Raw genomic sequence first — 46,286 nt, forward strand, 5'->3', positions numbered from 1 at the left:
TTGAAATATGGTAAGGTCAAAAATCCTAATGATTTTCCTACATTTCAAATTAATCAAAATAATAATACAATAATATTAAATAAAAACTCTACTTTTAAGTGTTCTTAACAAGGGGAAGATTACATCTCCATAATTTTCTAAAACATCATTTTAATCTTCAAAAGTAGAGAACAAAAAAAAGACTTTATCATTAATTATATAAAAAATGAAAAAGTCTATTCAGTAATTTTTTTGTAATCCATCCAACTAAAAGAAGTTTGCGAAGAATCTTTTTGCTCTTCTTTTAAGAAATCATATTGAATTTGAATAATTGTTTTGAAAGTAGGATTTGCTATTTCATAATAAAAAGTCCTTACATTTTTTTCTTCACCTTGTTCAATTCGTAAAAGAGAAAAATTATTTTTGATGCCCAAATCATTTAAATGATTTTCTACTTTGATAATTGCGAAGTCAATTTTTTCTTGTGTAATTTCCATAGTGATACAAAAATAAGAATTAATAGTTTTATAAGCCAAAATATGTCCGAAAAGATTATCTTTGCAGTACTTTTATTTTGTCTAAAACTACTTATTGATTATTTTGAATTATACAAAGTATTTTTTAATATATCAATACCTAAATCATTTTTTTTATTCAAAATTTGTTCACAATTTTGTAGAGAAGTGTTGATGAAAATTTAACATTGACTTTCAATATTTTACATTAAAACTTAAGCACTTTTGGACAATATTATGACGATAACTGCAAATTCTGTGTGGGAAAAATGCTTGTCTTTTATAAAAGATAACATTGCAGAAGATGCCTTCAATACTTGGTTTGTACCGATACGTCCGGGCAAACTAAATAATAATGTTTTAACAATACAAGTACCAAGTAAATTTTTTTACGAATGGTTAGAGGAACATTATATCAAAATTTTAAAAAGTGCCTTACAAAAAGAATTAGGTTCTGATGCAAAATTGGTATACAGTATTTTGATGGATCAAAAGTCGCAAGGACGTGAACCATTTACAGTACGTATTCCAAGTTCGAACAAAGAAAAACCTCGCCCACAAGAGGTAGAAGCGCCAATTAATTTGCAAGCTGGTAAAATGATGAATCCTTTCGTTATTCCAGGATTGCAAAAATTAAAAATTGATTCGCAATTAAATCATAATTATACATTCAATAATTTTATCGAAGGAGAATCAAACCGATTAGCACGTGCGGCTGGTCGTGCGATTGCCAAACGCCCAGGAGGAACTTCGTTCAATCCACTATTCATCTATGGTGGAGTAGGGTTAGGAAAAACTCATTTGGTGCATGCGATAGGTTTAGAAGTAAAAGATTTACACCCAGAGAAAACTGTTTTGTATGTTTCAACTGAGAAATTTACACAACAATTTATTGAAGCTGTAAAAAATAATAATCAAAATGATTTCATTCACTTTTATCAAATGATTGATGTTTTGATTATGGATGATATTCAGTTTTTATCTGGAAAAGCAAAAACGCAAGAAGTTTTTTTCCATATATTTAACCATTTACATCAAAGAGGAAATCAGATTATTTTGACTTCGGATAAATCTCCAGCAGATATCCAAGATATGGAAGATCGATTAATTTCTCGTTTCAAATGGGGATTATCAGCCGATTTGCAAAATCCTGATTATAATACACGTCTTTCTATTTTGAAACAAAAATTAGAAAACGATGGTATCGAATTTCCTGATGAAGTAATGGATTATATTGCACAAAATATTGATACAAATGTGCGTGAATTAGAAGGTTCATTAAACTCTATTATTGCGCAAGCAACATTAAATAAACGTGAAATTACGTTAGATTTAACTGCGCGTACGTTATCAAAATTAGTACAAACAGCTCGCAAAGAAATCTCGATTGATTACATTCAGAAAACAGTTTGTGAATACTTTAAAGTGAAGATTGAAGATATTCAGTCAAAAACACGTAAACGTGATGTCGTACAAGCGCGTCAATTAGCAATGTATTTTGCAAAACAATATACAAAAGCGTCTTTGGCAAGTATTGGAACACAAATCGGTAAACGTGATCACGCAACAGTTTTACACGCTTGTAAAACAGTGAAAAATTTACAAGAAACGGACAAGCAATTTCGTGGTTATATTGAAGATATTTCACGTAAAATTTCAGATTAATCTATAAATATTTTTTCAATGAAAATTTTGATGGTTTGTTTAGGTAATATTTGTCGTTCTCCGTTGGCAGAAGGAATTTTACAATCAAAGGTTGGCGACAATCATTTGGTAGATTCTGCTGGTACGGGTGATTGGCATGTTGGTGAACAACCAGATAGACGCTCGGTTGCGGTTGCTAAAAAATATGGTGTTGATATTTCTGATCAACGTGCAATGCATTTCAATCCAATTTTTTTCGATGAGTTTGATTTAATCTTTGCAATGGATAAACAAAATTTAATTAATTTGCAACAATTAGCTCGAAGCGAAGAGGAGCAAAGTAAAATCAAATTGATCTTGAAAGATGGAATAGGGCAAACGCAAAATGTTCCTGATCCTTACTACGATGGAGAAGATGCTTTCGAGCATGTTTATCAATTATTAGATGAAGCCACAGACGGAATCATCAAAAAATATAATCTTTAAAATTATACAATGAAAACGGCTAAAGTTTATTTGATTCCTTCACTTTTAGGTGAAAGCGAACACAGTAGAGTATTGCCTTTATACAATCTTGACATTATTCGAGCAATTGATACGTTTGTGGTAGAAAACGAAAAATCTGCACGTAAATTTATCAAACAAGTTTGCCCCGAAAAAGTTCAAGCCGATTTAGATATTTACATTCTAAACAAAGATACAGAGCCAGAAGAAATGTTAGATTTGATCAAATTATTGGATCAAAACAAAACGATCGGAATTATTTCCGAAGCTGGTTTACCTGCGGTTGCAGATCCAGGTGCACAGCTGGTAAAAGTTGCGCAACAGAAACGTATTCAGGTTGTGCCTTTGGTTGGTCCATCGTCTATTTTGTTGGCGTTAATGGCTTCTGGAATGAATGGTCAAAACTTTGCTTTTCACGGTTATTTACCAATCGATAAGACCGAACGTAAAAAGAAATTAGCACATTTAGAAGCTGAAAGTTCGAAGACTGGAATTGCTCAAATTTTTATGGAAACGCCTTATCGTAACAATCAAATGGTGGAAGATTTAACGAAGATTTTTCGTGCCGAAACTAAGATTTGTGTCGCGTGTCATATTACATTAGAGGACGAAGATATCCGAACATTATCTATTAAAGAATGGAAAAATGAAAAGTATGATTTTCATAAACGTCCTGCTATTTTTGTGATGCAAGCTTAATATAATTATAATTTAAAAAATAATAGATCAACACTTCGTGTTGCTTTTCACGAGTCGTTTATCCAAAGTAAATAAAATAGCCAACTTAAATTTAAGTTGGCTTTTTGGTATAATCAGTTTTTGTGGTGGAAATAGTTGAAGTGAGAAAATTAAAAAGTTTATTCTTTTATACGATTCTTCAAATCCATTTCCGCACCGAGAATTCTTGTTATTTCAATTTCATCTTTAGTTAGAATTCTATAAAAGATAATGTGTTGATTGGCTAAAAATCCGTAAAGTTCAGAATTAATCTCACTATAATTTCTTCCAATCATGGGGTTTTCGGCTAATAACTGACAAAAATTGATTAGTTCTTCATAATATTTATCCGCTTGATTCTGTGACCACAATTCAAACGTATATTCATATATTTTCGAAAGATCTTCAACAGCTTTATTTGTCAAGAAATACTTAGCCATTATTTTTTATTTTGGCTTTCAAAGTTTCGAGGTGTTTTTTTGCATCAAAATCCTCTGCAATTCCACTATCTATACCTTCTTGTATCGAATTTTTCAATAACTGAATTTTATCTTCTTCTTCTTCCAAAAGTCTCAAACCAGCTCTAATAACCTCACTTGCATTTTTGTATCTTCCTTGAGAGACTTTTGTATCAACAAATTCTTCAAAATAATTTCCCAAAGAAACAGATGTATTTCGTCCCATAACGTCTTATTTAGTTTAATAAAATAAAGTTACCAAATTTTGGTAACTATTGCTAATGTTTTAATATTGAATTTGTTTTATTTAGAAAATAGGTGGTATAGGATTCTCAATTTTATTTCTTTTTATATAATAAACTGTCATTAAAATGATACATAATGTAGCGATTGTAGTTATTCCGGTTAAAAAATAGTAGGTGGTTTTGTGTGTATTTTAACTTAATAAAATTTTATTTTCTTTCTCTATTTGAACTATATCCAAGTTATTTTTATTAGAGTTTGAAGGTGAAAAATATACTTTTACTTTGTCACCGTGGCTAATATTATTATCAAGCTCTGAATAATTTTTTAGTCATTTTGTATACTGCGAGATTTTGAGGATAATTAGAAAGTTCTAAAAAGAATATTTTAGAATTTTTGTTTGAATTTAAAATACCTTTATTTGTTATTATACCTTCAACTTGCGAATATTTAGATAAATCTTTAGAAGCTTGATTATAAAAAATATAAGTTAGTAGGGTAAAGAGTGTGATTCCAAATAGAATTGCAAATACATTTATAATTTTTGTAAACATTAATTGGATTTTGTAAGATATTTCAAGTTATATTCAAATTTACAATTATAATTTTGGTTTTAAAGTTTAATAATAAACCAAATTCAACCTATATTTAAGTTAAAATCATCCAATATGAGAAAAATAGAACAACTTTTTAGTGAATATGGAGAAAGTCATCAAAATGGAACAAACAAAACCATTCATTGGATATGTGTTCCATTAATCTTTTGGACGATTCTTGGGTTTATTTCCTACATTCCAACGCTGCATTTGTATGTTCAGAACTTTGGTTATATCAGTATAGCTTCAATCATTGCATTGGTTATTGTTTCAATATTTTATTTTAGATTATCGGTTGTCGTTGGTTTCATTATGATTTTTTTGATGTTGATTATGGAATATTTTATTTCGTTGTGCAATCTTCAATTCGGTACAAAATCTTGGATAGTTTATTTGGTGGTATTTATTATCACGTGGATTTTACAATTTGTCGGACACAAAATAGAAGGGAAGAAGCCAAGTTTTCTCAAAGATTTACAATTTTTGTTGGTCGGACCAATTTGGTTGTTGGGTTTTATTTTGAGAAAAGTTGGTATAAAGTATTAGTTATTATTCAAAGGAATTAATTTTTCGTCAGCTATTATACTCAATATTTTAACAAGGAAACCACCAATGCATATTGTATAATTTTCCATTTTTAATGAATATTTTGATATGTCCATCAGAAATGTTATGCTCATCTTCTCTTAATTGAATTACTTGTAACTTACCTTCATTATAAACGTCTATTGTCCCAATATCATTCATTGCATTTGGAAACAATTTTTTAAGTTCTGTAATAGTGGTTTGTGAGGATAATTTTTTTCCTTTGTATAAGATGTAATTATTCTTTGAAAATCTGAATTCATCAACTGCAAATTCATTTTTAGAATTTTCAAAACGAGAGCCATCTTTATAATAGTATTTATCATCCATGTTTTTGGTTCCATCTTTATTTTCGAAAATATAAGAACAAGGAGCTTCTTCTGACATCAACATTATACTATCAGCTTTACCAAAAACGTTTTCAAAATCTTTTTTGGTAAAAAATCGTTTAAGTTTTCCATTAAAAAGAATGTCATCTGTTTTCATGACTTCATTTTGATTATTATCATGTTTAGGATTTTCAGTATTTGTATTTTGAACAATATTAACTGAATTATTATTCATCTTTTTACATGAATAAAAAAATAGAATAAGGATGGTAATAATTAATCTCATAGGTTAGTTGTAATTGTTTAATAATTAGTGATTAAGTTAAGATTTTTATTGATTACATTTTAAAATTATTTTTTGAAAATAATCTATTTCTTACTCAAAATCTCATTTACTTTTTTCTCAATAGCTTCTGATAATCTGCTAAAACCTAAATCATTTGGATGAATTCCGTCTGTAGAACCTTCGTTATCCGAACCGATTAAATTATCACCTTTCAATAAATACAAATCTTTTACACCTTCTTTTATCAACGTATCGTATTGGGTTCGATAGGTTTGATTTTGTCTTGTCATATCTTCATGAGCGGTTAAATCAAATTTACTCATTGGTCGAATTAAGCTTTCTACCATCAAGATTGGTGTTTTTGGATGATATTTTCGGAGTAATTTGACGAACGGAATTGTTCTACTTTTGATCTCTTCGGGTGAACTATTTGGAACACAATCCAAGATAAACAAATCAACCCCTTGAATATCTTTGATCATTTCAGCCAATTCAATTTCAATTTTTGCACTTCCACTCAAATCAAGATTAATGAATTCATAGCCTGTTTTTCGCGTTAAAATTGATGGATAATTCATTCCAGGACGACTTGCTGACGCACCTTGTACAATGCTCGAACCATAAACCACGATTTTCTTTTTATATACAATCGGTTGATTGATAAAATTAGCAGATGCATCAATTCCTATTTTTAAGTCTGTAATTTCGTTCCAAAGTGGCAAATAAAGTATGAATTCCTTTTCTGTCTTTGATAAATTCTTGACGATATCAATTCACTTTTGATATTTTGCTGATTTGGTAAAGCCGCACCTGCAAAAATCCACTTTCCGTTTTCTTTGATATACAAATCCAACCCACGCGCCATAATTCCAGTTGTATTCGCGCCCAAATAAGTAGAACGAGTTGTCCAATCCAGTTTTATTTGTGAAGTATTCGATTTGAATGTAACATATAATCCAGCGGGAGCAGTAAATAAACCTTTTACTTTTTCAGGAAGATTTGCGTATTTGTTGGTATCGATTCTATGGTAAAAAGGTGTATTATCAAAGGCTTTTCCTTGTACAGTAAATTCTTTGTTCGTGATATATTTGATTTGTCCAACTACGTGAAAAGAACAAATAAGTGCAAAAAACAGAAAGAATTTTCTCATTGGTTATAATTGATTAAAGGTTAAAATTAAAAAAAGACTTCCAATTTGGAAGTCTTTTTTTTGTTTCTTGTGTTTGTCTTAAGCGTGTTTACACTTTAAGGTCTGTATGAGCGCCTAAAAGTGTTTTATTTTCTTCGATAATTGGATCAACCAAATCTTTTAAGAATTCTTCTGTTTGTTCAGAAGCAAATCCTGTAAAGTTTTTCGGATCTAATAATTCGACTAATTTCTCTTTGTCAATTTTTACATTTTCATCGGCAATGATACGTTCAATTAAATCGTTAGATTTTCCTTCCATTTTCACTTGTTTTGCAGCTTCCATAGAATGTGTACGGATAATTTCGTGTAATTCTTGACGATCTCCACCATTTTTAACACCTTCCATAATGATATATTCGGTTGCCATAAATGGTAATTCTTCCGCGATATGCTTCTCGATGATTTTAGGATAAACGACTAAACCATCTAAAATATTGTTCCAAATGATTAAAATTGCATCAATCGCTAAAAATGCTTGAGGTACTGCTAAGCGTTTGTTAGCCGAATCGTCCAACGTTCTTTCGAACCATTGAGTTGAAGCAACCATTGCAGGAGAAGTTGCTAAGGACATCACGTATTTCGCTAAAGAGGCGATACGCTCTGAACGCATAGGATTGCGTTTGTATGCCATTGCAGAAGATCCAATTTGATTTTTTTCGAAAGGTTCTTCAATCTCTTTTAAATTTTGTAATAAACGCAAGTCGTTTGTAAATTTATGTGCAGATTGTGCAATGTTTGATAATAATTCTAATGCTTGAGCATCAATTTTACGATCGTAAGTTTGTCCTGAAACTGCAAAAACATTTTTGAATCCGAAACGTTCAGATAATTTTTTGTCTAATGTTTTTACTTTTTGGTAATCTCCATCAAATAACTCTTTGAAAGAAGCCGCTGTTCCAGTTGTTCCTTTTACACCGCGAAAACGTAACGTATCTATTCTGAATTCTAATTCTTCTAAATCTAATAAAACAGATTGTAACCAAAGTGTTGCACGTTTTCCAACAGTTGTTAATTGTGCTGGTTGGAAATGCGTAAATCCTAAAGTTGGCAAATCTTTGTATTGACGCGCAAATTTCGCTAAACCATCAATCACATTGATTAATTGTCCTTTTACATGTTGAAATCCATCACGAATTTGAATTAAATCTGTGTTATCGCCAACAAAAGCCGAAGTAGCACCTAAATGAATAATTGCTTTTGCACTTGGTGCAACATCTCCGTACGTATGCACGTGAGCCATTACATCGTGACGAAATTTCTTTTCGTAAGCCGCAGCAACATCATAATCAATATTAGTTGCATTATCTTTTAATTCTTGAATTTGTTCGTCTGTAATATCTAATCCAAGTTCCTTTTCAATTTCTGCCAAAGCAATCCAAAGCTGTCTCCATGTTGTAAATTTTTTCTCAGGAGAAAAGATATATAGCATTTCGTCGCTACAATATCTCGATTCTAAAGGATTTTGATACTTGTTCATTGTATTTGTTTGTTTTGTTTTTTAAAATTTTTTCAAAATGGTTTGCACATCTTTCACATAATAACCTTCGAAAAGGTAAGCGTGTATCAGCAATGGAAATAATTGTGCAATCGGTAAACGCTCTTCGAAATTTGGTGCTAAAGGATTATTTTCGTGATAAGCATCAAAAAATACATCATCAAATCCTCCGAAAAGCTTTGCAATAGCCAAATCCATTTCGCGATGACCATAATAAATTGCAGGATCTATAACCGAGAATTCGCCTTTTTTATTGGCTAAAATATTTCCATTCCAAAAATCTCCGTGCAATAAAGCAGGTTTTTCTTCTGGAAATATCGAATTCAATTGTTTACATAAATTCTCTGCAGATTTTATTTGTTTTGAATTGATTAATTGTTTGTTTTGCAATAGTTTCATCATTGGCATGATGCGATTTTTTGCATAAAATTCGCTCCAAGAATCTGTTAAACTATTTGGTTGAACGACAATTGCAATGTAATTATCTTCTGACCAACCAAATTGTTTACTAGTATTTTGATGAAGTTTTGCTAAATTTTTTCCTAAGTTTTCCCAATTTACAACAGTTGGAGTAGAGGTTTCCATCCATTCTAATAATAAATATTGAAAATCTTTTCCAGCTTCGCCAACATTTACCACTTTCGGAACCGAAAATGTTTTGGTCTTTTTGATGGTTTCTAAAGCACGTGCTTCTTTCTTGAAAAGATGAGGAAAGTTGTTTGCGGAATTTACCTTTAAAAAATATTTTTTATCAAACGATTCTAATCGAAAAGCATCGTTAATATCACCACCTTTCATCGGGACGATAGAATCTATACCTAAATTCAATTGTTTTAATCGTTCTAAAATCTCGTTCATAAAAATATCTCATAAAGTTATAGCCCAACAAAAGTCAGGCTATACTATTTAATTTATTAAAATAAAGTTGTTCTAATAATGTTTTGAGAACGCTCTGGTCCAACCGAAACTAAATAGACTTCGATTCCTAAGTATTTCTCAATGTAGTGGATGTAGTCTTGCGCTGTTTGCGGTAACTCATCAAAAGATTTTACATTTGTAATATCTTCTTTCCATCCTGGTAATTCGTCGTATTGCGCTTCGTAATCAGCTAATTTTGTTGTAGAAGAAGTGAAATAATCAATGATTTTTCCGTCTTCTGTTTTGTAACCTGTACAAACTTTTACTGTATCAATATTCGACATTACATCTAATTTAGTAATTACTAAATGTGTAATTCCATTAATCATACAAGCGTGTTTCAATGCAACTAAATCTAACCAACCTGTGCGGCGTGGACGACCTGTTGACGCTCCGAATTCGTGACCAACTTGACGAATTTGTTCTCCTAATTCGTTGTCCAATTCTGTTGGGAAAGGACCGTTACCAACGCGTGTACAATATGCTTTCGAAACTCCGATCAAATTTTTCAATTTTGTAGGAGGAACTCCAGCACCAACACAAACTCCACCTGTTGTTGGAGAAGATGATGTAACGAATGGATATGTACCAAAATCGATGTCTAACATTAATGCTTGAGCACCTTCGAATAATACATTTTTACCTTCGTCAATTGCGTGGTTAATTTCTAACTCAGAATCTAAGATACGTTCTTTTAAACGCTCACCATAAGCTAAATATTTTTCGTAAATGTCTTCGAATTTTAATGGTTCTTTATTGAATAATTTTTCGAATAAAGCATTTTTAACCACTAAATTTTCTTTGATTTTTTCTGCTAAAACTTCAGGATTTAATAAATCAATTGCACGAATACCAACACGAGCTACTTTATCCTCATAACAAGGACCAATTCCGCGTTTTGTTGTACCAATTTGACTATCTTTTCCTGCAAATTCTTCACGATATTCGTCTAACAAAATGTGATAAGGCATGATGATATGCGCTCTTCTCGAGATAAAAACGTGATCTGTAGATAAACCTTTTGCTTCTAATTGTTCAGTTTCTGCAAAAAAAGCTTCAGGATTTACTACGACACCATTCGCAATAATACATTTTCCTTTGCATTGTAAAACTCCAGAAGGTAATAAGTGTAAGACAAATTTATCATCGCCTACATATACCGTATGACCAGCGTTGTTACCACCTTGGTAGCGTACAACATAATCCGATTTTTCGGCTAATACATCTGTAATTTTTCCTTTTCCCTCGTCACCCCATTGAAGACCGACTACTACGTGTGTTGACATATTGTTTGTTCGTTATTTGATTTGGAATAAAAATGAAACTAATCATCTTTTCTTGGTTCACTGCAAAGGTAATTTAAACCTTGTCTTAAACAAATTTAAAACTCAATTTAGCACGATTATTTTTCAAGATTTTGTTAATAATTTTTCAAGATAAAATTAACCGAAAAATAACCGAATCCATTCAAATAAAAAGCGTATTTTTACAAACTTTTACACCAAAAATTTCTATAATGAAAATTGAAATCTGGTCGGATGTAATGTGTCCGTTCTGTTATATCGGAAAAAAACATTTTGAACAAGCTTTAACGCAAATTCCTTATCAAGATAAAATACAGGTTGAATGGAAAAGTTTTCAGTTAAATCCTGATTTATCAAAAACTGAAATTACTTCTGTCAATGATTATTTAATCAAAACAAAAGGAATTTCGGAAGAACAAGTTTCGGCAATGAATAATCAATTGGCTGAAATGGGAAAAGCTGTTGGAATTGATTTTCAACAACAAAATTCTAAAGTTGTCAATACGGGTGATGCTCATCGATTGATTCATTTTGCGCAAACGAATGGAAAAGGTTCGGAAGCAGAAGAAAGACTTTTTAAAGCGTATTTTACAGAAGGTAAAAATGTAGCTGATTATGAAGTTTTGGCTGAATTGGGAGAAGAAATTGGTTTGAACAAAACCGAAGTTCTTGAAATGCTAAATTCTGATGCAAATGTTTTTGAAGTTGCTTCGGATATTTTAGATGCGCGTAATATTGGTGTTTCTGGCGTTCCGTTTTTCGTAATTGACCGTAAATATGCACTTTCTGGTGCTCAACCAGTCGAGTATTTCGTTTCTGCTTTGACACAAGCTTACGAAAAAGATCATTTGGACCAACCACAAAATGGTGCTTCTTGTGATGTAGACGGAAATTGTGATTAATACAATTTGCAAATAAATATAGAAAAGGACTTCAATTGAAGTCCTTTTTTTCGTTTTATATTGATTGATAATTTTCTAAAAATTGTACAATTTTTTCTGCTAATTGATTTTTATGAAAAGAGCTTTTCAAAGTTTTATATTCAATATCAGTCAACAGAAGATCATTCGTTCAATTTTAATTTTGGGCGAAGAATTCAACGACCAGCTTTTTGGGAATTAAATCCAAATAAATGGTATAGTAATCCTATTTCTTACACAGAAGGAAATCCTTTTATGCAACCAGCTTTTGTGTATAATTTCGAGTTAAGTTATGGATTCAAAGATTATTTACAAGCAAAAGTTTATTATCAAAATATACAAGATGATTTTGGTCAAATTGCCTTTCATCAAGAACAAGAATTGGATGGAAAATAGAGAAAAAACAAAAAATCTCAGAGCAAAATATTCTGAGATTTTTTTATGTCTAATTCTTCAATGCTTCAAAAATTTTATCTGCTATTTTAGGGTAATTACTTTCGTTTGTTAATATTTTTCGGTCATCGTCATTTGTCAAATAACCGATTTCAATCATAATAATTGGAACTTGTGAATCTCGTAATATTTTCGAATTTGTTTCAACAATTCCTAAGTTTTCAAAACCTAAAGAACTTATACTTGTTCCAATTTTTTCGCCAAGTATTTTACATTCTTCGAAAGTAGGATTCAATGGAGAAAGGTGAATTTCTGTTCCTTTTTTCGAATCTTTTACATTATAATTTGCGTGAATTGATAAAACCAAATCAGGTTTTATTTCATTAATCATTTTCGCACGACTTGTATTGATAATTTGTTCGTCACCTTTTCTCAATAATACAAAATCAATATCTGTAAAAGGATTTTTTTCTTGAATAATTTCTGCAATTTTCAGCGCAATATCTTTTTCCTGAAATTCATCTTTTTTTACGCCAGTATCTGTTCCTCCATGTCCAGCGTCCAAAAGGATTACGCGCTTTGTAGAAAGTGTTTTATTTTCGATAAAATTTGTTTGTGCAAAAAGACTTGTTGTTAAAATTAAACAAAAGATCTGTAATAGTTTTTTCATGGTTGTTCAGATTAAATTGACCAACTTTAAGCAATAATTGTGCTTTTTTTTCTAAATAATTGGTTAAATAAATCTTTTTTTAAAATAAACCTCGCGCTTTTATCTCTAAATATTTATTGATTAAGTTAATAGACAATTCTTGTGGTTCGCAATAAATGGTTAAAATCCCAAATTGATGCAAACGATTTATGATTAATTCTTTGTCGTAATTAAACTTTTCGGCAATTGTTTGATCGTAAATATCAGTAGTAGTCTTTGCTTTCTGATGATTAAGTTTTTTCAATTCCGAATTTTTAAATAGAATCAAAACGACAACATGCGATTTTTTAATCAATTTTAGATAAGGTAATTGACGTTCCAAACCATCAATTGTTTCAAAATTGGTATAAATAAATAAAAGCGATCGTTGCGTTAATTTTCGTTTGATATAGGCATACAATTGTCCAAAATCACTTTCCAAAAAATCAGTTTGTACATTGTATAATTTCTCCAAAATCAATTGCATTTGATGATTTTTTCTATCCGCAACAACGTGATCTTGAATTCTTTTATTAAATGTTATTAAACCTGCTTTTTCATTTTTTTGAAGTGAAATATTTGCGACAACTAAGCTAGAATTGATTGAATAATCCAACAATTTTAAACCATCAAAAGGCATTCGCATCGTTCTCCCTAAGTCAATTAACGAATAAACAGGCTGCGATTTTTCTTCCTGAAATTGATTGACCATCAGTCGATTTGCTTTTGCCGTTGCTTTCCAATTGATTAAACGATATTCGTCACCAATCGTATAATTTTTTATATTTTCAAATTCTGTATTTGTTCCAATTTTTCGAATCCTTTTCATTCCAAATTGATTCTGTAACTGAGCGGTAGAATATAATTGAAACTGTTTTAATTGCAAATAAGAAGGATAACAAGCAATCGAAATTGGTTCGTTTATTTTGATCTTTTTCTCAATCAATCCAAAAACAGAAATAAATACATTTGTTAATCCAAATTTATATGAACCTCGTTCTGTTGGTCGAATTTTGAAATCAAATTTAGTATTTTGACTACTTTTAAATCGTTTTCTAAACTGAAAATCTCTTAATTGTAATTGAACAGGAAACTCTTCTATAATCCTTACATTTAGAGGGAATTGATAATGATTTGTTACGAAAAGTTCCAATTCATTTTCATCACCATTTGAAAGTCGTTCTGGATAATTTCGAAGAACTTCAATGGAAGTTTTAGGAATATAAACCAAAAATATTTCGACAATAACACTGACGATAAAGACAAGTGTCAAAATCTTTGCAATAATGTAAATAGGAGATAGAAAAAATGCAATCACATAACAAAATGCAATGAATAATCCCGCATAAAAAAAGCGATTGGTAAGAAATAAGCTTCTGAAAAATTTCATTAACGAGGAATTTCTACGCGATCAATAATTTGCTGAATAATATGTTGTGTTGTAAAACCTTCCATCTCTTTTTCAGGAACCATCACAACGCGGTGTCCCAAAATTGTATGCGCAATTTGCTTGATATCTTCTGGAATCACAAAATCGCGTCCATTCACCGCTGCATTTGATTTTGCAGCATCTAAAATCGCGATAGAAGCACGTGGCGATGCACCCATATACAAGGTTTGATCGATTCTGGTTTGATGAACAATTGTCGCAATATACGTAATCAACGCTTCGTGTACGAAAACTGATTTTATGCGATCTTGGAACTCAATAATTTCATTTCCTGAAATTACTTTTTCTACCAACGTTTCTTTGTCAATATTCTTGCGTTCTTGTTGTTCTTTCAATAATTCAATTTCACTTTCTAACGAAGGATATTTGACATAAATCTTAAACATAAAACGATCCAATTGCGCTTCAGGTAAGCGATATGTTCCTTCTTGTTCAATTGGATTTTGAGTTGCAAAAACCAAAAAAGGAGCTTGCAAAGGATAAGTTGTTCCATCAACTGTTACTTGTCTTTCTGACATCGATTCGAATAAAGCCGCTTGAGTTTTTGCAGGCGAACGGTTAATCTCATCAATTAAAATAATATTCGAAAAAATTGGTCCTTTTTTGAACTCAAATTCATTGATTTTAGAATTTAAAATAGACGTTCCAATCACATCAGAAGGCATTAAATCTGGCGTAAACTGAATTCTACTAAAACCAGAATCTATCGTTTTTGCCAACAATTTTGCCATCATTGTTTTGGCAACTCCAGGCAAACCTTCTATCAGAGAATGTCCGTTAGAAAGCAAAGCCAAAATTAATTGATCGATAATATCATCTTGTCCGACAATTACCTTTTTCAATTCATTTTTTACAGTTTGCATTTTATGTTGTACATCCGAAAAATCGACTCTATTTTCGAATGGTTGATATGTATTTTCGCTCATTAGATATTTGCTTTTTGTTTATAGTTTTCGATGATTTGATACACAATTTTCAAATCGTGTTCATTTGGTTGATTTTTTTGATAAATATTTTTCAGAATCGTGAATTTTTCAAGACATTCTTCTTGGCTCAAATTTGCTTTTTGTGCAACAATTTCAATGAATTGTTTGTTTGTAATATCGTCTGTTTCGATTAAAAATGTTTTTCTCAATTTGTATAAAAAATAATCGATTTTCTTTGAAACAATGTCTTTTACTTCGCCATTTTCTTGGTATAAAGAGGAAATTGTCTTAGCAAATTCGACGGTATGATTTTCTTCTTTGGTATAAATTGGAATGATGCGTTGTTCGCGTTTGCTTCTAAAAATTAAAAAGAAGAAAAGTAAAACCAATAACGTAATCCAAGCAGCTTTTAGAGCTGGTTCGCTCATTATGAAACGCATCATTGATGAACTTCCTGCATAAGTTTTCGAGGTATTGTACCAAAAAATAGTTTTCCCTTTCAGTGGTTCTAAAACTGATTTAGCATAGAAATAACTGTCTTCATTTAATAAATAATAATTGGTAAAATAAATCGGTTCTGCGTGATATAAATAATAACCTTTATAATTTTTTGGTTTGATTTTTAAATAATTTGGGTAAGCCTTATCTTTATAAGTAATTGTTCCAAAAATTTCAGAATCATTTGTGATGTCGCTAAAATAATGATGTTCGATTTCTTTTTTCTTCTTTATTTTGAACAATTTATTTGTTCTAAGCTCAAAATGATCATTAATATTTATTGTCTGATTGTACAAGATATTCTCTTCAGATTCCGTAGAATCAGTTGTTGGCGTATCTGTAGAATACGTTTCTTCGTTAATATCTTCTTTTCCATTTGTGTCATCACCAAAATTGTCATAATAATCTGCAATCATCACAATTCCACCATTTTCGGCAATTTTGCTCAATAAATTTTTAGAAACTGTATCAAAATAAATTTCAGAACCGAGCACAACAACTGCATAATCTTTTGCTTTTTTAGGATCAATTTTTAATTCAGAAAGTTTTTCCAAATCTTTCATTTTCCCATTAGATAACTTCCCAAGTTCTTCGTGCATAATAAATAATCCGTACGGATCTTTACTATTTTGATAAAGGCTTACATTCCATGATTTAGGAAGCTTATAACGAAGTTTTGAGAAAGAAAATATAAAAATTCCGATCAATAAAATAGCGCCTAATAGAATACCTAATTTCTTTTTCATGAGGCTAAATATTGGTTAAACTGATTGAAATTTGTCTTGAATTCGTGGTATTTATTTTCATCAATTTTAAATTCTCCAAACCAAACTTGATTGAAAATTTTAGTATTTTGATTGAATAAAATCTTTGATTTTTCGTCTTTTATTTGATTGATAAATTGTTGATTTGTTTTCTTCGGATCCCATTCAATCCAACCTTTTTTATCTAAATTTTGTAGATTTTGATAATGCAAATAACGAATTGCTAAAGCAAAATTTTGTTCTGTTTCTGCTTTATTGATTAATGAATTCAAATTAACTTCGGCTAAATTTTCTTCGATAAAATCAAAATCAGATTCGTAATATAATTTTTTCGAATTTCGTTTAAGAATTCCACCATTTTTGTAAATACGTGTGGCAAGAAAAATTAAGAATAATCCAATTACAAAATAGAAAATGATTTCCCAAGGTAAATAAGAGAGAAATCTAAAAATACCTTCGATTATTTTTGAGAAAAAGCCAGGTTCGAATTCTTTTTTAGGTTTTGGAACATCATTATAATCAAATTCTTTTCCAGCATATTTTTCTTTGAATGCTTTAAATTCTGCTGTTTTTTCTTGTGCAAAAACAACGAATTGAATTAATAATAATGTAAATGTAAAAAATAGTCTAAATTGTTTCATTCGATTCTAAAGTTTGATTGAACGAAAAAGTTTTTTGTCTATTTTTTTGAATCGGATAAATGATGTAATACCAAATAATTAAGATTAATGAAAGGATTATTACCAATAAACTCAATACAATATTAACATCATATAAACGCGTAATAAAACCTTCGATAAATCCAGCTATAATAAACATTGGAACAGTGCTTAATAAAATCATTACCGCTTCTTTTGCTTTGATTGTGAGTGATTTTTTTCGCGATAAAGTTTTTGGAAACATAAAGCCATTTCCAAGCATTAATCCGCAAGCTCCAGCAATAATAATCACCGAAATTTCGATTGTTCCATGCATCCAAATTGCTGACATTGCCTTTCCCAAAACGCCTTCTTTGAAAAACATATAATGAAATGCACCTAACATAATTCCGTTCGAAAATAGAATATATCCTGATCCAATACTGAAAAATAATCCTAATGTAAAAGCAAAAAAAGCAACACGAATATTGTTGATGGTTATAGCTAATGTAGAGCCAGTCTGACTTCCTGATTTGTAAATTGCTGCAGGATCACCTTTTTTGATGTTCATTAACGTTTCGTCTACATATTGATTTCCTAAAATTAATCGTGTAAAATCTGGATCGAAATGCGATGATAAAACGCCAATTAAAACCGCTAAGGCAAAAATTAAGAATGAATACAACAACATTTTGTGATTTTTGTAGACTACATTTGGCACATCTTCTTTGAAAAATTGCACAAATTGATTCCCAGAAGTTCGTTGATCTTTGTAAATTGACTGATGCGCAAATAAAGCTAACTCGTTCAAATAATCTTTTGTCTTACTTTTTGGGTAATAAGTTTGAGCAAACGCCAAATCATTTGTAATTTCGATGTAGTTTTTTGCTAAAATATCTGGATGAACATCAATTTTATTTTTCAAATTATGTTCAATATCAGACCATTTAGACTTATTTTTATCAATAAAATGCGCTTCTCTCATTGTAGAGTAGTTGTTAGTGAACCAAATATATGAATAAACTTTTAGTCAATACACCTCAAAACGTGCAAATTGCTTATAATATTGCACCACTTGGAAAACGTTTGCTTGCGTATATCATCGATATGATTATCCGAATCATATTAGTCTACGGTATGTATTATTTCTCTGAGTTTATTCCGAATAGAGACGAATGGTTTCGTATGGGAATTTATAGTATAATAGGTTTTATATTTTTACTTTATCCGTTGGTTCTCGAGATTTTAATGAAAGGGCAAACAATTGGAAAATGGATTATGAAAATTCGTGTAATACGAATGGACGGAAATCGTGCCAATAATTTTGATTATTTCTTGCGTTGGGTAATTGGAAGTGTCGAATTGTTTTTATTTACTGGACTTATCGCGTTGATAACGATGATTATAAATAAAAATGGTCAACGTTTAGGTGATATTGTTGCGAATACATGTTTGATTGATTTGAATCCGAAATTAGCTTTATCACAAACTATTTTCGCTGAAGTTTCTGAAACCTATAAAATTCGTTTTCCCGAAGTTTATCGCCTGTCTGATCGTGATATTAATATTGTAAAAGAAAATTTTACGTCTGCATTAAACAATAATAATTATGATATTTTATTAAAATTAACGCGAAAACTGGAGGAAATAATGGAGGTGAAAAGTGATGGTTTAGGAAATATTGATTTTATTCAAGTGGTGATTCAGGATCATTATCATTACCACAAAGACAAGTAAACAGTATCTTTGCAAAAAATAAAGAATAAAATGAATTGTCCTTGTTGTTCTGGAAAAGTATATGCAACTTGTTGCGAACCTTTTCATTTGAATATTGAATTGCCAAAAACTCCCGAAGAGTTGATGCGTTCTCGTTACGCTGCTTTTGCAATGGTTTTGCCTGAATATTTAGTTGATACAACACATTCTTCTACGCAAAAAGATAATGATTTTAGTGATATCGAAGATTGGGCAAAATCGAATAAATGGTTAAAGTTAGAAATTGTTTTTGCTAAAGATAATAAAGTTCGATTTAGAGCTTATTACCAAGACAAACAAGGTGAAATCTACGAACATGATGAACTTTCTAGGTTTGTGCAAGAGAATGGCAAATGGTTTTATGTAGATGGCGAGTTTTATTGATTTTTAAAAATAAATTCAGAAAATATTATTTCAAGCGAAGTCTAGAAATTAAAAAAAATGGATATTTTTTTTGAGCAATTACTTTTACAATTCCTTCAATTTATCCTGAATTTCTGTATCATAAATTTCTAAAAAACGTTCGTCATAAGGATAAGTATCTTTGAATCCTTTCTTAATCAAAACTAAGCTTTTATTGTAATTTACTTTAGCTGAATCTTTCCAACTTTTGTTTTGAAAGAAAAGTAAAGTATTGAAGCGAGAATTATCACTACAACAATAGTTAAATAGACAAAATAATTAATGTATTTCATTCTGTCTAAGATATGTAAACTTTTTGCATAAAAAAACTCAATCCATTGAATTGAGTTTTTTGTTTTCTATTTAAAATATTGTTCTGCTTCTAACACGCTTTCTGGTCGACCTACGTCGATTAAAATTCCGCCAGAATGATCAAAACCAATGATAGATTCAGTTTTCATCAAGTCCATATAAACTTTCATGATAGAAAATTTACCTTTCTCTGTAATTTTATCAAATAGAGTAGGAGAAATAACATGAATTCCACTAAAAGCTAAATCTTTGCAATTGTCTAAAGAATCTACAGCTTTTATTTCTTCTTCTGTTTTCAGATTTCGCCAACCTTTTAATTCATTTTGTTCATTGAAAAATAGTTTACGAGATGAATTTCGATCAGAAACTGCTAACGTTACTAACGCTTTGTTTTCTTGATGTGCTTTGATAAATTTAGCAAGATTTAGATCTGTTAAAATGTCCACATTCATCACCAAAAAATCTTCCTCGAAATTAGCTTTTGCTTTAACCAAACCACCACCAGTTTCAAGAACTTGATCTGTTTCATCTGAAATAGTAATTTCAATTCCGAAATAATTATTATCTTCTAAAAACTCAATGATTTGATCTGCAAAATGATGCACGTTAATCACGATTTCATTAATTCCGAAAGATTTCAAATATTCTATATTTCGTTGCAAAAGAGGTTTTCCATTTACAACTGCTAAAGCTTTGGGATGGTTGTCAGTAAATGGTTTTAAACGAGTCCCAAGACCCGCTGCAAAAATCATTGCTTTCATATTAATACGCCTCGTTTATCCAATTTTTTTCTTCTTGCACAATATGATGTAACGTAACTTGCGCTTCTGGAAATTTCTCTTGAATATGTTTTGCAGTCGCATCAGCAGAATAAACTGATCGATGTTGTCCGCCTGTGCAACCAAAATTAATTTCTAAATTCTCGAAACCTCGTTGCAAATAATCTTCGATCGAAATGTCAATAATTTGAAAAACACCTTCTAAAAAAACTGCAATTTTAGTTTCTGTTTTCAAGTATTTTTTAACCTCTTCGTCGCGCCCTGTTTGTGTTTTATATGCCTGAATTCGACCTGGATTTAGAATTCCACGACAATCAAAAACGAAACCACCACCATTTCCAGTTGGATCGGTTGGAATTCCTTTTTTATACGAAAAACTACGAACGTTGATGTTTAATTTAGCCATTTATTTTATGATTTATGCGTTCTAACGTTTCTGGAAGAACAAGGATTTTTATAATATGTTTTAATTCTGGATAATTTTGTAATATAGGATAATCGATTATTGATTCTAAGTTTTTAAGCCCAAATGAAATACTTTCTAAAAAGTGTTTTTTACGTTCAATAATTCCTCTCAAACCATAGGTTCCTAAAACTTGTAAAAGTCGAGCAACTACACAATATTCGTACGATTGACGAAAATCTATTGGAACTAAAGTTGGAATTTGTTTGGTTAATTCTTGGTAATAAAATTCGTATAATTCTTTTTTAAATTCAAATGGTAAATTGGCTTTTGCTTGCCAAATTAACGAAACCAAATCATAGACAACAGGTCCATATAAACCGCCTTGATAATCGATAAAATAAGGTTCGTTTTGATGAATCATAATGTTGCGCGTTTGGAAATCTCTGAACACAAAACCTTGTGGCGAAAGTTTATCAAATTGAGACGCAAAACGATCAAAATCTTTGATTAATTTTCCTGCATTGTAATCAATTCCTAAGACATCTAAAAAGTAAAAATTAAACTGAAATAAATCTCTTAAAATTAATGTTTTATCTAATTTTGGATACGAAAAAGTATGATTAAAATCGATTTTAGTTGCACCTTGAATTTGAGCAATTGCTAATTTTTCTAATGTCTTAAAATAATAAGGTTTTGCTTTTTCGAAATCATTCAAGACAATATTCATCAGTGTTTCGTCTCCTAAATCTGTTTGAACATAGGTTGCAAAATCTTCTGAAACTGAAACAATTTCTGGAATATTATTGATGACTTTTTTTAAATCTAAAGAGAACTGAATAAATACTTTATTTTCTTCAATATTAGAGCTTTCAGCCAAAATATACGACTGATTTTGATCAAAAAATCTCGAATATACTCGAGCTGAACCTCCTCCTGAAAGTTGAGTTAAACTTTCAATTGCTTTTTGAGTAAAGTTTTCTTGCAAAAATTGAGCTGTAGTATCGTTCATCAGAATATTTTGCGAAAGTTACGCATATCAAAAATGATTTAAAAATATTTGTTTGCTGTAACTTTTTTCAAAATGCTGCATCTATTTAGTAAAAGAGAAACTAATATGAAAAAAATAGCACTTATTATCGCAATGATTTCGTTACAATCATGTATTACAGTAAAAGTTAATGCAGATGTTGATTCGAATAATTTTTATAGAAAAGTGGATAATCCAAATATCAAATCGCAAGGAACTTTTTTTGACAAAGGAGTGGGGGATTCGAAATGGTCGAATTCGAATGGTGATAATTGGACAAAAGCGAAGTTTGAAGATGCTTCTGGAACGAGTTATATCAAGCTAAATGTTTCGAAAAGTTTAACTGCTAATTTTCATTCGAATATTAAATTAGAAGGCGAAATGATTTTTGAAATTGTAGATCAAAATAATGAAGTAGTGTTTAATCGTCAACTTACAAATTCGAAAGAAGAAAATTTTACAGTTGATTTAGCAAAAGGTGATTATCAAGTTCGTTGGAATTCTACGAATGCAACTGGAAGTTATTTTTTGGAATGGAAACAAGATAAATAACATAAATTTTAGCATATTTTTTGGTCGATCGATTACTTTTTTGATGTATTTTTAGAAAGATTTTAAATAAGTAATTATGTCTTTAATAGATGATTTGAAATGGCGTTACGCTACAAAAAAATATGATCCGTCTTTAATTGTTGAAGAAGAAGACGTTAAAAAAATTGTTGAAGCAGCTCGTTTAGCACCAACTTCATCAGGTTTGCAACAGTTCAGAATTTTAGTTATTAAAAATAAAGAATTGCAACAAAAAATTGTTCCAATTGCCTATGATCAGCAAGCGATTGTAGATTGTTCGCATTTATTGGTTTTTGTAGCTTGGGATCGTTATACAGAAGATCGTATTGATGCAATTTACGATTATACAACGGATGAGAGAGATTTGCCAAGAGGTCGTTTTGGTTCGTATACAGATAAATTGAAAGGAATTTATTTGCCTCAAACTTCTGAAGAAAATTTTGCACATACAGCTCGTCAAGCATACATTGGATTAGGTTTTGCTCTTGCTCAAGCAGCAGAATTGAAAATTGATAGTACGCCAATGGAAGGTTTTGATAATGCTGAATTGGATGATTTGCTTGATTTGAAAGAAAAAGGAATGCGAAGCGTTTTAATGCTTCCTTTGGGATACAGAGACAGTGAAGATTGGCTAGCGCCAATGAAAAAAGTTAGAAATCCGATGAAGGATTTTGCTACGAAATTATATGAATAACAAAAAAGCTTTCTCAATTTTGAGAAAGCTTTTTTATTGAATCTATTTTTACAATCCCAACATTTTTGGACCTTGTTCAAAAACAACATCAACTGGAATGTTTTTTGTTTTCAAGACATCTAAATCTTTTTGTAAATCGTCGTGAATAATTCCTTTATCAGCATATAATTTTTTTACACCATCATAATCTCCATTTCCTTGAAGTGTCAAAATTAATTCTGATAAACCATTCATTGCTTTTTCCATTTTAGCTACATTTACTCTGTAACGTCCATTTGTAGTTTTTTCGAAAGCTCCATTTTCAGCAAAATAGTTAAACGCAATCATGTTTGCTTGTCCGTGTGCAGAACTTGCTCCAAAACGAACTGAACGTAAGATTCCAGCCAAGAAAGTCACAAAATAATCTTCTTGTGTTCCTGTCAATTCACCTTTTTTCAACAATTGATTCACCATATACAAACCAAGAATATCAGCTTTTCCTTCTTCTAAAGCTGAATTAGCTTCTTTTAAAGCATCGCGGACAGAACCTTTTTCATTTACTGTATTTTTGATTCCTAAACCATGCGCCACTTCGTGAAACATCACATTAGAAAAGAATGCATCAAATTTGATGTTTTTCTGTTGGCTTTCATCAATCAAAGCAGTTGCAATTGGGGCAAGAATTTTATCAAATTTCGCTTTCATAGCATTTTTTAATTGCAAACGGCGCGTTCCTTTTTCTAGTTGAACTTTTTCATCATTTGGTAAATTAATCGCAATTGTTTTTCCAGCAGCGTTACAATCTCCCGCATAATACACCACATCATACGCATTAAGATCCGAATCAGTTCCAGGAATTTCTTTTTTGTAATTTGCAGAAACAGGTAAATTCTTCTGTAATTCTGGTAAATATTGAACGAATTTTGCCAATTTTTTCGACCATTCAATATCTTTTACTAAAATATATGCAGAATATGAAGTTTTATATCCAAACAATTGATCTTCGTAATTTTCAATCGGACCAACCACCATATCAATATTTGCATTTTTCATATCCATCCAAGCCAAATCACTTGCATAAAAATCATCGCTTATCAAAGCTGCAGCACGTAATTTTAAATATTTTTTAAGCCCAGCATCTTCTGCTAATTCTGATGCTTTTGTTAAATATTCAGCGGCTTTTGATAATTGATTTTTGAAATTTTCGTGGTATGGAATCGAATATAATTTTCCTTCACGATTACGACGAATAATTGAGTAAGGAGATTTACCATCTTTGATATTTGCTTGTTCAAATTCCTCTTTCGTCATATCAATTGGATAGAAAGTTGCACCAGCAGGTTTTGCTCCAATACCGTTTATAAAAGGCGTTTCGTTATTCAATCTATCCCAAGGACCGTAGTTTATTTTTGCATATTCTTTGGCTTCACCTTTCGTTTCGTCCATCAAATCTATTTTAGCACCATAAGCTTGTTGCCAAAATAAATCGTCCATAATATCTGCCGTTTTGAACATCAAACGTAAAATCTCTTTTTCGTTTTTTGTTAAATGCGAAATATCTGTTGTTAATGGAACTTGAGCATAATATTGAAAAGCGTAATCTTTTGTCATTTCTATTGAGGTTTGAGTTGATTCTGCTGCTGTTTTTTGAGTTGAACAAGAGCTTAAAACTCCAGCAAAAGCAATCATTCCTAAGAATATTGATGATTTTTTCATTTTGAATGTTTTGGTAAATTTACAACGAAGAATCAAACTAAAAATCATTCTTATTTTTTTTATCCATAAAAATATAATTTAAAATAACCAAGAATCCTGACTCCTAATCCAAAAATTAAAAAGCTTTAGAATGCAATTGTAAGAAGTTAGAGATAGAGCTTTTTTCTTATTCAGATTATCACAAATTTTTGCATTGCTCCCAAGTTTTGATATTAATTCAATAAAAAAATCTCAACTTCTATTGAAATTGAGATTTAATATGGGTGAATGATGGGTCTCGAACCCACGACCTCCGGAACCACAATCCGGCGCTCTAACCAACTGAGCTACAATCACCATTTGGTTTGAATTTTTTTTGAAACTAATTCTAAAGTTTTTAGGGTGAATGATGGGTCTCGAACCCACGACCTCCGGAACCACAATCCGGCGCTCTAACCAACTGAGCTACAATCACCATTTGGTTTGAATTTCTTTTGAAACTAATTCTAAAGTTTTAGGGTGAATGATGGGTCTCGAACCCACGACCTCCGGAACCACAATCCGGCGCTCTAACCAACTGAGCTACAATCACCATTTTTATTGCGAAATTAACTTTTATTTAATCTCTCAATTGGACTGCAAATATAGCCTATTAATCGGTACTTGCAAATAATTTTGACAAAAAAATAAAGGTTTTTTACACCTTTATTTCTAAATTAAAGAATCTAAATTATTTACGCCAATATAACTTCGCGAAATAAATCCTTCTCCACCTTCAGTTCCGATTAATCTTCCTAAATCATATGCACGATATCGGATAGAATCTGTAAAATTCTTCGATGAAATTGGTGTTTGAGGTTCGCTCGAATTTGGATCAAAAAATTGCGTTTTATACGCCATGCAAGCTTCCACTTTTGTATCAACAAAACCAGAAATATCAATTACAAAATGAGGTTCTAAAGGCAACCATTGAATGTAGTGGAAGTGCTTTTTTGGACGCCAAGCTGGTAATCCATTATCAATTTTTGGTAAACCCGATAAGAAAATAGCAGTATTCACTAAATCTGAACCTTTTCCATGATCTGGATGGCGATCGTGAGGTGCATTACTCAAAATAATATCAGGTTGATATTTGCGAATGATTTCGACAATTTTCAATTGATTTTCTTTATCATTCAAGAAAAAACCATCAGGAATTCCAAGATTTTCTCTTACAGCAACTCCCAAAATGTTTTTGGCATCATTTGCTTCTACACGGCGCGTTTCATCAGTACCACGAGTTCCCAATTCTCCTTTTGTTAAATCGAGAATACCAACTGTTTTACCGTTTTTAATTTCTTTTGCAAGTGTTCCTCCACATCCCAATTCTACGTCATCAGGATGAGCTCCAATTGCAAGAATATCTAACTTCATTTACTATTTATTTAACCAATCTATTATTTCTTTTGAATCTGGAGTTACTTTTGATGGATAAGAAGCCTCTAAAGTTCCGTCTTCGTTAATCAAAAATTTCGTAAAATTCCATTTTACATCATTATCAGATTTTCCGTTCAATGATTTTTTTGTTAAGAATTTGAAAATTTCATTTTGATTTTTTCCAATTACATCACTTTTTGACATCAAAGGAAAAGTTACGCCATAATTTAATTTACAAAAACTTGCAATTTCTTCATTGTTGTCAAATTCCTGACCTCCAAAATTGTCTGAAGGAAATCCAACAATAACTAAACCTTGATCTTTATATTCTTGATACAATTTTTCTAAAGCATCATATTGAGGTGTGTAACCACATTTTGAAGCTGTGTTAAGAATTAAGATTTTCTTTCCTTTCAAATCCGCGAAATTAAAATCGTCATCATTGATATCTTTGAATGTATAATCGTAAATTTTGTTCACTTTTTGAGGTGTTTTTGTTGTTTGATGAATGGTTTGCTTTTTAGAAACTTTCTTAGTTTCTTGCGCATTACAAGCTATAAATAGCCCTAAAAATCCGATGAATAAATATTTCATTGCGTACTATTTTAAACAAATTTAAAAAAAATGTTATGATTTGTAAGTTAAAGTAGGTTAAAATAAAAAAGCTCATCTTTGGATGAGCTTTTTTATTTTATAATATTTAAAGAAATTAATTTTTTGATTTTACGTGGTAAACTTTGTTTTGGAAATACCAAGCTGCAATAGATAAAACTAACATTGCGACTGCTGTTGCAGGAACCCAGAATGGAATTGGAATTGGATCTCCGGCTGCGTATGAGTGTAATCCAGATAAGTAATAGTTAACGCCAAAATACGTCATAATTACTGTCCAAACAGCCCACATTGCTGCAACATTGAAGGCAAATTTCCCTCTCAATCCTGGAACTAAACGCATATGTAAAACAACTGCATAAACAATTACAGAAACGAAAGCCCAAGTTTCTTTTGGATCCCAAGACCAGTAACGTCCCCAAGATTCGTTTGCCCACATACCTCCTAAGAATGTACCAACGGTAAGTAAGAAAATACCAATTGTTAATGACATTTCAGAAACGTAAGTCATTTCTTTTAGCGAAATTTCAATCTTTTTATTTGGTTTAATCATCATGATAATTAATGAGAAAACTCCTAAAATAGCACTTAATCCAAAGAAACCATAAGATGAAACGATAATCGCAACGTGTACAATTAACCAATATGATTTTAGTACAGGAACAAGTGGTGTAATTTGTGGATCTAACATAGAACCTCCGTGTGCAAATCCCATCATAATTACAGCAACCATAGCTCCTGTTGTTGGAATAAATGCGTTTCGGTTTTTGTATAATAACAATCCAGCTAAAACACTAATCCATGAAATAAATACAATGGCTTCGTAACCGTTAGACCAAGGTGCGTGTCCCGTTAAATACCAACGAACACCAAGTCCTGCGGCTTGTATGATAAAGACAATAAATATTAATCCCAAACAAACATTGATAATTCGATGCAGTGCTTTGCTTTCTGAAAATAACTGAATGAATGATAAAATCATTAAGACTCCACCAACCATACAATAAGCAATCATCACCCAAAAGAAAACGTTGTATTTATTGTATAACACCTCAATCTCAACTTTTGTTGGAGAAGGCACAACATTTTTACCCCATTTTTGTTGGTATTTATCGATATAATCTACTGCATTATCTGCAGGCGTCCAATTACCATTTTCTAATCCTTTCGAAACCATGTTAAAATAAACACTAATCATTCCAAGTGCCATTGTATCGATTTCTACAGGATTTTCTTGTGTTTGATAAATCCAAGAAGTCCAACGCTCTGAAGGATCATTCTGAACTGGAATTATTTTTAATTGATAACCTTTTGCAGTTTGATCTAAAATATTGAAACGCTCTGTAACTTTAATTACTTCCTCATCAAATTTAGAACGCTCTGAAGGTTTTCTTGAGAATGCTTCGTTATAGGCTTTGTCTAATTTGAAACGAGTTGTTTTTGGATCAATCAAATTCATTAAAGATGTATAACCATCTTCGTTTGCACTTGTAATTTTCTTTAAACGATCACCACCTTTATCACCAACTTCAATCATCGGAGCATTTACCCAATAAGCAGGATCTAATTGCAAAGAAATAAACCATTTATTGGCAGATAATCCGTGGAATTTATCTTTTTTATAAACTTTTCTAAGGATTTCTAAAGCTTGTGTATTAAGAGGTTTTATACGTCCTTCGATATCTTGTGTAAGTAAATGACCAAATTTATCAGCGTGTTCGTCAGGAATTTTTACATTCTTCGCTAATTCATCTCCATCAGCCATTTTTGTAGAAAAACTACCAATGTGCTCTGATGAATGAACGTTCCCTTTTTCCGAATCAGTCTGAATTTTTTGATGTCCATTTTTTCCTCCATCAGTAGTACTTGGATTTTGAGCAAATGCTAATCCAGAAAGTAAAAATAATGGAAGTAAAATATTTACTTTTTTGGTATGTAAACTTTTTAATATAGAGTTTAATTGTGTAAAACGAGTTCCTTTCCAGAATAATGAAACAAACATTCCTCCAAATAATAAGAAGTATCCTAAATAGGTAATGTTAGTTCCCCACCAGTCTTGGTTAACTTGTAAAATAGTTCCGTCTTCTGTTGGGAAATAACTCGATTGGAAGAAACGGTAACCTTTATAATCCATTACATTGTTCATATAAATGTGATGTTTTGTTTCTTTCCCTTCGTCGATAACTGTAATGTTAGATTCGAAAGAAGAAGGGTTTGTAGAACCAGGGTAACGATCTAAAATAAAATCATCTAAACGAATGCTAAATGGAACTTTCACTAACTTAGAACCGTAACCTAACGAAATATTCATTCCGTCAATTTGTACATCAGCAGAATAATTTGTGACACCTTTTCCTCCAACAATTGTTACTGTATCGCGTTTATCACCAACAATAACTTCAGCTCTAATTGCACCAGGAAGATTTTTTTCTTCTGCTTTAAATTTAGAACCTTGTCGATATAAAACTTCACCTTTGAAAGCCGGATTTGGAACTACAAATTGCGCTCCGTTGATTGTATATAACGAACGTAGTTTTAATGGAGCAGGAACATTAAATTCAACTTTTCCAGCACCTTCTTGCAATTTTTGCATGTCTGTAATTTGTCCAACTTGTTGTCCAGCCATTTGTACATATTCTCCTTCGAAAGGCGATTTGATAACCAAATTTTCTCCTTCTCCAGTAATTTGTACCGCACCATCTTGCGGTCTATTGTACGAAACTAAAGTTCCATTAACACTTTTTATTTCACCATTTCTGATGAAAACAGAATTACGTCCAGCTTGTCCAACTGTCACGATTTCTAAAACATTAATTCCTTCTTTTTTTCTTACAACCGTATCTAAAGCGTGAGGTACGTAATCAAAAGTTTTTAATTTAATGACTTTATCTTTGAACTGATATTCACCTTCAAAGTGTCTACGGAACAAAGAACTTGTACTATCTTTTCTGTCAAAATACGTCATGTTGTATTGATGATTGTCGTACGCTAAACGTTGTGTACCATCATCAACCATCATCTTGAAATAAGATTTGTACGATGTAATTTCGTTACTTGTTCCTCCTTCTGGAATAGGCATTTCACCCTCGAAACTGATGTAACGAGTAATTCCTCCTCCAATAAAAATAAACAAAAATGCTAAGTGGAAAACCAATAAAGGCAATTTTTCCTTTGACCATAATCGGTATCGTTTGATATTCATTAAGAACAAAACGATCAACCAAATCATTAATACCTCAAACCACTTTGCCTCGTAAATAACAGCTTTTGCAGTAGCCGTATCGTAGTCATTTTCAATGAAAGTGGCATAACCCATGGCGATTGCGTAGATGAATAGCAAGACCGTCATGGTTCTGGTAGAAAATAGATATTTTTCTAATTTACTCATTACTTATAATTGATTTACAAAAATAGGTGAGTTTATCAGATAAAGCATTAAAACTTAAATGATTTTTATTAGAATCAATGAGTTAATAGAATGTTAAATATATTGCACTGAAATTGATTTTAAATATGTGAAAAACATACTATTAATCAGAAATGTTTATAAAAAAGTATTTTCTTCAAAAATAATTTGTTAAGAAAATATTTAGAAATATCAAAAACATATCTTAAAAGGAATAACTTTTGTTAAAGCACAATAACCAATTATAATGATATGAAAAAATTAACTCAAATTTTATGTGCTGGAGCTTTCATTTTTGCTTTAGCAAGTTGTCATAACAGCAAGGCTGTTGCATACCAAAAAGATAATGGTACAGGCGGTTATACCGAAGAAAAGGTGAACAATGATACGTATATTGTTAGTTTTGATGGAAACGAATACAATAAAAAAGACAAAACGTTTGACTATGCTTTGTTGAGAGCAGCAGAAATTGGTCAGCGTAATAATTTCGATTATTTTGCAATTTTAAGTACGGTGAACGATAAAGTCTTGGAAAAAAGTAACAGCTATACAAAGTTAGATAATAATGATACGTGGCTGAAAGTACAATATTTCAAAAACAGTAAACCAATAAAATTTCAAACGGTTTATGAACCAGCTGTTGTAATAAAAGATTTGCATAAAAAATATAAAATTAAATAAGGATACAAACCACTCATTTGAGTGGTTTTTTATTTTGGAATAAATTAACATTTTCGATGACACAATGTGGCGTTTTAACTTCTCAACTTTGCACTATGTTCGCATTGATAGATTGTAATAATTTTTACGCCAGTTGCCATCGTGTTTTTCAACCGAAGCTTCTTCATCAGCCAATTGTAGTATTGTCTAATAATGATGGTTGTGTAATTTCGCGTTCTGCCGAAGCGAAGTTAGCTGGAATTCCAATGGGTGCGCCTGCGCATCAATTTCAACGTATTTTTGAACAGAAAAAAATCAAAGTTTTTTCGTCAAATTATCAATTATATGCGGATATGAGCAATCGTGTAATGTCGATTTTATCGTTGTATTCGCCCGATCAAGAAATTTATTCGATAGACGAATGTTTCTTAAAATTGAATGGATTTGATCGTTTTGATTTGAAAAATTACGGATTAGAAATCAAATCTAAAATTTATCAGTTTACAAAATTGCCAGTTTGTGTTGGAATTGCACCAACTAAATCCTTGGCGAAATTAGCGAATCATATTGCGAAAAAATTTCCAGAAGTTCATCAAGGAGTTTATGTTATTCAGACTCAAGAACAAATCCATAAAGCGTTAAAATGGTTAAATATCGAAGATGTTTGGGGAGTTGGTAGACGAATGTCACGACGTTTGAGAATGATTGGTGTCAATAAAGCGTTGGACTTTGTACAATTAAAAGATGATTTTCTTCGGAAAGAATTTTCGATAGTAGGTTTGCGTTTGAAAAAAGATTTGTTAGGTGAAGCGGTGTTAGATTTAGAAGCGATTTCGGCAAAGAAAAGTATTGCAACGACGCGTAGTTTTGAAGAATATACCAACGATTTTGAATATGTAAAAGAGCGTGTTGCTACTTTTTCGGTTTCGTGTGCTGAGAAACTTCGGAAACAGAATTCTTCTTGCAATTTGGTTACAGTTTTTATTCAGACCAATAATTTTGATAGAAATAAACCACAATATTACCGTACAATTTCGGTCCATTTACCTTACGAATCGAATTCAAGTATAACGTTGTCCAAATTTGCAATTAAAGCGTTTGAGCAAATTTATAAAGATGGTTATGAGTACAAAAAGGCTGGAGTAGTGGTGTCTGGAATTGTTTCGTCAGATCAAAAACAATTATCGCTTTTTGAAGAAGAAAATCCAAATCACCCAGATTTGATGAAAGTCATCGATTTGTTGAACAAAAAATTTGGTGCGGCAAAAATAAAATTAGCTTCGCAAGATTTGAATAAAACGTGGAAAATGCGTCAAAATAATTTATCACCTTGTTATACAACCAAGTGGAAAGATTTGTTGGTGGTGTATTAAACGATAGAAAAAATGAATGGAGAGATAAAAATGTTAGACAAAGAACTCAACCTTTTTGTTATAAATACAGATGGTGAGAAAAAATATATTCCGAATTTTGGTCATGTAAATGCTGGATTTCCTTCACCTGCAGAAGATTTTGTGGACGATAGAATAAGTTTGGACGAACGTTATTTAACGCATCCCGAATCTACTTTTTTGATTGTCGTTGGTGGAGATTCGATGTATCCTGTTTATCAAAAAAATGATATTTTGGTGATTCGGACAGATCTTATTCCGTTGCATCACGATGATATTATTGTTTCTGTTAATAATGAAGATTATACGTTGAAACGCTTTGATAAAATAAACAATAAACTGATTGCGATAAATCTAAATTACAAAGATTGTGTTCAAATACACGAAAATGATGAGGTGGTTATTTTAGGAGTTGTTGGTGTTTTGGTACGAGAAATAACGAATAGAATTTAAATCTTTGTTGTAACTTTTTTATAAAACATGCATCTTAATAGTAAAGATATGATGTTATGAGAAAATTTATTTTATTGTGTTTTGCAGTGATGTTGGTGCAATCTTGTATTACAATTTCAACTGTTTCGAATGTGTCAACGAATGCGTCAAGATATTTGAGTATTGATGGAATTTATAAAACAGAAGGAACAACATATTCAGCAACAAAAGTGATTAGACGAAATAATAATCAAATCGTTTTGGACTTTACACAAATGCAAGGAGAAGTTTATTATTTCTTGAAAACAAATCAAGATATAGAACTTGAATTAGATTATGAAGTGAAACAAAAAAATGGTTTAATGGATTTTTCGATTGTAGATTATACAGGAAAAGAATTAACTCAAATAGGTAGTGCTTCGAAAGGAAAAATGAATAAAAAAGAATCTATTCATTTAGAATCTTATAAAAGTTATAGAATCAATTTTAAAGGAGATGATTTTAAAGGAAAAGTATCTGTTCAGTTAAATAATAAATAAATAAGGTCGAGTTTTACTCGACCTTATTTATTTTATTGAAATGCTCCAATTGTAGGAGTTGTTCCTCGAGGTTGTCCGTTATAATCTAACGGATATTGTTGCGCAAAAGATATTTTTCCTTTCCCTTTAGCAGGTGATTCATTTTTCACAGCTAATTTATTTGCGAAATAATTTGTATTCTCAAACATCGGATCTAACGTAATACTTGCCAAGAAATTTGGCGCAGTTGTCACATTTAATACTGAAGTATCCGCATTGTGAATAACATTGGTGTCAAATAAATAATTGAAAGCCGCACCATCTTTTTTATCCAATAAAATAGCATTTGGCGTGCGTTCATTATATATAATACAATTTCCGAACGTTGCTTTTGTCAAAGCCGAAACATTTTTATCATTGTTTTCGTTACTCAAGAAAAGCGAATAAGCTGGACCAGCACTTGTCGCAAAATTGTAATAATTGGCAAAAGTAGAATGATAAAATTCGTACGAACCACCATATTCTATTGCTAAAGTTGCCAAATTACTATTATTCATCACCAAGTTGTAACCTGTAATTGTAGCGTTTGTTGCTAAAATTCCATACGATTGATTATTAACAATTTTAGCATTACTAATATCTAATTTCGAATTATTTACGTGTAAACCAGTATCTGCACCAATAATTTTTGCATAATTGATTTTTGATGTACTATTTGGAGCTAGTTCGATTTTGTTCCATTGATCAGGAATCGAATCGTATTTATTATCATGACGAGCTGAACGAAATTTCACTTCTTCATTCAAAGCTCCATTTACAGTAAGTTTTGCATTGTTTCCAACTGTTAAACTTGCTCCTTTTTTGAAATAAACTTTTGCACCTTTATCAATTGTTAAATCACTTGTAATAGTTAAATTTCCGTCAATTACTTGGGCTTCGTCCATATTCCAATTTGCAGAAGAAATTGTAGCATCTTTTGTATGAATTTTAGCTTTTTCTATCCAAGAAAGTAACTTGATTTTTTTAGAAGAATTGGTTGTTTTAAAGTTAATTTCGTCATCGTAAAGCGGATTAAGAGGCGCTTCTTGAGCATTTACTTCAACAAAAATAAATAAACTATCCTTTTTGCGAATCGGCACATTTTCGAAACTTGTTCCTGCTTTTCCGTCTACATTTATATTGAAAAATGAATTATTTCCACGTGTCAAATATATTTTTGGAATCACGCGATCATCATTCTCAGGATTATAAATTTTAAGCAGATAGGTTTCAGATTTAGAGAAATTATATACGGTATCTACGGAAACGGTATCTTTGCTAAAGCGCAATTCAGAACTAATTGGATCATAGTCAAAATCATCGCGACAAGATTGAAAACCAATCAAAGAAGCAATACCAAGTCCGGCGATTAATGTTTTTACGTTCATAAAATTATGATTCATTATATAAGTTTAAACAGCAAATAATAGGTTTTATTGTAGATGGACAAAGATAAAAAATAGATTTTTATGAATAGATTCACCAAAAATATTTGTACGAATTACTAAAATGTTTATATTTGCACCACGAAAAATGTGTACAAGAAGTGCAGGTTTAATTTTAAGAAGCCCATTACACTCGAAATTAAATTTGCTTAATGTATTGTTTTAAATGTTTTTTCAATAAAATTGATTGTAACATTCTGTAAATAATATTATCTTTGCACTCCAATAAAGTTAACAAAGAAGATTAAAAAAATGAAAAAAGATATCCACCCAACAAATTACCGTTTGGTAGCATTCAAAGATATGTCTAACGAAGATGTGTTCATCACAAAATCTTGTGCTGATACTAAAGATACATTAGTTGTTGACGGAGTAGAGTACCCATTAATCAAAATGGAGATTTCTTCTACATCTCACCCATTTTACACAGGTAAAACTAAATTGGTTGATACTGCAGGACGTATCGACAAATTCAGAAGCAAATACGCTAAAAAAGGATAAGAATAGGCAACTATTTGCAATCTTTAAAATATATCAAAAACCTACAAGAATTTCTTGTAGGTTTTTTTAGTTTAATCAGGTTTTAATTATAAATTTGTAACGTTATATTAACACAAAAAATAGTTAACTCACATGTCTTTATTCGACAATACACAGTTTGCTTTCGAATCGAAATCAGATAAAGATTTAAAGAAAGCGTATTACTTATACAAGTTAATCGGAAGCCCCGCATTGACAAGTTTTGGAACTAAGTTTTTTAATTTACCATTTGCGGTAGATATCCCATTCGTAAAACCTGTAATTCGTGAAACAATCTACAAACAATTTGTAGGAGGAGAAACGGCAGAACAAGGTGTGGTTGTCGCAAATGAATTATTTAAATATCACGTAAGTTCTATTTTAGATTATTCTATCGAAGGATTAACAGAAGAAAAACAATTTGACGAAGTTCGTGACGTTATGTTACACTTGGTTGATTTAGCAAAATCTAATCAATCAATTCCATTTGTAGTATTTAAACCAACTGCATTTGGTCGAATCGAATTATTTGAAAAAGTAGGGAAGAAACAAACGTTAACTGCAGAAGAAGAAAAATCTTGGGCTAATATTCGTCAACGTTTCGAGGCAGTATGTCAAAAAGGATATGATTTGGATGTTAATATCATGGTAGATGCAGAAGAAACTTGGATGCAAGGTTCTGCAGATGATTTGACTGACGAAATGATGGTGAAATATAACACAAAACGTGCATTAGTTTGGAATACGTTGCAAATGTATCGTCATGATCGTTTGGCTTATTTGAAAGAAATGCATGCAAAAGCAGAGCGCGAAGGATATTTCTTAGGATTCAAAATTGTGCGTGGAGCATATATGGAGAAAGAGCGTGCACGTGCGCAAGCCGAAGGTTATCCATCTCCAATTCAACCAAACAAAGAAGCTTCGGATAGAGATTATAATCTAGCGTTAGAATTTATTGCTTCTCATCACGAGCGTTTTGGTTTATTCGCAGGTTCGCACAACGAAGAAAGTTGCGAATTGTTAATCAAATTGATGAACGAAAACGGAATTGAGAAAAATAATCCAAATTTCTGGTTTGGACAATTATTTGGAATGAGTGATAATATTTCATTCAACTTGGCGCATTTAGGATACAATATTGCAAAATATTTACCTTACGGGCCAATCAAAGAAGTAATGCCTTACTTGGTTCGTCGAGCACAAGAAAACACTTCTGTTGCAGGACAAACAGGACGCGAATTGATGCTGATTGAAAAAGAATTAGAGCGTCGTAAAAAATCGAAATAATCGTATTTTATATAAAGCAAAAATCCACTCAATTTGAGTGGATTTTTTGATTAATTATTATTTTTCTTGATTCTAATCTTGCCTTTATGTTCATGATACATCATACAAGTTGCTTTATTTTCTAACTCTTTGCATGTTTTTTCAAAATCATAAATAACACTCACGGTTTCACCTTCTTTTTTGTCTGAAAATATTTCATTGTTACAAACCAAATAATCCTCTTTGTCATCAACACGAATGTAAGTTCCTGTACAATCTCTCACAATCGTTCCAGTAAATAATCGATCGTGTTTAATACTTGTACTGCAAGAAGATAGGGCTAAGGTAAGGAGAGTAGTTAATGAGAAAAGTAGTTTCATATTTTGATAAATTAATAATCATAAATATAAAGTTTTTTATAGTGTAAATAAATAGAGTTTAACTATATTTTAAAAACTTTTTTTATTAAAATTTAGAATAACCAACATCATCGAATCTTGTAAGGAAGTCACTTGATGAATAACTTTTGGAGGAAGAATATATTCGTCAAATTCTTTTAAATTGACAATCTCAATTTTTGAATCAATTTCTATTTCACCTTTCAGCATTAAAATTTTTGCATTTACAGGTAATTGATGATCGATTAATTTCAAACTTTTTTTTAGTCCAAAAGCAACAACACGCGTATCATCATTTCTGAAAATGATTTTTATAATTGGTTTTTCCGATTCCGAAATCTGATCTAAAATGGCATGTAACATAATGATAGTTTTTGAATTCTCTTAAAATTAGTATTAATTCTTCAAACTATCTGAAAATGAAATATTAATAATTTGTGAAATTTTAAGCAATTGTAATCTTCATTCTTAACACAAAAAAATGTTTAACTTGCGTTTTTAATCATATAAAATGACAACGAATTATTTTGCCGAAATTATTTTACCACTTTCATTAAATGGAACATTTACATACCATCTTTCTGAAATTGATTTACAGCAAATTAAAGTTGGTCAGCGTGTTTCCGTGCCTTTCGGAACGCAAAAATTATATACAGGAATTGTACATTCTATTCATCAAAATGCGCCAGAATTATACAAAACAAAGGCGATTCATGCTTTTTTGGATGATGAACCTTTGGTGACGCAAACGCAAATTAATTTTTGGGAATGGATGGCGAATTATTATATGTGTTCACTGGGCGATGTTTTTCGAAATGCTTTTCCTTCTGCATTAAAATTAGAATCTCAAACTTTTGTTCGATTAATTAATCCAAATTATGAAACAATTGAAGAGCTAAATGATTATGAATTCTTAGTTTTTGAAGCGTTGAAATTGCGTGAAATCATTTCAGTTGAAGAAGCAGCTTTAATTGTAGACGAGAAATCAGCAATTCCAACACTTAAATTATTAATTGATAAAGGAATTATTCGGTTAGATGAAAAACTGAACGAAAAATATACGCCAAAAATTGATAATTATGTCCGATTACATCCAGATTTAAAAGGAAATGAAACTGCCTTTATCGAGATTTTAAATCAATTAAATAAAGCACCAAAACAGCGCGAAACCTTGTTGCAATTGATTACGTTAGAAACGCAATCGCAAGAAAAACCGCTAAAAGTTGCAGATTTTATAAAACAAGGTGCGACAAATGCTGTACTTAAATCTTTAGCAGAAAAAGGAGCAGTTGAAATTTATCAACATCAAACTTCTCGTGTAGATGAAGATGAGAAAGAAGTTGCTGAAATTGCTGAATTGACCTTGAAACAAATTGCAGCTTTAAATCAAATTAAAGAAGATTTTAAGGATAAATCAACCGTTTTATTACATGGTGTAACATCAAGTGGAAAGACAGAAATTTATCTAAAATTGATGGAACAAGTAATTGCGAAAGGAAATAAAGTGTTGTACTTATTACCAGAAATTTCTGTGACAACTCAAATTGTTCATCGAATCAAAAAACATTTTGGAGAAAGAGTAGGAGTTTATCATTCGAAATTCAATCAAAATGAACGTGTAGAATTGTGGCAGAAAACCTTGAATGGCGATTTTGATATTATCATTGGTCCACGAACAGCGTTGTATTTGCCTTTTGATAATTTAGGAATGATTATCGTGGATGAAGAGCACGAATCTTCTTATAAACAAATGGATGTAAAACCATTTTTTCATGCGCGCGATATGGCGATGTTGCTTGGAGGAATGATGAATGCGAAGGTTTTATTAGGTTCAGCGACACCTTCGGCTGAAAGTTATTATAATGCGAAAAATAAAAAATATGGTTATGTCGAATTAACTGAACGTTTTGGGAGTATAAAATTACCCGAAATTAATTTGATTGACCTCAAAAAAGCGCAAAAGGAAAAAGAAATTACAGAAGATATTTCGCATACACTTCGTGATGAAATTTTCAATCAATTGCATCAAAAAAAGCAAGTCATTTTATTTCAGAATCGTCGTGGATATGCGCCAATTATGGAATGTAATACGTGCGGTCATACGCCCGAATGTCCAAATTGCGATGTCAGTTTAACATATCATAAATTCTCTAATCAACTAAAATGTCATTATTGTGGTTATGCACAAGCAAAACCTTTGCGTTGCCCGAGTTGTGGTTCGCATGAATTGAATACAAAAGGTTTGGGAACGGAGCAGATAGAACAGCAAGTTCAAACAATTTTTCCTGAAGCAAAAGTTCGAAGAATGGATGTCGATTCGATGCGAGGGAAATTTGCGTACGAAAAATTGATCGAAGATTTTGAGAACAAAGAAATTGATATTTTAATTGGAACTCAAATGATTACAAAAGGTTTTGATTTTGGAAATGTTAATTTTGTTAGTGTTATTCGAGCAGATTCTTTGTTAAATTTTCCTGATTTTAGAGCGCACGAAAAAGCGTTTCAATTGTTAACGCAAGTTTCTGGTCGTGCAGGTCGTCGTCAAGAACAAGGAAAAGTATTGATTCAATCTTTTCAGCCCGAACATCAGATTTTGCAAAATGTCACAACCTACAGTTATGCACCAACGATGAAAGATATTTTGTATGAGCGAAAAGAATTTTTGTATCCTCCTTATTCACGGTTAATCAAGTTGCGTTTCAAGCATAAAAATAAAGAGCGTTTGGATAAAACGGCGGCTCAATTAGTCGTTTTGCTTAAACCAAGTTTTGATGCAAAATGTTTACTTGGTCCAGAAACGCCTTCGATTGGACGAATCAATAATTTATATATTACAGATGTGATGATTAAAATTCGACCAAATCAATCACCTCAAAAAGTAAAAGATTTAATTCAAGCAAAAATAGATCAATTGCATACAATTGCAGCTTTTCGTTCGGTACGAATTGATGTTGATGTTGATCCAGTTTAAAATAAAAACCTCCCAAAAGTTAACTTTTGGGAGGTTTTCTTGTTAAGATTCTAAACTTCTTAAATATTGTTGTTGTAAAGATCGTCGTCTGCCTTTCATAAATAAGAAAAGGTTTAGCATCAACATTATTCCTAAATAAATGGCGAAACCACCAATTTTTGTACTTAATTTTACAATTAAATCTTCGGTTGTAGCGATAGAAGTCATGTAAACAATTAGCATGGCGAAACCGATATTCAAAAGATAAAAACCAATTTTGAACAATGAATTTGTTGCGCTTGCAATATCTTCTTTTTGATGAAAAATATCGTACATAAATATTTTTCCATTTTTGAATAAAACGTTAGAAACTGCGATTGTCATTAATATTGCCACTGGTAAGTAAACCAAATATGCAATTAGATTGTAATTTGTCATAATTTGCTGTGTTTAAGTGTTTATTTTTTTGCTTTTTCTTGCAATATAAATAATTGATAAATTAATAAAATGTAATATTCCGAGGATTAATAATATAAATCCAATTTTGTAGGACAATGAAGAAAACATGATGGTAATGGAGTCAACTTGTTCCCAGTTTTGTAAACTTATTGCCGAAAAACCTAAATTGACCAAATAGTATCCAATCAATAAAAGATTATTAATCGATTGACAAACAGAATGATTATCGATTAAGTTTGTCAAGTACACAAAACCAATTTTATACACTTTCCAACCAATAAAAATGGTGATGTAGAAAGTAATAATCAGATAAATGATATACGAAATAATATTATACATATTGAATTTTCAATAATTTTTGAAATTTGTGATTCAAAAAAATACGAATTGATTATTTCATCAAATTCGTGATTTTTCCTACCAACCAATGCTCATCAGATTTGATGGCAAGGTCCATTATATTATTGATTTTTGTTGAAACAGAAGATAAATCTTGTAATAATTTAGCAAATTCTTTTGCGTCATCAGATTGATCATCAATATTTTTTAATGTATCTAAAAAATCAATTACTGGCTCTATTTCACGCTTTCTGCGTTCTTTTGTAATTTGTTTGAATAAATACCAAACATCTTTATCGGCAACAAAATATTCTTTACGTTCTCCTTTTATCAATTCTTTTCTTACAATTCCCCAATCCATCAAAGCACGCAAATTCATATTTGCATTTCCGCGAGAAATTTGTAATTCCTCCATAATTTGATCTGTAGAAATAGGTTCATTATACGTTAATAATAATGCATGAACTTGTGCCATAGTACGATTTATTCCCCAGTTAACAGCGAAAGTTCCCCAAGTTTGAACAAATTTTTCTTTTGATTCTTCTAATTTCATTGCAATTATTATTTACACAAATATATATAAATTTCTATACTTTCAAAAATTATTGAAAATTAATTTTGAAAAATATTTTAGCGCTATTTATAAGATAAATCTTAAACTTGCTTGTAACATTTTTCTTATAATTTCGACTTATCTGTTATCTTTATTGAAATTTACAACAATCTATGATATCTATTCGAGATTTAAATAAATCCTACATAATGGGAAAAAACAAACTTCACGTACTCAAAGGAATTAACCTTGAGATTACGGAAGGCGAATTTGTTGCGATTATGGGATCTTCGGGTTCGGGGAAATCAACTTTATTGAATATCATTGGAATGTTGGACGAGCATGATACAGGTATTTATGAATTGGACGGTGTTAGAATTGAGAAGTTAAACGAAACTAAAGCGGCTAATTATCGAAACAAATTTTTAGGATTTATTTTTCAATCTTATAATTTAATTAGTTTCAAAAATGTATTAGAAAATGTAGCGTTACCGTTGTATTATCAAAAAGTAAAACGTTCGGATCGAAATAGAATAGCGCTTAGTTATCTGGAAAGAGTGGGGTTGGAGCCTTGGGCTACTCATATGCCAAATGAACTTTCGGGTGGACAAAAACAACGTGTTGCAATTGCGCGTGCATTGGCTGCAAAACCAAAATTGTTATTGGCGGATGAGCCTACAGGAGCGCTGGATACAAAGACTTCGCAAGAAGTAATGCACCTGATTCAAGAAATTAATGACGAAGGTAAAACAATTGTAATGGTGACGCATGAAGATGATATTGCAAATATGTGTAAACGTATTGTTCGTCTTAAAGATGGTGTAATTGTAAGTGACGAAAAAGTAGAACAAGTAAGAGTTTAATGATTTTCGAATCTCAAACTTCGTAAATCATAAATCAAAGAATCTTAAATATAAAATATGTTTGATACAGACCGTTGGAGCGAAATATGGTCGTCCATTGCAAGTAATAAATTGCGTACAGCATTGTCGGGTTTGACAATCGCTTTGGCGCTTTTTGTGTTTATTACATTGTATGGATTGGGAAATGGTTTGCAGAACGGGTTTCAACAAGAATTTTTCAAAGCAAATTCATTAAATATTACCGTTAACGGAGGTACAACAACAGAACCTTACAATGGTTTCAAACAAGGACGTACAATTGAATTGGATGTAAAAGATTTTGATTTTATTAAACATTCTTTTCCAGATGAAATAAAATCGATTGTAAGTACAATTTCGAAAAGTGATACGATTAGAAATGAAGCTAATTCAGGAAGTTATTCAATTACTGGAGTTTATCCAGAATATGAATCAATGATTAATGAAAATGTAACGCTTGGTCGATTTATCAATAAAAAAGATATGGAGAATCAGTCCAAATCAATTGTTATTGGACGATTGGTTGCGCAAGATTTTTTTCCAAATCAGATTGCGATTGGTAAGTATTTGCAATTAGGTTCAAGTATGTATCAAGTGGTTGGTGTTTTCGAAAGTAAAGATGGTGGTGATAATGCCGAGCGTGCTTTGTATGCACCTTTTACAACGTTTAGAACGATTTATGCTACAGATAAAGTATCATCGATTATTGTAACACCAAAAGATGGAATGGCTTTGGCTGACATTTCTAAACTTGCAAATGCAATTGAATATAATATAAAAGGTCGACATAATGTTGCACCTTCTGATTATGGTGGAATTTGGGTGCGAAATGCGGCTGATGCAATGGAAGATACCAATCAATTTTTCTTGATTCTGACAATTATTGTATTTGTAATTGGTGGAGGAAGTTTGATTGCAGGAATCGTAAGTATCGGAAATATTATGGTGTTTAGTGTAAAAGAGCGTACCAAAGAAATTGGTATTCGAAAAGCTTTAGGCGCAACACCAGCCAATGTTTTGGGACTGATTTTACAAGAAGCAATTATGATTACAATTATTTTCGGAGCAATAGGAATTGCTTTAGCGGCACTTGTTGTAGAAAATATTGGAGATAGCTTAGAAGAATATTTTATTTATAATCCAGGTGTAGAAACTAATTCGTTGGTAATGGCTTGTATTATTTTATTTGTTGCAGGAACAGTTTCTGGATTAATTCCAGCTTTGAATGCAGCACGTATTAAACCTATTGATGCTTTAAGAGACGAATAATGAACTTTATAAAATTTGTTTTTGATCCAGATGCTTGGAGCGAAGTCTACGCGGCGATTCGCAAAAATAAATTGCGCACTATTTTAACAATGATTGGTGTTGCATGGGGAATGTTCTTATTTGTATTATTGTTAGGAGTTACACGTGGTTTGCAAAATGGTTTTGACCGTAATTTGGCAAATGCTGCAACCAATTCATTATTTGTTTGGGGAGGAACGACATCGATGCCATATCAAGGATTTCAAAAAGGTCGCACAATTGAATTGAAAATGAGTGATGTTCGTCAAATTCAGGCTCGTTTTCCTCAAATTTCGTTGTTAGCTCCTCGAAACTCGAAACCAAATTCAATATTAACTTACGGAACAAAATATAATTTTTACACGGTTAATGGAGATTATCCAGATCAAAACCGAATGTTTGGGAAAGATATTATTCAAGGTCGTTTTATCAATGAAGATGATATCAAAACTGAATCGAAAGTTTGTGTAATTGGAATTGAAGTTGCCGAACAATTTTTTGGTGATAAACCGAAACCTTTAGGGAAAGAAATCAGAATTAGCGATAGTTATTATACAATTGTCGGCGTTTACGACACACCTTCTTCGCCTGTAGAGAGTAAAGATCAAGTGTTTATTCCGTTTACAACATTTCAAAAAATATACAATCAAGGAGAAACGATTCAATATTTAAGTTTGAGTTTACCTAATAATTATGATATTGTAGCATTCGAAAAAGAATTAAAAACATATCTGAAACAAATTAAAAATATTTCGCCAGATGACGACCAGGGAATTGGTGGTTTTAATTTAGGTGAAATGCTTGGAAAGATTATGAAATTCGTAAAAGGAATGCAGTTCCTAGCGATTGTTGTAGGAGGAATGACATTATTTTCCGGGGTTATTGCGATTGCAAGTATTTTATTGATTACAGTTTCAGAACGAACAAAAGAATTTGGAATTCGAAGAGCATTAGGTGCAATTCCTGCTCAAATTCGAGGACAAATTTTGTTAGAATCAGTAGTTTTAACATTAATTGCAGGTTTAGGCGGAATTATTTTTGCAGCACTTTTACTAATGGTTCTCAACGAAATTATCATTCCATCAAATAAAAACATACCTTTATATAATGCGTCAATCGATTTGTTTACACTTTTTACAGCTTTAGCAGTGATGGTGATTATGGCAACTTTAGCGGGATTGATTCCTGCTCAACGTGCAATTCAAATCAAACCTATTGATGCTTTGAGAGATGAATAACTAAAACTTAACAGATATAGAAGAATGAAAAAATTTCTAAAGATTTTGATGATTGTCGTTTTTATCGGTGCTGTAATCGGTGTGATTGCATATTTCGGTAAAAAGAATAGCCAAGACAATGAAGTTTATGAAACGACAACGCCTTTTATGGGAAATATAGAGGTGAAAGCTGTTGCAACTGGTGAATTAAAACCGTTGGAAACAATTGAAATTAAGCCAAATATTTCGGGTGTTATAAAATCGATTAATGTTGCTGAAGGACAATATGTAGAGCGTGGTCAGTTGATTTGTGAACTGAAAGTTGTTCCAAATGTTCAGTCGTTAAATGCAGCTCGTCAGTCTATTCAAGCGGCTCAAATTACGGTCGATCAAGAACGTCGTAATTTCAATCGAACATCAACTTTATATAATCAAGGTGTTTTGCCTCGTGCAGATTATGACAATGCAAATGCGACATATAAGTCAGCTCAACAACAATTAAAAGCTGCCGAAAACGATTACAAAGTTGCGCAAACAGGTATTGCTCCCGGTTTGGAAGCTTATGCAACAACACGTATTACAGCAACTACTTCGGGAATGATTTTAGATATTCCTGTTGAGGTTGGGAATATGGTGCAAGAGATTAATAATTTCTCTACAGGTACTACTATTGCTACGATGGCTGATGTTAAGAAAATGATTTTCCAAGGAAAAGTTGACGAAGCTGAGGTTGGTAAATTAAAAGAAGGAATGAAAATTAATGTATCGATTGGTGCAATTCCGAACAAAACTTTTACAGCGATTCTTGATTTTATTTCGCCTCAAGGAGTTGCAACGAATGGAGTAGTTCAGTTCGAGATTAAAGCACCAGTTCAATTAGATTCAGATAACTTTATTCGTGCGGGATATTCTGCAAATGCTGAGGTTGTAACGCAGGAAGCAAAAAATGTATTGTTGGTAAAATCAGCGCATGTTCGTTACGACGAAAACCAAAAACCATATGTTGAGATTCTTACTTCTGGTAAAGGACAAGATGCAAAATACGAAAAGAAATACATCACTCTTGGAATTACAGACGGAGTGAATGTTCAAGTAAAATCTGGCTTGAAAAAAACAGATAAAATCAAAATTTGGAATACCGATTTGGAAAAAGATAAAAACGGTAACGGTCCACATTAATAAGATACAAAAGGAGAATAAAGCGTTCTCCTTTTTTTGATTCTGTCACTCCGATTTTATCAAAAAGCTTTTTTATAGAAACTTAATTATGATGTCATCAGCATCGTATCCATTATATTATTAACTATACTGAATAACTCATTCTCGCTTTGCGACAATTCCTCCCGAATAGTTAACTCAAAAGTATCCATTTTACTTTTCTTTTTGGTAAGAAAAGCAAAACGTCTAATCATTTTATGAAGTTAAAAGGCATTCTTGAGTAATTAACAAGTTTAATTTTCCTGTCGTTTCGAGCTTGTCGAGAAATCTATCCCGTTATAATTTAGTTTTTAAAAAGAGCTTTTCTCGTCAAAAATCTAATATCTCAGTTCTCATATCTAAACATTTCAAAAAATATTTTCCATTGTACCAATAACTTAAGGAAAGAATGTAAAATAAAAGTAAAGTATGTTTGGAAAAACGAATAATCCAGCCGTATATTTGCAATCCCAATACGAAAGACGAGTAGTATTGTAGTTGACATAAGGACTTATATAGCGACAAAAATTATTTAAAAATAAATTTGCGAGAATCTAAATAAGTATTATCTTTGCCATCCGATTCCGAAAGGGGTTTTTGGAGTGAAAGTAAGAATTGACTTATTGAAATAAAAACTTTAAAA

General features: G+C 31.3%; 50 protein-coding genes and 3 tRNA genes. 21 read left to right on the forward strand and 32 right to left on the reverse strand.

All coding sequences use genetic code 11. From position 1 onward, the window contains the following. Nucleotides 1–215: 215 nt before the first annotated feature. Nucleotides 216–476 carry a hypothetical protein gene (locus G0Q09_RS09285; RefSeq protein ID WP_038333588.1) on the reverse strand — a complete coding sequence of 87 codons (261 nt, stop codon included), beginning with the start codon at nt 474–476 and terminating at the stop codon, nt 216–218. 255 nt (nt 477–731) lie between these two features. On the opposite strand from G0Q09_RS09285, the gene dnaA reads away from it, so the two are divergent. The 3 genes from dnaA to G0Q09_RS09300 are packed head-to-tail and all read left to right on the forward strand — an operon-like array spanning nt 732 to nt 3,341. After that, on the forward strand, nt 732–2,159 hold the full coding sequence (gene dnaA, locus G0Q09_RS09290) for a chromosomal replication initiator protein DnaA (RefSeq protein ID WP_219034696.1): 1,428 nt from the start codon (nt 732–734) through the stop codon (nt 2,157–2,159). Between the two features lie 18 nt (nt 2,160–2,177). After that, a complete protein-coding gene (locus tag G0Q09_RS09295; RefSeq protein ID WP_219034670.1) occupies nt 2,178–2,624 on the forward strand; it encodes a low molecular weight protein-tyrosine-phosphatase in 447 nt (148 codons plus the stop codon). A gap of 9 nt (nt 2,625–2,633) precedes the next feature. After that, a complete protein-coding gene (locus G0Q09_RS09300; RefSeq protein ID WP_219034671.1) occupies nt 2,634–3,341 on the forward strand; it encodes an SAM-dependent methyltransferase in 708 nt (235 codons plus the stop codon). Nucleotides 3,342–3,499: 158 nt separating this feature from the next. Here the strand turns inward: G0Q09_RS09300 and G0Q09_RS09305 are convergent, their stop codons facing one another. From G0Q09_RS09305 to G0Q09_RS09315, 3 genes are all read right to left on the reverse strand, one after another. Beyond that, nucleotides 3,500–3,799, reverse strand: a complete 300-nt coding sequence (locus tag G0Q09_RS09305) for a type II toxin-antitoxin system RelE/ParE family toxin (RefSeq protein WP_219034672.1) — start codon at nt 3,797–3,799, stop codon at nt 3,500–3,502. Then, a complete protein-coding gene (locus tag G0Q09_RS09310) occupies nt 3,792–4,043 on the reverse strand; it encodes a type II toxin-antitoxin system ParD family antitoxin (RefSeq protein WP_219034673.1) in 252 nt (83 codons plus the stop codon). Before G0Q09_RS09310 ends, G0Q09_RS09305 begins: the two co-directional genes overlap by 8 nt. 325 nt (nt 4,044–4,368) lie before the next feature. Further along, a complete protein-coding gene (locus tag G0Q09_RS09315) occupies nt 4,369–4,614 on the reverse strand; it encodes a hypothetical protein (protein WP_219034674.1) in 246 nt (81 codons plus the stop codon). Nucleotides 4,615–4,728: 114 nt separating this feature from the next. On the opposite strand from G0Q09_RS09315, the gene G0Q09_RS09320 reads away from it, so the two are divergent. Continuing rightward, nucleotides 4,729–5,202 (forward strand): Mpo1 family 2-hydroxy fatty acid dioxygenase, encoded by a 474-nt coding sequence (locus G0Q09_RS09320; protein WP_219034675.1) that lies wholly within the window; start codon nt 4,729–4,731, stop codon nt 5,200–5,202. A gap of 48 nt (nt 5,203–5,250) precedes the next feature. Here G0Q09_RS09320 and G0Q09_RS09325 read toward each other — a convergent pair whose 3' ends face one another. The 6 genes from G0Q09_RS09325 to G0Q09_RS09350 all read right to left on the reverse strand — a co-directional run bounded on the left by G0Q09_RS09325 (nt 5,251) and on the right by G0Q09_RS09350 (nt 10,744). Beyond that, the gene (locus G0Q09_RS09325; protein WP_219034676.1) at nt 5,251–5,805 is read right to left on the reverse strand and encodes a hypothetical protein; all 555 of its coding nucleotides are present in this window, start codon (nt 5,803–5,805) and stop codon (nt 5,251–5,253) included. A gap of 134 nt (nt 5,806–5,939) precedes the next feature. After that, nucleotides 5,940–6,578 carry an SGNH/GDSL hydrolase family protein gene (locus tag G0Q09_RS09330; protein WP_219034677.1) on the reverse strand — a complete coding sequence of 213 codons (639 nt, stop codon included), beginning with the start codon at nt 6,576–6,578 and terminating at the stop codon, nt 5,940–5,942. Continuing rightward, nucleotides 6,548–7,006: an SGNH/GDSL hydrolase N-terminal domain-containing protein gene (locus G0Q09_RS09335; protein ID WP_219034678.1), complete on the reverse strand. Its 459-nt coding sequence runs from the start codon at nt 7,004–7,006 to the stop codon at nt 6,548–6,550. Before G0Q09_RS09335 ends, G0Q09_RS09330 begins: the two co-directional genes overlap by 31 nt. Before the next feature lie 88 nt (nt 7,007–7,094). After that, complete coding sequence (purB, locus tag G0Q09_RS09340; protein ID WP_219034679.1) at nt 7,095–8,522, reverse strand: adenylosuccinate lyase; 1,428 nt, start codon at nt 8,520–8,522, stop codon at nt 7,095–7,097. Nucleotides 8,523–8,543: 21 nt separating this feature from the next. Continuing rightward, entirely contained in the window at nt 8,544–9,398 is an 855-nt protein-coding gene (locus tag G0Q09_RS09345) for a fructosamine kinase family protein (protein ID WP_125349081.1), read from the reverse strand. Between the two features lie 56 nt (nt 9,399–9,454). Then, nucleotides 9,455–10,744: an adenylosuccinate synthase gene (locus tag G0Q09_RS09350; RefSeq protein WP_219034680.1), complete on the reverse strand. Its 1,290-nt coding sequence runs from the start codon at nt 10,742–10,744 to the stop codon at nt 9,455–9,457. A gap of 230 nt (nt 10,745–10,974) precedes the next feature. Here G0Q09_RS09350 and G0Q09_RS09355 point away from each other — a divergent pair, with 230 nt between their 5' ends. Together G0Q09_RS09355 and G0Q09_RS09360 are read left to right on the forward strand one after the other, a co-directional pair. Next, nucleotides 10,975–11,664, forward strand: coding sequence for a DsbA family oxidoreductase (locus tag G0Q09_RS09355; RefSeq protein ID WP_219034681.1), 690 nt, complete (start codon nt 10,975–10,977; stop codon nt 11,662–11,664). A gap of 60 nt (nt 11,665–11,724) precedes the next feature. Then, complete coding sequence (locus G0Q09_RS09360; protein ID WP_185144102.1) at nt 11,725–12,078, forward strand: TonB-dependent receptor domain-containing protein; 354 nt, start codon at nt 11,725–11,727, stop codon at nt 12,076–12,078. Between the two features lie 49 nt (nt 12,079–12,127). Here the strand turns inward: G0Q09_RS09360 and G0Q09_RS09365 are convergent, their stop codons facing one another. The 6 genes from G0Q09_RS09365 to G0Q09_RS09390 all read right to left on the reverse strand — a co-directional run bounded on the left by G0Q09_RS09365 (nt 12,128) and on the right by G0Q09_RS09390 (nt 18,024). Next, nucleotides 12,128–12,745: an N-acetylmuramoyl-L-alanine amidase gene (locus G0Q09_RS09365; protein ID WP_125349084.1), complete on the reverse strand. Its 618-nt coding sequence runs from the start codon at nt 12,743–12,745 to the stop codon at nt 12,128–12,130. A 79-nt stretch (nt 12,746–12,824) separates the two neighbouring features. Next, the gene (locus G0Q09_RS09370; protein ID WP_219034682.1) at nt 12,825–14,153 is read right to left on the reverse strand and encodes a DUF58 domain-containing protein; all 1,329 of its coding nucleotides are present in this window, start codon (nt 14,151–14,153) and stop codon (nt 12,825–12,827) included. After that, the gene (locus G0Q09_RS09375) at nt 14,153–15,139 is read right to left on the reverse strand and encodes an AAA family ATPase (protein WP_219034683.1); all 987 of its coding nucleotides are present in this window, start codon (nt 15,137–15,139) and stop codon (nt 14,153–14,155) included. The genes G0Q09_RS09370 and G0Q09_RS09375 overlap by 1 nt, the downstream gene beginning before the upstream one ends. Next, entirely contained in the window at nt 15,139–16,383 is a 1,245-nt protein-coding gene (locus G0Q09_RS09380; protein WP_125349087.1) for a DUF4350 family protein, read from the reverse strand. Before G0Q09_RS09380 ends, G0Q09_RS09375 begins: the two co-directional genes overlap by 1 nt. Further along, a complete protein-coding gene (locus tag G0Q09_RS09385; protein WP_219034684.1) occupies nt 16,380–17,042 on the reverse strand; it encodes a hypothetical protein in 663 nt (220 codons plus the stop codon). Before G0Q09_RS09385 ends, G0Q09_RS09380 begins: the two co-directional genes overlap by 4 nt. Then, the gene (locus G0Q09_RS09390) at nt 17,029–18,024 is read right to left on the reverse strand and encodes a stage II sporulation protein M (RefSeq protein ID WP_219034685.1); all 996 of its coding nucleotides are present in this window, start codon (nt 18,022–18,024) and stop codon (nt 17,029–17,031) included. The genes G0Q09_RS09385 and G0Q09_RS09390 overlap by 14 nt, the downstream gene beginning before the upstream one ends. A 29-nt stretch (nt 18,025–18,053) precedes the next feature. Here G0Q09_RS09390 and G0Q09_RS09395 point away from each other — a divergent pair, with 29 nt between their 5' ends. Beyond that, on the forward strand, nt 18,054–18,776 hold the full coding sequence (locus G0Q09_RS09395) for an RDD family protein (protein WP_219034686.1): 723 nt from the start codon (nt 18,054–18,056) through the stop codon (nt 18,774–18,776). A gap of 30 nt (nt 18,777–18,806) precedes the next feature. Beyond that, the gene (locus tag G0Q09_RS09400) at nt 18,807–19,178 is read left to right on the forward strand and encodes a YchJ family protein (protein WP_219034687.1); all 372 of its coding nucleotides are present in this window, start codon (nt 18,807–18,809) and stop codon (nt 19,176–19,178) included. Between the two features lie 377 nt (nt 19,179–19,555). Here G0Q09_RS09400 and G0Q09_RS09405 read toward each other — a convergent pair whose 3' ends face one another. Genes G0Q09_RS09405 through G0Q09_RS09415 form a run of 3 tightly spaced genes read right to left on the reverse strand, consistent with a single transcriptional unit; the run spans nt 19,556 to nt 21,702 of the window. Further along, the gene (locus tag G0Q09_RS09405; protein WP_219034688.1) at nt 19,556–20,269 is read right to left on the reverse strand and encodes a nucleotidyltransferase family protein; all 714 of its coding nucleotides are present in this window, start codon (nt 20,267–20,269) and stop codon (nt 19,556–19,558) included. A 1-nt stretch (nt 20,270) separates the two neighbouring features. Beyond that, nucleotides 20,271–20,693, reverse strand: a complete 423-nt coding sequence (locus G0Q09_RS09410; RefSeq protein ID WP_219034689.1) for a RapZ C-terminal domain-containing protein — start codon at nt 20,691–20,693, stop codon at nt 20,271–20,273. After that, nucleotides 20,686–21,702: an aminoglycoside phosphotransferase family protein gene (locus G0Q09_RS09415; RefSeq protein WP_219034690.1), complete on the reverse strand. Its 1,017-nt coding sequence runs from the start codon at nt 21,700–21,702 to the stop codon at nt 20,686–20,688. The genes G0Q09_RS09410 and G0Q09_RS09415 overlap by 8 nt, the downstream gene beginning before the upstream one ends. Before the next feature lie 105 nt (nt 21,703–21,807). Here G0Q09_RS09415 and G0Q09_RS09420 point away from each other — a divergent pair, with 105 nt between their 5' ends. Both G0Q09_RS09420 and G0Q09_RS09425 read left to right on the forward strand, forming a co-directional pair. Continuing rightward, a complete protein-coding gene (locus tag G0Q09_RS09420; RefSeq protein ID WP_147279970.1) occupies nt 21,808–22,272 on the forward strand; it encodes a hypothetical protein in 465 nt (154 codons plus the stop codon). A 76-nt stretch (nt 22,273–22,348) separates the two neighbouring features. Continuing rightward, nucleotides 22,349–22,984: an NAD(P)H-dependent oxidoreductase gene (locus tag G0Q09_RS09425; protein ID WP_114999737.1), complete on the forward strand. Its 636-nt coding sequence runs from the start codon at nt 22,349–22,351 to the stop codon at nt 22,982–22,984. A gap of 48 nt (nt 22,985–23,032) precedes the next feature. On the opposite strand, the gene G0Q09_RS09430 is transcribed toward G0Q09_RS09425, so the two are convergent. The 7 genes from G0Q09_RS09430 to G0Q09_RS09460 all read right to left on the reverse strand — a co-directional run bounded on the left by G0Q09_RS09430 (nt 23,033) and on the right by G0Q09_RS09460 (nt 30,074). Beyond that, a complete protein-coding gene (locus G0Q09_RS09430) occupies nt 23,033–24,679 on the reverse strand; it encodes a DUF8614 domain-containing protein (RefSeq protein ID WP_125349098.1) in 1,647 nt (548 codons plus the stop codon). Nucleotides 24,680–24,940: 261 nt separating this feature from the next. After that, nucleotides 24,941–25,016: transfer RNA gene (locus G0Q09_RS09435), tRNA-His, on the reverse strand. 42 nt (nt 25,017–25,058) lie between these two features. Beyond that, a tRNA-His gene (locus tag G0Q09_RS09440) sits at nt 25,059–25,134 on the reverse strand. Between the two features lie 41 nt (nt 25,135–25,175). Continuing rightward, nucleotides 25,176–25,251 (reverse strand) — tRNA-His (locus tag G0Q09_RS09445). A 118-nt stretch (nt 25,252–25,369) separates the two neighbouring features. Further along, nucleotides 25,370–26,071 (reverse strand): bacillithiol biosynthesis deacetylase BshB1, encoded by a 702-nt coding sequence (gene bshB1, locus G0Q09_RS09450; RefSeq protein ID WP_125349099.1) that lies wholly within the window; start codon nt 26,069–26,071, stop codon nt 25,370–25,372. A gap of 3 nt (nt 26,072–26,074) precedes the next feature. Next, a complete protein-coding gene (locus G0Q09_RS09455; RefSeq protein WP_181816287.1) occupies nt 26,075–26,668 on the reverse strand; it encodes a glutathione peroxidase in 594 nt (197 codons plus the stop codon). A gap of 115 nt (nt 26,669–26,783) precedes the next feature. Further along, nucleotides 26,784–30,074 carry a cytochrome c biogenesis protein gene (locus tag G0Q09_RS09460; protein ID WP_219034691.1) on the reverse strand — a complete coding sequence of 1,097 codons (3,291 nt, stop codon included), beginning with the start codon at nt 30,072–30,074 and terminating at the stop codon, nt 26,784–26,786. 270 nt (nt 30,075–30,344) lie between these two features. Between G0Q09_RS09460 and G0Q09_RS09465 the strand changes: the two genes are divergently transcribed. The 4 genes from G0Q09_RS09465 (at nt 30,345) to G0Q09_RS09480 (ending at nt 33,114) form a co-directional block, all read left to right on the forward strand. Then, entirely contained in the window at nt 30,345–30,773 is a 429-nt protein-coding gene (locus G0Q09_RS09465) for a CC0125/CC1285 family lipoprotein (protein ID WP_180906237.1), read from the forward strand. Between the two features lie 95 nt (nt 30,774–30,868). Then, nucleotides 30,869–32,125 carry a Y-family DNA polymerase gene (locus G0Q09_RS09470; protein ID WP_219034697.1) on the forward strand — a complete coding sequence of 419 codons (1,257 nt, stop codon included), beginning with the start codon at nt 30,869–30,871 and terminating at the stop codon, nt 32,123–32,125. A gap of 12 nt (nt 32,126–32,137) precedes the next feature. Beyond that, a complete protein-coding gene (locus G0Q09_RS09475; RefSeq protein WP_115001214.1) occupies nt 32,138–32,596 on the forward strand; it encodes a LexA family protein in 459 nt (152 codons plus the stop codon). A gap of 56 nt (nt 32,597–32,652) precedes the next feature. Continuing rightward, nucleotides 32,653–33,114, forward strand: a complete 462-nt coding sequence (locus G0Q09_RS09480) for a hypothetical protein (protein ID WP_219034692.1) — start codon at nt 32,653–32,655, stop codon at nt 33,112–33,114. A gap of 32 nt (nt 33,115–33,146) precedes the next feature. On the opposite strand, the gene G0Q09_RS09485 is transcribed toward G0Q09_RS09480, so the two are convergent. After that, nucleotides 33,147–34,535 carry a hypothetical protein gene (locus tag G0Q09_RS09485; RefSeq protein ID WP_257468169.1) on the reverse strand — a complete coding sequence of 463 codons (1,389 nt, stop codon included), beginning with the start codon at nt 34,533–34,535 and terminating at the stop codon, nt 33,147–33,149. Nucleotides 34,536–34,829: 294 nt separating this feature from the next. Between G0Q09_RS09485 and G0Q09_RS09490 the strand changes: the two genes are divergently transcribed. Beyond that, nucleotides 34,830–35,078 (forward strand): type B 50S ribosomal protein L31, encoded by a 249-nt coding sequence (locus G0Q09_RS09490; protein WP_038335685.1) that lies wholly within the window; start codon nt 34,830–34,832, stop codon nt 35,076–35,078. Nucleotides 35,079–35,210: 132 nt separating this feature from the next. Beyond that, the gene (locus tag G0Q09_RS09495) at nt 35,211–36,383 is read left to right on the forward strand and encodes a proline dehydrogenase family protein (RefSeq protein ID WP_115001213.1); all 1,173 of its coding nucleotides are present in this window, start codon (nt 35,211–35,213) and stop codon (nt 36,381–36,383) included. A 50-nt stretch (nt 36,384–36,433) separates the two neighbouring features. Here the strand turns inward: G0Q09_RS09495 and G0Q09_RS09500 are convergent, their stop codons facing one another. After that, complete coding sequence (locus G0Q09_RS09500) at nt 36,434–36,742, reverse strand: hypothetical protein (RefSeq protein ID WP_115001211.1); 309 nt, start codon at nt 36,740–36,742, stop codon at nt 36,434–36,436. 69 nt (nt 36,743–36,811) lie between these two features. Further along, on the reverse strand, nt 36,812–37,123 hold the full coding sequence (locus G0Q09_RS09505) for a cupin domain-containing protein (RefSeq protein ID WP_115001209.1): 312 nt from the start codon (nt 37,121–37,123) through the stop codon (nt 36,812–36,814). 148 nt (nt 37,124–37,271) lie between these two features. On the opposite strand from G0Q09_RS09505, the gene priA reads away from it, so the two are divergent. Continuing rightward, entirely contained in the window at nt 37,272–39,731 is a 2,460-nt protein-coding gene (gene priA, locus G0Q09_RS09510; protein WP_219034693.1) for a replication restart helicase PriA, read from the forward strand. A 42-nt stretch (nt 39,732–39,773) separates the two neighbouring features. Here priA and G0Q09_RS09515 read toward each other — a convergent pair whose 3' ends face one another. Genes G0Q09_RS09515 through G0Q09_RS09525 form a run of 3 tightly spaced genes read right to left on the reverse strand, consistent with a single transcriptional unit; the run spans nt 39,774 to nt 41,061 of the window. Continuing rightward, nucleotides 39,774–40,148 carry a hypothetical protein gene (locus tag G0Q09_RS09515; RefSeq protein ID WP_115001205.1) on the reverse strand — a complete coding sequence of 125 codons (375 nt, stop codon included), beginning with the start codon at nt 40,146–40,148 and terminating at the stop codon, nt 39,774–39,776. 12 nt (nt 40,149–40,160) lie between these two features. Beyond that, nucleotides 40,161–40,508: a hypothetical protein gene (locus G0Q09_RS09520; protein ID WP_115001203.1), complete on the reverse strand. Its 348-nt coding sequence runs from the start codon at nt 40,506–40,508 to the stop codon at nt 40,161–40,163. Nucleotides 40,509–40,560: 52 nt separating this feature from the next. Next, nucleotides 40,561–41,061 carry a GbsR/MarR family transcriptional regulator gene (locus G0Q09_RS09525; RefSeq protein ID WP_115001201.1) on the reverse strand — a complete coding sequence of 167 codons (501 nt, stop codon included), beginning with the start codon at nt 41,059–41,061 and terminating at the stop codon, nt 40,561–40,563. 173 nt (nt 41,062–41,234) lie between these two features. Here G0Q09_RS09525 and G0Q09_RS09530 point away from each other — a divergent pair, with 173 nt between their 5' ends. The 4 genes from G0Q09_RS09530 to G0Q09_RS09545 are packed head-to-tail and all read left to right on the forward strand — an operon-like array spanning nt 41,235 to nt 45,625. Continuing rightward, complete coding sequence (locus tag G0Q09_RS09530; protein ID WP_219034694.1) at nt 41,235–41,924, forward strand: ABC transporter ATP-binding protein; 690 nt, start codon at nt 41,235–41,237, stop codon at nt 41,922–41,924. Nucleotides 41,925–41,981: 57 nt separating this feature from the next. Further along, nucleotides 41,982–43,211 carry an ABC transporter permease gene (locus G0Q09_RS09535; protein ID WP_038335694.1) on the forward strand — a complete coding sequence of 410 codons (1,230 nt, stop codon included), beginning with the start codon at nt 41,982–41,984 and terminating at the stop codon, nt 43,209–43,211. Then, entirely contained in the window at nt 43,211–44,467 is a 1,257-nt protein-coding gene (locus G0Q09_RS09540) for an ABC transporter permease (RefSeq protein ID WP_038335695.1), read from the forward strand. The genes G0Q09_RS09535 and G0Q09_RS09540 overlap by 1 nt, the downstream gene beginning before the upstream one ends. Nucleotides 44,468–44,491: 24 nt before the next feature. After that, nucleotides 44,492–45,625 (forward strand): efflux RND transporter periplasmic adaptor subunit, encoded by a 1,134-nt coding sequence (locus tag G0Q09_RS09545; protein ID WP_219034695.1) that lies wholly within the window; start codon nt 44,492–44,494, stop codon nt 45,623–45,625. Nucleotides 45,626–46,286: the final 661 nt, after the last annotated feature.

Origin of the sequence: Empedobacter falsenii (assembly GCF_019308355.1) — a bacterium.
Lineage (GTDB): Bacteria > Bacteroidota > Bacteroidia > Flavobacteriales > Weeksellaceae > Empedobacter > Empedobacter falsenii_B.

What these genes read in the sequence shown, in the direction of transcription:
- G0Q09_RS09460 (WP_219034691.1), bottom strand. Translation starts at nt 30,074, where the DNA reads ATGAGTAAATTAGAAAAATATCTATTTTCTACCAGAACCATGACGGTC.
- G0Q09_RS09365 (WP_125349084.1), bottom strand. Translation starts at nt 12,745, where the DNA reads ATGAAAAAACTATTACAGATCTTTTGTTTAATTTTAACAACAAGTCTT.
- G0Q09_RS09520 (WP_115001203.1), bottom strand. Translation starts at nt 40,508, where the DNA reads ATGTATAATATTATTTCGTATATCATTTATCTGATTATTACTTTCTAC.
- G0Q09_RS09350 (WP_219034680.1), bottom strand. Translation starts at nt 10,744, where the DNA reads ATGTCAACACACGTAGTAGTCGGTCTTCAATGGGGTGACGAGGGAAAA.
- G0Q09_RS09405 (WP_219034688.1), bottom strand. Translation starts at nt 20,269, where the DNA reads ATGAAAGCAATGATTTTTGCAGCGGGTCTTGGGACTCGTTTAAAACCA.
- G0Q09_RS09475 (WP_115001214.1), top strand. Translation starts at nt 32,138, where the DNA reads ATGAATGGAGAGATAAAAATGTTAGACAAAGAACTCAACCTTTTTGTT.
- G0Q09_RS09300 (WP_219034671.1), top strand. Translation starts at nt 2,634, where the DNA reads ATGAAAACGGCTAAAGTTTATTTGATTCCTTCACTTTTAGGTGAAAGC.
- G0Q09_RS09370 (WP_219034682.1), bottom strand. Translation starts at nt 14,153, where the DNA reads ATGAAATTTTTCAGAAGCTTATTTCTTACCAATCGCTTTTTTTATGCG.
- priA (WP_219034693.1), top strand. Translation starts at nt 37,272, where the DNA reads ATGACAACGAATTATTTTGCCGAAATTATTTTACCACTTTCATTAAAT.
- G0Q09_RS09515 (WP_115001205.1), bottom strand. Translation starts at nt 40,148, where the DNA reads ATGACAAATTACAATCTAATTGCATATTTGGTTTACTTACCAGTGGCA.
- G0Q09_RS09295 (WP_219034670.1), top strand. Translation starts at nt 2,178, where the DNA reads ATGAAAATTTTGATGGTTTGTTTAGGTAATATTTGTCGTTCTCCGTTG.
- G0Q09_RS09385 (WP_219034684.1), bottom strand. Translation starts at nt 17,042, where the DNA reads ATGAAACAATTTAGACTATTTTTTACATTTACATTATTATTAATTCAA.
- G0Q09_RS09495 (WP_115001213.1), top strand. Translation starts at nt 35,211, where the DNA reads ATGTCTTTATTCGACAATACACAGTTTGCTTTCGAATCGAAATCAGAT.
- G0Q09_RS09430 (WP_125349098.1), bottom strand. Translation starts at nt 24,679, where the DNA reads ATGAAAAAATCATCAATATTCTTAGGAATGATTGCTTTTGCTGGAGTT.
- G0Q09_RS09310 (WP_219034673.1), bottom strand. Translation starts at nt 4,043, where the DNA reads ATGGGACGAAATACATCTGTTTCTTTGGGAAATTATTTTGAAGAATTT.
- G0Q09_RS09335 (WP_219034678.1), bottom strand. Translation starts at nt 7,006, where the DNA reads ATGAGAAAATTCTTTCTGTTTTTTGCACTTATTTGTTCTTTTCACGTA.
- G0Q09_RS09410 (WP_219034689.1), bottom strand. Translation starts at nt 20,693, where the DNA reads ATGGCTAAATTAAACATCAACGTTCGTAGTTTTTCGTATAAAAAAGGA.
- G0Q09_RS09380 (WP_125349087.1), bottom strand. Translation starts at nt 16,383, where the DNA reads ATGAAAAAGAAATTAGGTATTCTATTAGGCGCTATTTTATTGATCGGA.
- G0Q09_RS09420 (WP_147279970.1), top strand. Translation starts at nt 21,808, where the DNA reads ATGAAAAAAATAGCACTTATTATCGCAATGATTTCGTTACAATCATGT.
- G0Q09_RS09485 (WP_257468169.1), bottom strand. Translation starts at nt 34,535, where the DNA reads ATGAATCATAATTTTATGAACGTAAAAACATTAATCGCCGGACTTGGT.
- G0Q09_RS09455 (WP_181816287.1), bottom strand. Translation starts at nt 26,668, where the DNA reads ATGAAATATTTATTCATCGGATTTTTAGGGCTATTTATAGCTTGTAAT.
- G0Q09_RS09345 (WP_125349081.1), bottom strand. Translation starts at nt 9,398, where the DNA reads ATGAACGAGATTTTAGAACGATTAAAACAATTGAATTTAGGTATAGAT.
- G0Q09_RS09395 (WP_219034686.1), top strand. Translation starts at nt 18,054, where the DNA reads ATGAATAAACTTTTAGTCAATACACCTCAAAACGTGCAAATTGCTTAT.
- G0Q09_RS09375 (WP_219034683.1), bottom strand. Translation starts at nt 15,139, where the DNA reads ATGAGCGAAAATACATATCAACCATTCGAAAATAGAGTCGATTTTTCG.
- G0Q09_RS09285 (WP_038333588.1), bottom strand. Translation starts at nt 476, where the DNA reads ATGGAAATTACACAAGAAAAAATTGACTTCGCAATTATCAAAGTAGAA.
- G0Q09_RS09400 (WP_219034687.1), top strand. Translation starts at nt 18,807, where the DNA reads ATGAATTGTCCTTGTTGTTCTGGAAAAGTATATGCAACTTGTTGCGAA.
- G0Q09_RS09540 (WP_038335695.1), top strand. Translation starts at nt 43,211, where the DNA reads ATGAACTTTATAAAATTTGTTTTTGATCCAGATGCTTGGAGCGAAGTC.
- G0Q09_RS09530 (WP_219034694.1), top strand. Translation starts at nt 41,235, where the DNA reads ATGATATCTATTCGAGATTTAAATAAATCCTACATAATGGGAAAAAAC.
- bshB1 (WP_125349099.1), bottom strand. Translation starts at nt 26,071, where the DNA reads ATGAAGTTAGATATTCTTGCAATTGGAGCTCATCCTGATGACGTAGAA.
- G0Q09_RS09480 (WP_219034692.1), top strand. Translation starts at nt 32,653, where the DNA reads ATGAGAAAATTTATTTTATTGTGTTTTGCAGTGATGTTGGTGCAATCT.
- G0Q09_RS09415 (WP_219034690.1), bottom strand. Translation starts at nt 21,702, where the DNA reads ATGAACGATACTACAGCTCAATTTTTGCAAGAAAACTTTACTCAAAAA.
- G0Q09_RS09500 (WP_115001211.1), bottom strand. Translation starts at nt 36,742, where the DNA reads ATGAAACTACTTTTCTCATTAACTACTCTCCTTACCTTAGCCCTATCT.
- G0Q09_RS09425 (WP_114999737.1), top strand. Translation starts at nt 22,349, where the DNA reads ATGTCTTTAATAGATGATTTGAAATGGCGTTACGCTACAAAAAAATAT.
- G0Q09_RS09525 (WP_115001201.1), bottom strand. Translation starts at nt 41,061, where the DNA reads ATGAAATTAGAAGAATCAAAAGAAAAATTTGTTCAAACTTGGGGAACT.
- G0Q09_RS09505 (WP_115001209.1), bottom strand. Translation starts at nt 37,123, where the DNA reads ATGTTACATGCCATTTTAGATCAGATTTCGGAATCGGAAAAACCAATT.
- G0Q09_RS09315 (WP_219034674.1), bottom strand. Translation starts at nt 4,614, where the DNA reads ATGTTTACAAAAATTATAAATGTATTTGCAATTCTATTTGGAATCACA.
- G0Q09_RS09535 (WP_038335694.1), top strand. Translation starts at nt 41,982, where the DNA reads ATGTTTGATACAGACCGTTGGAGCGAAATATGGTCGTCCATTGCAAGT.
- G0Q09_RS09545 (WP_219034695.1), top strand. Translation starts at nt 44,492, where the DNA reads ATGAAAAAATTTCTAAAGATTTTGATGATTGTCGTTTTTATCGGTGCT.
- G0Q09_RS09390 (WP_219034685.1), bottom strand. Translation starts at nt 18,024, where the DNA reads ATGAGAGAAGCGCATTTTATTGATAAAAATAAGTCTAAATGGTCTGAT.
- G0Q09_RS09465 (WP_180906237.1), top strand. Translation starts at nt 30,345, where the DNA reads ATGAAAAAATTAACTCAAATTTTATGTGCTGGAGCTTTCATTTTTGCT.
- G0Q09_RS09490 (WP_038335685.1), top strand. Translation starts at nt 34,830, where the DNA reads ATGAAAAAAGATATCCACCCAACAAATTACCGTTTGGTAGCATTCAAA.
- G0Q09_RS09305 (WP_219034672.1), bottom strand. Translation starts at nt 3,799, where the DNA reads ATGGCTAAGTATTTCTTGACAAATAAAGCTGTTGAAGATCTTTCGAAA.
- purB (WP_219034679.1), bottom strand. Translation starts at nt 8,522, where the DNA reads ATGAACAAGTATCAAAATCCTTTAGAATCGAGATATTGTAGCGACGAA.
- dnaA (WP_219034696.1), top strand. Translation starts at nt 732, where the DNA reads ATGACGATAACTGCAAATTCTGTGTGGGAAAAATGCTTGTCTTTTATA.
- G0Q09_RS09325 (WP_219034676.1), bottom strand. Translation starts at nt 5,805, where the DNA reads ATGAATAATAATTCAGTTAATATTGTTCAAAATACAAATACTGAAAAT.
- G0Q09_RS09355 (WP_219034681.1), top strand. Translation starts at nt 10,975, where the DNA reads ATGAAAATTGAAATCTGGTCGGATGTAATGTGTCCGTTCTGTTATATC.
- G0Q09_RS09320 (WP_219034675.1), top strand. Translation starts at nt 4,729, where the DNA reads ATGAGAAAAATAGAACAACTTTTTAGTGAATATGGAGAAAGTCATCAA.
- G0Q09_RS09470 (WP_219034697.1), top strand. Translation starts at nt 30,869, where the DNA reads ATGTTCGCATTGATAGATTGTAATAATTTTTACGCCAGTTGCCATCGT.